This window comes from Brevundimonas sp. UBA2416 (assembly GCF_002343105.1).
Lineage (GTDB): Bacteria > Pseudomonadota > Alphaproteobacteria > Caulobacterales > Caulobacteraceae > Brevundimonas.
The window spans coordinates 93,989-147,999 of the sequence record NZ_DDRM01000019.1; the positions used below are offsets into that span (position 1 = coordinate 93,989).

Here is a 54,011-nt window from a genome sequence, read left to right on the forward strand (position 1 = left end):
CCTCCATCAGCAGGACGGCGGCGGCGGTCAGCTTGCACTCGGTGTAGCGCATGGCCGCGGCGTTATCGCCGTCGATATTGCCGAAATTGCCCTGCCCGTCGACCAGCGGATAGCGCTGCGAAAAGTCCTGCGCCAGACGCACCAGGGCGTCATAGATCGAGGCGTCGCCGTGCGGGTGGTAGCCGCCCATGACCTCGCCGACGACCTTGGCGCATTTGCGCGCCGCCGCCTGCGGGTTCAGCCGCATCTGGTGCATGGCGTACATGATCCGCCGGTGCACCGGCTTGAAGCCGTCGCGCACGTCCGGGAGGGCGCGATTGGTGATGGTCGACAGGGCGTAGGCGAGATAGCGGCGCGACAGCGCCTCGCTCATCGGCTCGTCGACGATGCGTCCGCCTTCCGGCGGCGGGGTGTGAACGGTCATGGGCCTTCGAATCGGCGAAGAGGAGGCCTGAGTCTAGACCGGACCGCGGCCGAAGTGTTGCCGCGACCTGTGGGTCGATCCGGCGTTTCGCGGGCCCGACGTCAGGGCGCCGGCGCCCGTTCCGCGCCCGGTGCAAACCGGTCGCCGTAGACGTTCCCCTCATACCAGAGCGGCGCGCGCTCCGAGTCCGCGATGGCCCGGGCGATGGCGGCATTGACGCGGGCGAACCGGGCCGCGGCGCTCCAGTTGAAGGGCGTCGACAGGTCGTCATTCGGCTTGTGATAGCCGTTGGCGAAGAACTGCCCCCAGGCGGCCTCGCCGCCGTTGGCATAGCCCGTGGCGAGCATGACCGAGGGAATTCCGGCCTGAACGAAGGAATAGTGGTCGGATCGGGTGAAGACGTTCTGCTCCGGCATCGGATCGGGTGAGAGACTCACCCCCTCCGCCCGGGCCGCGGCGGCGACCAGCGGCCCCATGGTCGAGTGTTCTGCGCCGAAGGCGACCACATCGGTGAAGTCATAGGTCAGGATCGGCATGTCCAGGTTCACATTGGCGATCGCGCCCGGGGCGACCGGATAACGCGCCAGATAGTCCGATCCGATCAGGCCCAGCTCTTCCGCGGACAGGGCCACGACGAGCACCGAGCGACGCGGCGGCGCCTGCGCCAGCATGCGGGCCGCCTCAAGCATGGAGGCGATGCCGCCGGCATTGTCGAGCGCGCCGTTGTTGATCCGGTCCGGTCCGGTTCCACTCAGGCCAAGATGGTCCAGGTGAGCGGTCATCACGACATATTCGGCCTTCAGCGCGGGATCGGAGCCCTCGATCACGCCCACGACATTGGCGGTCTGCAGGTCCTCACGCCGGGTGTGCACCTCGAACACGGCCTCTCCCGCCAGGGCGAAGCCCTCCGGTCTTCCGCCGGCCGCGGCGGCCTCACGCCGGATGTCCGCATAGGAGCGCGAGGCCCCGGCGAATAGCGCCTCTGCGGCGGCGTCACTCAGGAAGGCGGACGCCCGGATACCCGGCGCCTGGCGCCTCGGCGTGCCGTCCGGACCGACCCAGACCGTCTCGGTGCGCCCCGCGAACCGGCGCAGGAGCGTATCGGTATACCGGCCCGCGCTGGCGGCGGTGTTCACCGTGACCGTGCCGATCGCGCCACGAGCCTCAGCCGTCCGCGCCTTGGCGGCCTCAAGACGCTCGGCGACCTCCGGAGCAGTTCCGGCGGGTGCGCCGGACAGGAAGACGACGATCTTTCCGGCCACATCCAGATCCGCATAGTCGGACATACCCAGTTCCGGCGCGTCGATTCCGAAGCCGACAAACACCAGCTGGCCCGGCTGGACGAAGCGGCCCGCCTCGCGGCCGACGCCGAACAGGGCCTCCTGTCCGCTGCGCCAGACCACGGGCTCACCGCCCGCCGGAGTCCAGCTGAGGGTCGCGCCCTCGGCGGCGATGCCGAGTCGCGCCACCGTGAAGCGTTGAAGCCAATCGCCCCCGGCTGCACCCGGTCGCAATCCGATGGCCTGCATCCGGGACTGGACATAGAGGGCCGCCAGATCATAGCCGCGTTGACCGGTGCCGCGTCCCTCGAGGGCGTCGTCAGCGAGGAAGACGACGTCCGCCTCGATACGCTGCTCTGCGCCGGAATCGGTCACGGCTTGGGCCGCGACGGGCGCCGCGGACAGCAGGGCAACACTGAGCGCAAAGGCGCGGACGACGGTCATTCTCATGGCTTGGATTCCCCGATCACGGGTCGATGGCTAACATGGCGAGCGGCTCAAAGGCGACCCGCCTCGCGCAGCTTGTCGATCATCCACACCCGTGCCGGCGGAATAGGCCGGTTCTGGGGGTGGAAGACGAACTGTTCGAGGAAATGGGCGGTCAGGTCGAGGCCCGCCCCGACATCGCCGTCGCCCAGCCCGGCCTGGGCGCCCAACATGAAGGGCGGCAGTTTCAGCAGCTTGTCGGCATAGGGCGCGCCGGCCTCGGCGCCGACGGCCCGGCCTGTGCGGGGGCTGACCCAGACCAGGTCGTCCATGGTCCCGGTCACGGCGCAGCGGCTGAGATCGAGGCCGAAGCCCAGATCCTCCAGCAGACCCGCCTCGAAACGCACGAAGATGGCGGGCCAAACGTCCGGCAGGGCGAAGGCGGACATCAGCGCCTCAAAGGCCAGGAAGGCGCCCGGATGCGGCTCGCGCTCGGGCAGCGACCCCTGCGCCACGGCGGCGGCGGCGGCGAGGCCGGTCAGGGCCAGCGGATCGTCGAACAGGGCGCTGGGCCCCTCCCCCACCGGCTCCAGCCGCGCCGAGCCGAGATGGTCCGAGGTCCTCGCCTTGTACTCGGCCGTCACTCGCGCGCCGGCCTGCAGGAAGGGTTTCATCCGCCGCGACGCCCCGCCGGCGACATAGGCCGCACGCCGTCCGTGCGCCTCGGTCAGCAGTTCAACAACCACGCCGGTGTCACCATGGGCGCGGGCGGACAGGACGAAGGCGTCGTCTGTGAAATCCATCCGGCGGTGTTAGAGGACTGCGCCGGGGTTGGCCATATGTTCCGGTTTTCCGCTAGTGCGCCGCCGCCGCCCGGATCCGCGCCGTCATGTCCCGCGCCAGGGCATTGGGAATGGGGAAGGTCAGGGCATAGAGGGCGATGCGCCACTGACCGTCCTCGCCGCGCACCAGAACCCCCGTGCCCCGGCTGGTGCCGTAGGACTGGCTGTTCAGCGCCTCGTCGAACCAGACCACGCAGCGGCAATCCAGCGGCGCGAGGGTCAGGGACCGCGAGCGCGGCGTGTAGGTCCAGCCGCGACCGCGGTTGAAATAGGGCTCGGCATAGGAGCGGAACTCGGCGATCGACCAGTGCTCGGTCACGTCGGAGCCGATGTAGGTGGCGTCGGGCGTGAACAGGTCGAAATAGACCGCACCGTCCGCCTTCGACGCCGCTTCGTGCAGGGCGTCCAGCACCGCGGCGGCGGCGGCCTCCTCCGGTGTGTCGGCGGGTTCGCCCGGGGCGTCGACGATCGGCGTCGCCGCCTCATAGGCCTTGATTTCGGTCGTCATCCCGTCGGCCAGATCATTGGGGATCGGATAGCTGAGCGCATAGCGCAGCACGCGCCATTCCGCGCCGTCGCGCACCATCATCCCTTCCGCGCGGGCCGTGCCGTAGGTCTGGCTGTCCAGCACTTCGTCGAACCAGGCGACACAGGCGCAAGGATCCGGCGCCAGCGTCACATGGCGGTCGCGGCCCCCATTGCGCGCCGAATAGACCCAGCCCTCACCGCGGGCGAAAATCGGCGCGGCGAAGCCGAGGAAGGCGTCACGGTCCCAGCGCTCGGACGTCTCATTGCCGATCCAGACCATGTCCGGCGCCAGCCTGTCGGCCCAGGCGGCGGAATCGGCCCGCGCGGCGGCGGCGTGAAGGGCGTCCAGGGCGGCGGCGACCTTCTGCTCCGGCGAGGTTTGCAGGGCGACGGCGAGGGTCAGGGCGATCAGGGACATGCGCCACCCTATCCCGGCTTTTCCCGCCCCGTCACGAACGGAGTGGCGACGTCAGTCCTCGCCGCTTTCAGGAACCGGATAGGTCGAGGGCTTCAGCACACTGGCGAGCGCCAGCAGGTTGCGGGCGGCGTTGCGCCCGACGCGGTCCGAATAGGCGTGGCCCTGATCGGTCTCGACATAGTCCGGGCCGGGACCCGGGCCGAGGTGCCAGTAGGTCCAGCTCTGGCCGGGGATGGTGAAGCCCATATCGATCAGGCCCTGGCACACCGTAGCGACGATGTTGTGCGCCCCGTCCTCATTGCCCGTGACCACGACGCCGGCGACCTTGCCGAAGGCGACGGGCCGGCCCGCCTTGTCGAACTCGGCGAACAGGGCGTCCATCCGCTCCAGCGCGCGCAGGCAGACGCTCGACATCTGGCCCAGCCAGGTCGGGGTGGCGAAGACGACGATATTCGCGGCCATGATCTTCGCGTGCACCGAGGGCCAGTCGTCGCCCTTGCCCTCGTTCGTCCTGATGCCCGGCTTGAGGTTCAGATCGACCAGCCGGACCATCTCGACCGAGGCTCCGCCCTTTTCGAGTTCGGCGATGACGACCCTGGCCAGAGCCTCGGTGCTCGAGGTCTCCGGCGACGGCTTGAGGGTGCAGTTGAGGACGAGGGCTTTCATGGGCGGCTCCGATGCGCTGGACGAACCCGCCGCGTCGATCGGCCGTTCCGTTCGACCGTCCTCTTTTTTATTTAACCGAACGGTTGACAGCCCGTCCAGGTCGTTGCACTTAACCGATCAGTTACGCACGAAGTCACCGTCATGCAGACCGATCCCCTCTCCGCCAAATTCGCGGCCCTGGCCGACCCGACCCGTCGGGCCATCCTGGCGCGGCTGTGCGAGGGCGAGGCCAGCGTCAACGAACTCGCGGCGCCGTTCGACATGAGCCTGCCGGCCGTGTCGAAACATCTGAAGGTGCTGGAGAAGGCCGGACTTATCAGCCGGGGTCGCGAGGCGCAGTGGCGTCCCGCCCGGCTGGAGCCGATGGCGTTCAAGGGCATCGCCGAGTGGCTGGACCACTATCGCCGCTACTGGGACGCCAGCTTCGACCGCCTCGACGCCTACCTCAAGAAAATCCAGAAAGGGGACCCCGATGGGCCGAGAAACTGAAAGCAACCCCTGCAACACCGACGGCGTCGCGCATCAGCATGCGCTGGTCCTCCGCCGCGTCATCGACGCCAGCCCGGAGAGGATCTGGAAGGCCTGGATGACGCCGGAGCTGCTGCAACAGTGGTTCGTCCCCAAGCCCTGGTCGATCTCCGATATCCAGATCGACCCGCGGCCCGGCGGCGTATTCAACTTCGTCATGCACGGGCCGGATGGCGAGCGGATCCCGAACAGCGGCGTCTTCCTCGCGGTCGAGCCCAGCCGACGCTGGATCACGACCGACGCCTTCACGCCCGACTGGGAGCCCGCCGGTCAGCCCTTCATGGTCGCCACGGTGGAGCTGACGCCGATGGACGACGGCAAGACCGAGTATGTCGCCACGGCGCGCCACTGGAACGCCGAGACGAAGCAACAGCATGAGGCCATGGGCTTCCACGAAGGCTGGGGGACCTGCGCCGACCAGCTGGCCGAACTTCTGAAAACCCACTGACCCTCCCCGGCCGCGACCGGACCCGCTGAAGAGGCCGCCCGATGACCTTCGTCGACAGCATCGCCGCCCGTCCGACCCTGCGGATGCAGCGTCATTTCGATGCGCCGCGACCGCTAGTCTGGCGGGCGTGGACCAGTCCCGAAATCCGGGTGCTGTGGATGGGTCCGGTCGAATGGCCGATGGTCTCCGGCGCCGGCGACTTCCGCGTCGGCGGCGAATGGCGGGCCTGCCTTCGCTCGCCCGACACCGGCGAGAACCTGTGGCAGGGCGGCGTCTATCGCGAGATCGTGCCGGAGGAGCGGTTGGTCTTCACCTTCAAATGGGATGAGTCCCACGAAGACGGACCGCCGGTCGACACCCTTGTCACGGTCCAGCTCAGCGACGCGCCTGACGGCGGCACCCTGATGGATTTCACCCACGAGGGGCTGAAGTCGGAACAGAGCCTGACCGGACACAAACACGGCTGGACCAGCACCTTCGAGCGTCTGGAGGCCTTCCTTCAGGATCAAGCCACAGGAGACTGACCGATGAAGATCGTCACCAGCCTGAGCTTCCGCGGCCAGTGCCGCGAGGCCTTCGGGTTCTACGCTGAGGTGCTCGGCGGCAGGGTCACCGCTGCCCTGCCCTACGCCGACGGCCCCCCGGACATGCCGGTCGGTCCGCAGTACCGCGACTGGCTGATGCACTGCTGGCTGGAGGTCGGCGACCAGGCCATTATGGGCGCCGACATGGACGTCGACTGGGCCCCGGGGATCGACAAGCCGAAGAACGGCTTCGACGTCACCGTGCACACTGACGACCTGGCCGAGGCGCGCCGCTGGTATGACGCCCTGGTCGAGGGCGGCCGGCCCACCATGCCGTTCGGCGAGACCTTCTGGTCGCCGGGCTACGGCGGGCTGATCGACAGGTTCGGCGTGCCCTGGATGGTCAACACCATTCCGTCGGCTGACTGGAAGCCGGCGTCGTGAAGGCCTCTCGTCCGTCTGGACGGGCCGGGTGCTGAGCGGGCTGTTCGTCCTGTTCATGCTCGGCGCCTCCATCGCCACCAGTCTGCGGGTCGAGAACCCGTTGTTCAGCCACACCCTGTTTGGCGCTGGCTCGGCCTGTTCATGTAGGGCGGACTGTGGCTGCGCGACGCCTCGTTGCGGGCGGTCTTCCCGGCCCGGGAAACCGAGATGCCCGCGAAGGCTGACGCGACGATCTACGCACTCTAACGGGGTGGCCGCATCAGGCCCGGGGGCGTAGGCCACCCCATGGCTTCTTCCCGCATCCGTTCGACCGCCCTTCAAACGAGAATCATGAGCGCCGAGGCGGCGGCGGCGCTGATCCCGCCCAACAGCACGGTGGGCATGAGCGGCTTCACCGGTTCGGGCTATCCGAAGGTGATAGCCCCGGCGCTGGCCGCGCGCATCGAGGCCGAGCATGCGAAGGGCAATCCATTCCGCCTGAAGGTCTGGACCGGCGCGTCCACCGGACCCGAGCTGGACGGGGCCCTGGCCCGGGCCGACGGGATCGAGTTCCGCCTGCCCTACAACTCCGACCCCATTGCCCGGGAGAAGATCAACAGGGGCGAGATGGAATATCTCGACATGCACCTCAGCCAGGTCGCGCCGATGGCCTGGCAGGGCTTCCTCGGGCCGCTGGAGACGGCGGTGATCGAGGTGTCGGGCATCCTCGAAGACGGGTCGCTGATCCCCTCGTCATCCGTCGGCAACAACAAGACCTGGCTGGACCGGGCCGGGCAGGTGATCCTGGAGGTCAATTCCTGGCAGAATCCGGCGCTGGAGGGGATGCACGACATCTACTACGGCACCGCCCTGCCGCCGAACCGAGTGCCGATCCCGCTGCTGCGCGCCGACGACCGGATCGGCCAACCCACCTTCCGCTGTGACCCGGCCAAGGTCGTCGCCGTGGTCGAGACCCATGCGCCGGACCGCAACGCCCCGTTCGCTCCGCCGGACGGGGCCGCCATGGCCATCGCGGGCCACCTGCTGGAGTTCCTATCGCATGAGGTGAAGATGGGCCGCCTGCCTGCCTCGCTGCTGCCGCTGCAGTCGGGGGTCGGCAATATCGCCAATGCCGTCCTGACCGGGCTGATCGACGCGCCGTTCGAGAACATGACCGCCTATACCGAGGTCATCCAGGACGGGATGCTGGACCTTCTCGACAGCGGAAAGCTGCGCGTCGCCTCGGCCACCGCCTTCTCGCTGAGCCCCGACGCGGCGGCGGACCTCAACGCCCGCATGACGGAGTTCCGCGGCCGGATCATCCTGCGCCCCCAGGAGATTTCCAACCATCCCGAGCTGATCCGGCGGATGGGCTGCATCGCCATGAACGGCCTGATCGAGGCCGACATCTACGGCAACGTCAACTCGACCCATGTGATGGGGTCACGCATCCAGAACGGCATCGGCGGCTCAGGGGACTTCGCCCGCAATGCCTTCATCTCGGTTTTCATGACCCCCTCGACGGCCAAGGGCGGCAAGATTTCGGCCATTGTGCCGCACGCCAGCCATGTCGATCACATCACCCAGGACGTGCAGGTGCTGGTCACCGAACAGGGCCTTGCCGACCTGCGCGGTCTGTCGCCGAAACAGCGGGCGGGTCTGATCATCCCCAACTGCGCCCATCCCGACTATCGGGATCAGCTGCAGGACTACTACGACCGGGCGCTCAGGGGCTCGTACGGCCTGCAGTCACCGACGCTGCTGAACGAAGCCCTGTCGTGGCACCAGCGGTTCGTCGAGACCGGCACCATGCGGGTCTGACCCGCTAGCGGGCCATCGCTGTAGGGAACGGCCGCCCCAACGCCTCGGCCATGCCCTGCTGGGACAGCAGGAAGACCGCATCACGCTGGTGGAAATTGTTCGACAGCACGATCACCGTGACGTCCCCGTCCGGCTGCCAGGTCATCAGATTGCGGAACCCCGACCAGCTGCCGGTGTGGAAGATCTGGCGATCCTGGAACGCCGGCGAAACGCGCTGGCCGATGCTGTTGTTGAACACACCGAAGCCCCAACCGCGACGCGGTCGACCCCGTTCGTCCGGGGTGTCCGCTGGCGCGTGATCGGCGATCATCATCGCATAACTGCGCGGGCTCAACAGATGGCCGCCATGCAGGGCGCGTTGCCAGACCAGCAGATCGTCCAGGGTCGAGTACATGGCCCCGGCCCCGACGATGATGCTGACATTGGCGTTCGGCTGTTCGGCCAGACCGCCGACCAGGTTGGCGTAGCCCATGATCACGTCCGACGCGCCGTCGTCATAACCGGTGTCCGCCATGCCGAGCGGATCAAAAAAGGCGGTGCGCAAATAGGGGTGCAGGGGCCGTCCGCTGGCCTTTTCGACCACGGCGCCCAGCAGATTGTAGGCGGCGTTGTTGTAGCGAACCTTCGTTCCCGGTGAGAACTGAAGGCCATACTGTATCGATTCTGCAGTCAATTCTTCCATTGTCGCCGGCGTCACGCGGCGAATGCCCCAGGCCGGTCGCGCCATCAGGTCGGGAATGCCGGAACTGTGGCTGAGCAGGTGATGCAGGCGGATCGGCGCCCACGCGGGCGGACAGGGCTCGATCCATTTGCAAACCGGATCATCGGTCGACAGCACGCCCTCGTCCTGCAGCCTCAGGATGGCGGCGGCGGTGAACTGTTTACTGACCGAGGCCAGGCGGAATCGGGAATTCAGCGCCAGCGGCGTTCCGAGGCTCCGGTTGGCGAACCCGTGAACCTGCCGGAACAGCACCTCGTCGCCCCGCGCGACCAGTACGCCGCCGGTGAACTGGCCCGAACCGCCCCAGCGGCCCAGCTGTTCCGCAAGTTGCGGCAGTGACTCGACCACGACGACGGGCGGGCGGGGCGGCAAGGGCTCAGGCGCCGGCGCTGTCGGCGCGGGCCGGACCGTCGTCCAGATGATAAGCCCGACGAACAGAACGACCAGCAGGGCGATGACGGCCATCGCCAACCGGGGATGGCCCCCGGATTTTCTGGGAACGTGGAACAAGGGTCTAGACGTCGAAATCCAGCCCGAACTGGGCGTAGAGCGCGCGGCTGTCCTGCCATTTCGGGTCGACCTTGACCGTGATGAACAGGTGGACGGGCCGGTCCAGCAGTTCGGTCAGTTCCTCGCGCGACTTCTGGCCGATCCATTTAAGGGTCTGGCCGCCCTTGCCCAGCACGATGGGCCGCTGGCTCTCGCGTTCGACATAGATGATCTGCTCGATCCGCGCCGAGCCGTCGGCCTTGTCCTCGAATGCCGTGGTCTCCACCGCCGCCGAATAGGGAAGTTCCTCGTGGACCCGCAGATAGACCTTCTCGCGCGTGATCTCGGCGGCCAGGACGCGCATCGGCACGTCGGCGGACTGGTCCTCGGGATAGAGCCAGTGCCCGGCGGGCATGGACCGGGCCAGCCGCTGCTTCAGGTCGTCGACGCCGTCGCCGCTGAGTGCGGAGATCATATAGACCTCGGAATAGACGCCGGTTTCGAACAGGGCGTGCGACAGGGCCAGCAGGGTGTCGCGGCGCATGCCGTCGATCTTGTTCAGGGCCAGGATGACCTTGGTGTCGCTGGCCTTCAGGTTGGCGATGATGGTCTCGGTGTCCTCGGCCGAGCGCCGGTCGGCAGCCTGGCCTTCCTTGCCTTCGGACGCGATGTGGGAGGCGGCGTCGATCAGGTGGACGACCACATCGGCGTCCGAGGCCCCGCCCCAGGCCGAGGCGACCATGGCCCGGTCCAGACGGCGGCGCGGGGTGAAGATGCCGGGGGTGTCGACCAGCACGATCTGGGCATTCCCCTCGATGGCGATGCCACGCACGGGGAAGCGCGTGGTCTGGACCTTCTGGGTGACGATCGAGACCTTGGTTCCGGTCAGCCGGTTGACCAGCGTCGACTTGCCCGCATTGGGCGCGCCGATGATGGCGGCGAAGCCGGCCCGCTGGTTTTCTGTATCGGTCAAATCACGCCTTCACGCTGCAGCAGGCCGATCGCGGCCGCCTTCTCCGCGTCCTGACGCGAACGCCCTTGCGCGGTCAAGGGCGGATATCCGGCAACGCTGGCTTCAACGGTGAAAGTCGGGGCGTGATCGGAACCCTTCCGTTCCACGATCCGGTAGGCCGGCAGGGGCTTTCCGAGCCCCAGCGCCCACTCCTGCAGGGCCGATTTCGGATTGGTCAGGGATTTTTGCGGCGGGGCGGACAGCTCGTCTTTCCATGCCTGGTCAAACACCGTCCGCACCGCGTCGAAGCCGCCGTCCAGCCAGACCGCGGCCAGCAGGGCTTCCATGGCGTCGCCCAGCACGCCCTCGCGACGCCGCCCGCCCTGTTTGGTTTCGCCGGGCGACAGCCGCATGGCGTCGCCGACCCCGAGGGCCTCGGCCACGCGGGCGCAGGCGGCCTTGTCGACGAGCGCGTGCAGGCGCGAGGACATGTCGCCCTCGTCGGCGCCCGGGAAGTCGCGCACCAGCCGGTCCGCGACCAGCAGCCCCAGAACCCGGTCGCCCAGGAACTCCAGCCGCTGGTTGTCGGCGAACGGCCGACCGCGTGCGTCGCGCTCGGCCCCCTCCCCCACGCTGGCGTGGGTCAGCGCCAGATCCAGCAGCGCCGGATCCCGGAAGTCGTGGCCGAGGCGGCGCCGCAGAGCCTGCACTGCCTCGGCGCGTCTGTCAGTCATCAGTCGAGAACGGTGAAGAACCGGCTCGGTTGGATCTTCGTGAACCAGCTGATCGGGTTCCACAGCGAGGCGCCGGGCTTCCACGAGAACAGGATGATCTCGGCCTTGCCGATCAGGTTCTCGGCCGGGACATAGCCCACGCCGGTGTACTCGTCGTAACGGCTGTCCTGCGAGTTGTCGCGGTTGTCGCCGATCATGAAATAGTGGCCGGCGGGAACCTCGAACACCGGGGTGTTGTCCGAAATATTGCCGGGGCCCCAGTCCTGGATGTTGATCTCGCGGCCTTCCGGCAGGGTCTCGCGCAGCTGGATGGTCAGCTGGGTCCCGTACAGGTTCTGGACGTCCTGACGGCTCATCTCGACGTCGCGGACCGCCGTGCCGTTGATGAACAGCACATTGTCGATCATCTGGATGCGGTCGCCGGGCAGGCCGATCAGGCGCTTGATGTAGTCCGTCTCGTTGTCGCGCGGCAGCTTGAACACCACGATGTCGCCGCGGCGGGGTTCATTGCTGACGCCCGGCAACATGATGCGGCCGCTGAAGATCGGCGGGCTGAACGGGATCGAGTGCTTCGAGTAGCCGTAGCTCCACTTCGAGACGACGATGTAGTCGCCCTCGTACAGGTTGGGCTCCATCGAGGCCGAGGGAATGGTGAAGGGCTGGAACAGCACCACGCGCAGCACCAGGGCGATCAACAGGGCGAAGAAGATCGTCTTGAAGATCTCCATGCCCTCGCTGCTCGAGCCGCCCTTCGACTTGCGCTTCTTGCCGGAACCCCGGGCATAGACCGGGGTCGCATCGACGTCCTCGAAGGGCGCGTCGCCGGAGTCGCTCCAGACCGGCGGCTTCGCCGCGGCGGCAGCGGCAGCGCCGGCGACGGCGGCCGCCGCGACCGGGGCGGCGTGACCGTGGTCGTCATGGCCGTGCGCGGCGGGCGCGGCGTGATCGTCGTGGCCGTGGCCCGCATCGTGGCCATGATCATCGTGACCGTGGGCGGCCGGCGTGGCGTGCCCATGGTCGTCATGCCCGTGACCGGCATCGTGGCCATGATCATCGTGGCCGTGAGCAGCCGGGGCGTCGTGGCCGTGATCATCGTGGCCGTGAGCAGCCGGGGCGGCGTGTCCGTGATCGTCCTGACCATGGGCAGCGGTCGCGTCGTGGCCGTGGTCGTCGTGACCATGGGCGGCGGGCGCAGCGTGACCGTGGTCGTCATGACCATGGGCGGCGTCATGGCTGTGGTCGTCATGGCCGTGCGCGGCAGGCGCAGCGTGACCATGGTCGTCATGACCCCCTGCGGCAGGCGCAGCATGCCCGTGGTCGTCGTGACCGTGGCCGTGATCGTCGTGCGGCTTGTGCTCGTCGCTCATAGTGACTCTGTCCCCCAGCCGCTGTCCGCGGTCTTTGCGGCGAAATCGGTATAACGTGATTAAGCCATCGGCAAGGCTTCGATCACCACGAAGGCGAGTGCGTAAGGGTGCTCGTCACTGAGCGTCAGGTGTATCCGGGCTTCGTGACCGGCTGGTGTCAGTCTGGCCAGGTGGTCGGCCGCGTGACCGGTCAGGGCAAGGGTCGGCTGGCCCGAGCGCATGTTCACCACCCCCATGTCGCGCCAGTACACGTCTCTCCGCATGCCCGTGCCCAGCGCCTTGGCGCAGGCCTCCTTGGCCGCGAACCGTTTGGCGTAGCTCCAGGCCGCGTCGGGCTTGCGGTCCGACCGGGCGCGTTCGATGTCGGTGAAACAGCGCTGTTTGAACCGGTCTCCAAACCGGTCCAGCGAGGTCTGGATCCGGCGAATGTCGCACAGGTCCGCGCCGACCCCGATGATCACGCGGCGGCCTCCATGGCGGCGCGCATGCGGTGGATGGCGGTGGGCAGGCCGACAAAAACGGCCTCGCCGATCAGGAAGTGGCCGATGTTCAGCTCCCGGACCTCGGCAATCGCCATCATGTGGGCCGCTGTGACGTAATCCAGGCCGTGTCCGGCATGGACTTCCAGCCCGAGATCGAAGGCGCGGGTCGCCGCCGCCTGCAGCCGTTCAAACTCGACGGCGCGGTCGTCGCCGGAAAGATGGCAGTAGCGGCCGGTGTGAAATTCAACGACCTGTGCCCCCACCGCATGCGCAGCATCGACCTGTTCGGAGGTCGGCTCGATGAACAGGGACACCCGTATGCCGGCGTCAGAAAGCGCCTTCGCCACCGGCGCGATCCGCGCTTCATGGCCTGCTACCGCCAGCCCGCCCTCGGTCGTCACCTCCTCGCGCCGCTCCGGCACCAGACAGGCGGCGTGCGGCCGGTGCCTCAAGGCGATGGCCAGCATCTCGTCGGTCACGGCCATCTCGAGGTTCAGCGGCCGCCCGGCCTCAGCGCACAGGAGGCTCAGGGCCTCAATGTCCCGGTCGGTGATATGGCGCCGGTCCTCGCGCAGGTGGGCTGTGATGCCGTCCGCCCCCGCCGCCAGCGCCTCGCGCGCCGCACGCACAGGATCGGGATGCACGCCGCCGCGGGCGTTCCGCACCGTGGCCACGTGATCGATATTGACGCCGAGGCGTACGGGAGACGTCATCACTCAGGCCTTGCTCGCCAGCCGGCGGCTGCCGGGATCCTCGACCGGGAGGGCCGCCAGTTCGGGCGGCAGGGCGTCGGCTGGATAGGCCGGGACGTCCAGCGTCGCCAGCGCCACCAGCGGCACCCCCACATCGGCCCGTCCGCCCGAGCGGTCAACGATACAGGCTGCTGCCACGACCGTCCCGCCCGCGGCCTCGATGGCCGCGATGCACTCGCGCGAGCTCAGCCCCGTGGTGACGATGTCCTCGACCATGACGACCTTCTGCCCCGGCTCGACATGGAAGCCCCGCCGCAGTTTGAACGTCCCGCCCTCGCGCTCGACATACATCGACGGCACGCCCAGCCAGCGGGCGGTTTCATAGCCGGGGATGATGCCGCCGACGGCCGGCGAGATCGCGACATCGACCGGACCGACCGCCGCGGTGATCTTCTCCGCCAGCGCCTTGCACAGCCGCGCGCACCGCGCCGTGTCCATGAACACGAGGTTCTTCTGCAGGAAGACGGGGCTGTGCAGGCCCGAGGACAGCACGAAATGGCCTTCACGAAGGGCGCCGGCGCCGCGGAATTCGTCGAGTACGTCGTCTGAGGTCATGGCGGCTGTCATAACGAGCGCCACCATTGCCGCAAGGCCCTACCCCCGCGCCCTTTCGACCGTATCCACCGATGGATTGGTCCGCAGCGCCGCCATGATGGCCGTGGCGTGCTTGGCGTCCTCGACCTCCATGTCGATGTCGACATCGAAGAAGTCCTGCTGCCGGTGGCTCATGACCAGATTCAGGATGTTGCCGCCGGCCTCGCCGATGATGGTGGCGACCTGCCCCAGCACGCCCGGCGCGTTCTTGATGGTGGCGCGGATGCGCGCAGACGCCACAGCCCCCTGCTCCGCCTGCGGAGTCCACTGCAGGTCCTGCCAGACCGAGTCGTCGTCGGCGAAGTCCGCCAGCTGCTGGCAGTCGATGGTGTGGACCGTCAGCCCGGCCTCGGGCTCGAGAATGCCCACGATGCGGTCGCCGGGCACCGGCGAGCAGCAGTGGCCGAAATGGACGCTGATCCCCGGCGTCAGTCCGCCGCCGCGTACGAACAACCGCGCCTGTTCGTCGCCGATCCGCTTGCGGTCCGGCCCGGCCTTCAGCCGTCCCTTCAGTGCGGGGAACAGGGTCTCGCCGACCTTGGCCGCCGACACCCGGCCGCGGCCGATGGCCTCGTACAGGTCCTCCTCCGCGGCGAAGGCGAAGGTCTCCAGCATGGCCTTCAGCGACACCTCGGCCAGGGTCTTGCCGGCGCGCGACAGGGTCTGTTCCAGCGTCGCACGGCCCAGTTTCTGGAACTCGCCGCGCTCCGACGTGCGGATGTGCCGCCGGATCGCCGACCGCGCCCGGCCGGTGATGGTCAGGGACCGCCAGTCGACCGGAATTTCGCGCTTGGCGCCACGCACGATCTCGACCACGTCGCCGTTCTGCAGCTGGGTCCGCATCGGCTTCAGCTCGCCGTTGATCTTGACCCCCACCGCCGTGTCCCCGACCTCGGTGTGAACGGCATAGGCGAAGTCCAGCGGCATGCCGCCGCGCGGCAGGGTGATCAGCGACCCCTTGGGCGTGAAGACGAAGACTTGCTCGAGATACATCTCCAGCTTGGCGTGTTCGACCCAGTCCTCGCCGCCCTCGCCGTGCTCGATGACCTGCACCAGATGCCGCAGGTTCTGCAGCGGGTCGCGCCCGCCGTCCTGCTCCATGGCCTCCTTGTCGAAGCCATAGGATTTGTTCTTGTAGGCCCAGTGCGCCGCCACCCCGTCCTCGGCGACCCGGTCCATCGGCTCGGTCCGGATCTGCATCTCGATGCGCAGGCCCGACGGCCCGACGACAGTCGTATGCAGTGAGCGGTAGTTGTTCGACTTGGGCGTCGAGATGAAGTCCTTGAACCGCTCGGGCACCATCGGCCAGGCGCGGTGGATCACGCCGAGCGCGCGGTAGCAGTCGTCCTCGGCCTCGACGATCACCCGGAAGCCGTAGATGTCGGACAGGGAGGAGAAGCCGACCGACTTGCGCTGCAGCTTGCGCCAGATCGAATAGGGAGTCTTCTGCCGGCCGAACACCTGGGCATGGACCCCCGCCTCCTCGAGCACCCGCTCGACCTCGCGCGATACGCCGTCGATGGCGCGGCCATGCTCCAGCTTCAGCGCCTCCAGCCGTCGTTCGATGGCGGTGCGGGCGGTCGGGTTCAGATGTTCGAACGCCAGTTCTTCCAGCTCGGAGGCGATGGAGTGAATGCCGATCGACCGGCCCAGCGGCGCATAGACCTCCAGCGTCTCGCGGCTGATCCGCTCGCGCTTCTCGGGCTTCACATGCTTCAGCGTCCGCATGTTGTGCAGGCGGTCGGCCAGCTTCACCAGCAGGACGCGGACGTCCTTCGAAATGGCGAGGATGAATTTGCGCAGGTTCTCGGCCTGACGCGTGTGCTCGGCCTGGAGTTCCAGCCGCGACAGCTTGGTCACCCCCTCGACCAGCGAGGCCACCTCTTCGCCGAAGCGTTCGGCGATGTCGTCCCGCGTCGCCGAGGTGTCCTCGACCACATCGTGTAGCAGGGCGGTCACGATGGTGGCGGTGTCGAGCCGGTAGTCGGTCAGAATGCCCGCGACCTGGATCGGATGGGCGAAATAGGGGTCGCCCGAGGCCCGCAGCTGCGAGCCGTGCATCTTCATCGCATAGACATAGGCGCGGTTCAGAAGCGCCTCGTCCGCGGTGGGATCATAGGCGCGCACGGCCTCGACCAGTTCGAACTGGCGCAGCACCCTCGAGCGGGGATGGGGTTCCGGGTCGACGTGGGGACGCGGACCGCCGGGGTCGTTCAGATTGGCGGGTGCGGGCGTGGGCGCGGGCTGCCGCGCCGGCAGGATGGTGATACCGTTGGCGGGGTCCGCCGTCAGTAGCGTTCCTCCTGGCCGCCGTCGCGGTCGCTTTGCAGCGCGCGGATCAGCTCGGCCTCGGCCATGTTCATGTGCTGGGGTTCAGCCAGCAGGCCGACGATTTCGGCCTCGTCCTCGGCTTCGGTGCGCTCGTCGACGCGTTGCAGCGCAACGATGACCGTCTCGCGCAGATCTTCCGGCACGACGGTCGCGTCGGCCAGTTCGCGCAGGGCCACGACAGGGTTCTTGTCGTTGTCCCGATCGAGAGTCAGCGGCGCGCCGTTGGCGATGGCACGGGCGCGGTTGCCCGCCAGCAGAACCAGGCCGAACCGGTTCGGCACCTTCTCGATGCAGTCTTCGACAGTGACGCGAGCCATGAATATCCTCGGGCGCGGGGGGAGAACCGCACAAAATAGAGTGTTGAGCTGAATTGTGCAACGCCGCATGGGCGGGAATGAGGCGTTAGCGCCGGATCCATGCCCGGTTGAGGATGAGTTCGGTCGTAATGGTGTCGCCGGCGCGAGGCCCTGCAGGATTGCTCAGGTCCAGGCGAGCGTTGCGGAAGGCCCTTATGGCCGTCCGGGCGTTGATCTGACGAGGCGGCGTCTCCCCGATCACCCGGCAGGCGTCATACTGCCCGGTTTCCATGATCATGCACCTGACCGTCATGGACGCTCGACCGGTCCATGAGCCTATGGGAACCGGCGTCTCCATCCGGCTGTCAGGCATGAAGCTGACCAGCGCGTCGGTATCACGCCAGTCGCGTGACGGGATGTCAGCATCTTGCGCCACGAGGGACAGGGCGGCGGCCAGCACAGTAAACATTCAGGTCGTTCCCGTCGTTGGCCGGGCGTCGCGTCCAACCTCGGCCTGGTCTGCGGCCTGCGCCGCCGTTTGCTTCGTAAGCGGATGCACCCAGCCAGGCGCGATCTCCGCCAGGGGCCCCATCACGAACTTGCGCACGGCCGCACGGGGGTGCGGCAGGATCAGGCCGTCGAGGTCTCCGGCCGTCCGGCCGTAGGCGATCAGGTCCAGGTCCAGAGTCCGCGGCGCATTGGCCGCCGCGCGCTGGCGCCCGAACGCTTCCTCGATCCGGCCCAGCGCCGCCATCAACTCATGCGGACCATGCTCGGTGCGAACGATCACCACACCGTTCAGGAACGGCGGATCCGTCGGATCGGGCCAGGCCGCCGAACGCCACCAGGACGACCGCGCCACCACATCGATCCCCTCGGCCCGGAACCGCGCCAGCGCCGCCTCCAGCGCCTCGCGACAGTCGCGCCAGACCCCGCAGTCATTGCAGCCCAGCGCCACCACAATGGCGTCGTCCAGCCCGGCCGCGCCGTCGAACGGAACGGGCGGCGGCGCTTTCTGCTGCGAGCCGGGCTTCTCCATCCCGGTGTATTACACCAATGAAGGCGTCAGCGCCCGCCCGCCGCCGAAGGATTCGCCCGCCTTGCCGACTCACCCGCCCGAACCGCCCCGCGACTGCCCTCTCTGCCCGCGGCTCGTCGAATACCGCCGCGAGAACCAGCGCCAGAACCCCGACTGGTTCAACGGCCCCGCCCCCTCCTTCGGCGACCCGGACGCCCGGTTGCTGGTCGCCGGCCTCGCCCCCGGCCGCACCGGAGCCAACCGCACCGGCCGGCCCTTCACCGGCGACGGGGCCGGCGTCATCCTCTACGAGACCCTGCTGAAGACCGGCTTCGCCACCGGCCGCTATGAGGCCCGGCCCGACGACAGCCTGCAACTGGTCGACTGCATGATCACCAACGCCGTCCGCTGCGCCCCGCCCGGCAACAAGCCCCTACCGGTCGAGGAGGCGACCTGCCGCCCCTTCCTGACCGCCCGCCTCGCCGCCCTGCCCCGGCTCAAGGTCATCGTCACCCTGGGCGACGTCTCGCGCCGCAATGTGCTGAAAGCCATGGGCCTGTCCGGCTCCGCCGCGCCCCCCGGCCACGGCGTCGAGGCGGCGCTCGGCGGCTATGTGATCCTGAACAGCTATCACTGCTCCCGGCTCAACACGAACACCGGCCGACTGACCCCCGCCATGTTCGAGGCCATCTTCCGGCGCGCCCGGGAAATCATCGAATCCTGACCGAACACCGCTCTCCAAATTGGCGAGTGTGGCTCTCCTGCCACGCGAATCAGCGGGCGCCGGGTGTATCGTCGCCTGCCAGGAACAGCAGTGCGTAGCTTGCGTTGATCGATCAGCTTTTGGAGGCTGGTATGCGTAAGTCGAACGGGGTCTTCTCACCTCAGGAACGCAAGACGGCGCTTTGGGCGTTGCTTATGGCGGGCCTGATCGCCGCCATGGGCATGGTGATCCAGCAATGGAGCCAGCCGTCGGTCGGTCCTGGTGGGGCGGATGCCTATATGACGGTGTCGGTTCCGGGCGTTCTGGACGCCCAGCCGATCAGCTGAGCCGGGCCGGGGCTCAGCCCCGATCCTTCATCAGCCGGGCCTTGTCGCGCTGCCAGTCGCGCTGGGCCGTGGCCTCGCGCTTGTCGTGCAGCTTCTTGCCCTTGGCCAGGGCGATTTCGATCTTCGCCTTGCCCGCTTCGTTCAGGTAGAGCTTGACCGGGATGATGGTCTGGCCATCGCGCTGGACGGCCCCGATCAGCTTGTCGATCTGCTTGCGGTGCAGCAGAAGCTTCCTGTGCCGGCGCGGCTCGTGGTTGAAGCGGTTGGCCTGTTTGTAGGGCGGGATGTCGGCGTTCACGAGCACGATCTCGCGCCCCTCCACCGCCGCATAGCTCTCGGCGATATTGGCCCGGCCGTCGCGCAGGGCCTTGATCTCGGTGCCGAGCAGCATGATGCCGGCCTCGATGTAATCCTCGAGGAAATAGTCGAATTTCGCCCGCCGGTTCTCGGCGATGATCTTCATCTTGGGGGCTGTGGACGCCATCAGCCCAGTCCCGCATCCGCCATGGCGCGGTCGATGGCCGGCTTCACCGCATCGGACGTCAGGGACAGGGGCAGCCGCATCTCCTCGGTGCAGAAACCGAGGCGCGACAGGGCGTATTTCGTCGGCGCCGGCGAATTGTCGAGGAACAGCGCCTTGTGCAGGCCGATCAGCCGGTCCTGCCAGTCACGCGCCGTGGCGTAGTCGCCAGCCGACGCGGCCTCATGCAGGGCCACCATGGCCTCCGGCGCGACATTGGACGACACCGAGATCACGCCCACCCCGCCCTGGGCGTGGTAGCCGAGGTAGCTGGGGTCATCGCCCGAAATCAGGTCGAACTGCCCGCCGATGTTGGCCCGCATCCAGCTGACCCGGCCCAGGTCGCCGGTCGCATCCTTGATGCCGACGATGTTCGGATGGGCCGCCAGCCGGGCGACGGTTTCATTGGCCATGTCCACGCCCGTTCGGCCCGGTACGTTGTACAGAAGCACCGGCAACTGGACCGCCTCGGCGATGGCCTCGAAATGCAGCGCCAGCCCCGCCTGCGAAGGCCGGTTGTAGTAGGGGGTGACGATCAGGGCGCCGTCGGCGCCGACGGTCTTGGCGAACCGGGCCAGCTCGATCGACTTGTCCGTCGCTGACGACCCTGCCCCGGCGATGACCCGCGTCCGCCCGGCCGCGACCTGAACGCACAGCTCCACCACCCGCTTGTGCTCGTCGAGCGACAGCGAGGCGCTCTCGCCCGTCGTGCCCATCGGGACGACGCCGTGGATTCCGGCCGCTATCTGGCGTTCCAGAAGTTGCGTGAAGGCGGCTTCGTCCACCTTTCCGTCACGAAGTGGTGTGATCAGGGCGGTGATCACGCCCTTGAACAAGGGAGCGGTCATTGAGACAGATGGTCCTGCGTGGAAAATCGGGGCGACAGTCGCCGGATATTAAGCGTTGGAGGGTAGGTTGCCGGTCGCCCGACCGCAACCGCGACGCATGGAGATCGGACAGGCAATGATCGCTACCAGCCTTGCGGCCGTCCTGGCCCTGCTCGCCCCCGCGCCTGAAAGCCTGCTTCCGCAGGAAGTCCCCTACAGCGCCCTGGCCTCCGGGCCGGTCAGCAACCAGCCGCGCCTGCTGAACGATCAGGACACCGCCCTCTTCCGTCAGGGTCTGGCCGCCGCCCGGTCACGGGACATCTCCGGCGCCCGCAATACCGCCGCGCAGATCGGCGACCCGGTCGCCCGCAAACTGGTCGAATGGGCCCTGCTCGACACCTCGGCCGACCAGATGCCGCTCAGCGACCTCGCCGTCGCCCGCACCAACTTCGCCGGCTGGCCGCGCGCGGAAGGCCGCAACGCCGCCGCCGAACGGGCGCTGGACCGCGGCTACGCTGGCCCCGACGCGGCCATCAACCTGTTCGCCCGCAGCGGGCCGACGACCGTTCAGGGCGCGATCGCCCTGGCCGATGCGCTCGAGCAGCGCGGCCGCTCCGATGAAGCCCGCCGTCTCATCACTGACTGGTGGCGCACGCGCTCGTTCGACGACGCGACCCAGACCCGCATCCTGACCCGCTGGGGCTCCAGCCTGACCCAGGCCGATCACACGGCGCGGCTCAACATGTTGCTGCTCGGCCCGCACGGCCCGGCCACCCGCGCCATGATTCAACTGGTCCCGTCCGACCGGCAGGCCGTCGCCAACGCCGTCATGGCCTTGCGCACTGCCTATAGCCCGGACGCCATCGTCGCCAATCTCAGCCCCACCCAGGCGCTGGACCCGGCCGTGGCGCTGGAACGCGTCCGCATCCTGCGCTCGCAGAACCGTCAGTCCGAGGGCTTCGCCCTGCTGGCCGCCCTGCCCGCCGCGCCGTCGCACACCGAGGGCCAGAACACCCTGTGGAGCGAGCGCCGCAACTATTTCCTCGACGCGCTCGAGCGCCGCAACGGCCAGGCGGCCTATGACGCCATGGCCGGCCACGGCTTCCCGTCGGGAGAGCGCAAGGTCGATGCGGAATTCTTCGCCGGTTGGGCCGCGCTGGTGAAACTGAACGATCCCGCCCGCGCCGCCCGGCATTTCGAGACCCTGCGCCAGGCGTCCTCGACCCCGATCACCCAGGGTCGCGCCCTCTACTGGCTGGGCCGCACCGCTGAAGCCCAGGGGAACACCCCGGCCGCCGTCCAGTATTATCGGGACGGCGCCCGTCACATCCAGACCTTCTACGGCCAGCTGGCGGCCGAGAAGGCAGGGATCACCACGATCAACCTGCCCGCCGACCCGGTTCCGACCGGTTCCGACATCGCCGCGTTCGAGGCCAATGAAGTGGTCCGCGCCCTGCGCATCCTCGGCGAGACCGGCGAGATGAGCCTGTTCCGCGTCTTCGCCTATCAGCTGGACGACGACCTGCCCGGACCGACCGGCCTGGCCCTGCTGATGGACCTGTCGCGCAACTACAACGAAGGCTTCACCGCCATGATGGTGGGCCGCGCCGCCAGCCAGCGCGGGTTCCTGATGCCCGAGCGACAGTATCCGATCCGGATCCCGCCCTCTGTCCCCGGCGCTGCGCCGCTTGAGTTCACCCAGGCCATCACCCGGCAGGAATCCAGCTTCGATCCCCGCGCCCGGTCGCACGCCAATGCCCGGGGCATGATGCAATTCCTGCCCGCCACCGGCCGCAGCGTCGCCCGCCAACTGGGCATGCCCTATTCGGATGAACGGCTGTATGACGCCGACTACAATATGACCCTGGGCAGCTTCCATCTCGGCGACCTGACCAATCGCTTCGGCGGCTCGATGCTGCTGACGACCATCGGCTACAACGCCGGCCCCGCCCGGCCTCCGCAATGGATCGCCCGCTGCGGCGACCCCCGCGGCGGCGCCGTCGACCCGGTCGACTTCATTGAGTGCGCACCCTTCACAGAGACCCGCAACTATATGATGCGAGTCATGGAAAACATGCAGATTTATCGGGCTCGCCTGAACGGAGGCTCGGCCCCGCTGACCCTGTCCTCCGACTTGCGGCGTGGCGCTCCGGCGGGGCCGAGTCCCTACACCTATGCCGGCGAGGACGAAGTCCGCACGCCCGAGGGCGAACCGTCGGAATAGCGGCCGCTCGACAGCAAGGGCCCGTCCGGCCCCTCAACCCAGCGCGCTGACAGGCCGAACACCCGCGCCATGACCTCCGGCGTCAGCGCATCCGTCGGCGCGCCGTCGGCCGCCACCTGACCCCTGTACAGCACGACCACGCGGTCCGCGAACCGCGCCGCCAGCGCCAGATCATGCAGGCTGACAAGCACAGCCTGCCCCGCCGCCGCCCGCGCCTTCAGCCGCTCCAGCACCATCAGCTGCGCCTCCGGATCCAGCCCGGCCGTCGGCTCATCGGCCAGCATGGCCTGGGCCCCGGTCGCCAGCGCCCGCGCCAGCAACACCCTCGCCCGTTCGCCACCCGACATCTCGGCCACGCCGCGATCCGCCAGATGCCCGGCCTCGACCTCGTCAAGCGCGGCGCGACCTGCCGCAAGTGCATCAGCGCCCGAGAGGAAGGGCGCGCCGAGGGCGGCGACTTCGATCGCAGGCAAATTCCAGGCGATCCGACCTTCCTGTGGCAGGTAGGCGACGCGAGCCGCGCGGGCCGATGGCGACAGCGTCGCTACGTCGTCCCCCTGCAGACGAACGACTCCGCGGGTGAGAGGCAGCAGCCCGGCGAAAGCCCGGATCAGGCTCGACTTGCCGGCGCCGTTGGGGCCGACAACGACCACCAACTTGCCGGTCTCCACCAGCAGGTCTGCGCCATCCAGAACGGTGCGCCCGCCGATTTCGGCGTCCGCGTCCCACATCGTCAGGAACGGAGTCAAAGCCGCCACTCCCGCGCGGCCCGCCAGGCGATGAGGGCGAACAGGGGCGCGCCGACCAGGGCCGTGAACACCCCCAGCTTCAGTTCCTGATCCGTCGGGGTCATCCGCGCCAGCAGGTCCGCGACCACCAGCATCAGACCGCCGGCAAGCGCCGCGGGCAGCAACAGACGGCCGGGATCGCCCCGCACCGCGCTACGCACCAGATGCGGCGCCGCCAGGCCGACGAAGCCGATCACGCCGGCCACCGCGACCGCCGCCCCGGTCGCCAAGGCCGTCGCCAGCAGGGCCAGCAGCCTCAGCCGCGCCATCGGCAGGCCCGATGTCCGGGCCGTCTCCTCGCCGAGACTCAGCATGCGCAGGCCCGGCGCCGCCAGGGCCGCCAAGGCCCCGGCGACAAGCACCGCCGGCGTCACCCAGGCCACATCGATCCAGCTGCGGTTCTGCACCGAGCCGAGCAGCCAGCTCATCACCTCGGCCGTGGCGATCGGCGACGGCGACAGGTTGAAGATCAGGGCCGTGGCCGCCCCCGCGAAACTGGACACCGCCACGCCGAACAGGATCAGGGCTTCCGGCGACCGAACCCGGGCGGAAAACAGGATCAGCAGCCCGCCCGCCAGTCCGGCTCCCAGCAGCGCCGACACCTCGACCGCACCCGGAACCGCCGCCGCGCCCAGCACGATCGCTCCCGCCGCCGCCAGCGCCGCCGAGGCCGAAACCCCCAGCACGCCCGGATCAGCCAGCGGGTTGCGCAGCAGACCCTGCATCACCGCGCCCGACAGCCCCAGCGCCGCCCCGACCATCAGGGCCGTCGCCACGCGCGGCGCCCGCACCTGCCACAGCACCTCCGCCGGTCCCGAGACGGGGTCGGCAAAGGCCTGGCGCATCTGCGCCATGTCGAAAACGGTCTCGCCCAGCAGGATTCCCATGACGGACGCCGCCGCGATCAGCACCGACAGCGCCAAGGTCAGACGTGAAGGCCGCGTCATGCCCCGGCCTTCAGCATGGCCGCCGCATCGGCCGCGAACCAGGCCGGACAGGTCAGGGCCGCCGCCGGCAACTGTGCCGCCACACGGCCTTTCGCCGCCCGCTGCACGACCGGATGCCGCCCCGCCCCGCGCCAGTCGCCGCGGACCTGGTCGAAGAAGCCCAGCACGAACCGCGCCGGCGGATACAGGGCGATCCGCTCCACGCTGACCGGGGCGAAGAAGGGTCCGGGCGCCGCATTGGTGAAGCCCGCCGCGGCCAGAATGGCGTCCATCAGCGTGCCCTTGCCCGCCGTGAAGCCACCCGCCGTCAGATACAGGGCGGACCGTATGGGCGCGGCGGGATCAGGGGCGGCGGTACGCAGCCTCGTATCCATCCGCGCCACCAGCGCTTCGCCGTGTTCAGACGCCTCGATGCCCTGCGCGACCGCACGAATATTCACCCGTATCCCGTTGAAATCTGTTGCATCGTCTATGGTGACGATCCGCACGCCGGTGGCTTCCAGCCGGGCGAGCAGTCTTGCATCCCCGCCCCAGTAGCGCACCACCACGTCAGGCCGGAAGGCAATGGCCGCCTCCAGGGTGGGCCGTACCCGTCGCCGACCCACCGCCGCTTCCCGCATCCAGGCGTCCGGATCATCGGCCCGAGGCGACAGCGCCAGCTCGGCGTCGGGCCTCAACGCCAGAACATACTGGTCAGCGCACTGGTCCAGCGCCATGACCCGCAAAGGCCGGGCCTCGGCGACTCCCGCGCCCAGCACCACCAGCCCGGCCAGCGCCCCCGCCGGCCATCTCACGATTTCAGCAGGCCCGCGAACAACCCCTCCAGCAGGGTGGTCACCAGGGCCTCCCGTTCGACCCAGTCGAAATACGGTTTGGTGATCATCAACGACACCACGCCATGAGCCCCCGCCCACAGGGCCTGGGCCGTCGTCCGGGCGTCGCCGCGCAGCAATCCGGCCGCCCCGGCGTCTTCCACAACGACCTCAAAGGACCGGTACAAACTGAACCCCAGTTCCTGCGCCGCCGACTGGGCCCCGTGCTGAAGCTCGACCGGCCGGGTCATATGGATCAGCCGATAGGCGTTCGGATTGGCGAAGCCGAAGTCGATATAGGCGCGCAGCATGCGTCGCAGGCGCACCTCCGGCCCGCCGGGCTCGGCGATGATCGCCTGGTTCATTTCCAGCAGGGCCGCGAAGGCCTGCCGACAGATCTCCTGCAGGATTTCGCCCTTCTCTGCGAAATGCATGTAGAGCGCCGTGGAGGACAGGCCGACCTCGTCGGCGATCTTGCGGATCGTCGCCCCCTCGTAGCCATGCTCGACGAAGATGCGTTCGGCGGCGGCGAGGATTTCCGCGCGACGGGCATGGCCCTCGCCCTTGGGCTTGCGCTGTGAACGCAGATTGAGCGGGGGTGCGGCAACGGTCACGCGGAGGCTCCGGACGTTGGAACCCTGAATAGCGGCATTCCCTGCCCCGCGCCAACCGCTTGCAGCGCGCGAATCACCAAGGTAACCCTTGGTAGTGGATGGGGTTGAGGTCAGCGCTTTGGACGATCGCCGGCGGGAAGCCGCGCGATACGGACCGCCGCTCGGACAGAGCGCGGCGATGCGCGGCCTCGCGCCCTTCCAGGCCTTGCTGCTGGCCGCGGTCACGGGCGCGGCAGCCCTCGCGCTATGGTTCTGGCCCGAGCGGGTGGCGGACTGGCTCGTCGCCGTGGCGGCCTTTGCCTTCCTGGCCGTAGCGCTCTGGCGGGTGCTGTTGATCCTGGTCAGCGCAGCGCCGCCGCCGGAATCGCCGTCGCCGCCGGTCTGGCCGCGCTACACCATCCTGGCGGCGCTGTATGATGAGGCTGAGATCGTCGGCCAGCTGATCGAACGCCTCTCGCGGATCGACTATCCCTCCGATCGTCTTCAGGGCCTGCTCGTGCTGGAGGCCCACGACCATGAGACCATCGCCGCCGCCCTCGCCGCGCCGCGACCGGACTGGCTGGACATATTGGTGACCCCGCCGGGGAAGCCACAGACCAAGCCCCGCGCCCTCAACTTCGCCCTGACCCAGGCCACAGGCGAGCTGCTGACCGTCTATGATGCCGAGGACGCGCCCGATTCCCAACAGCTTCGCGAGGCCGCCGCCCGGTTCGCCGCCGACCAGGGCGGTCGTCTGGCCTGCCTCCAGGCCCCACTTCGCGTCCGTCCCCCGGCGAAAGACGCCTCCCGCTTCATGGGCCGACAGTTCGCCGCCGAATACGCCAGCCTTTTCGAGACCACGCTTCCCGGCATGGCGCGCCTTGGTCTGCCCTTTCCCCTCGGTGGAACCAGCAATCATTTCCGGGTCGAGGTCCTTCGCGCCGTCGGCGGCTGGGATGCCTGGAATGTCACCGAGGATGCCGATCTCGGATTCAGGCTCTGGAGCGGCGGTTGGACCCTGGGTGTACTGGCCCGCCCGACATGGGAGATGCCGCCGGAGGGATTGCCGCACTGGCTGCCGCAGAGGACGCGCTGGCTCAAGGGCTATCTCCAGACCTGGGGCGTGCATACGCGCCGGCCCTGGCCGCTGGGCTGGCGCGGAGGCCTCGCCCTTGTGATGACGGTGGGCGCCGGCCTCGTCTCGGCGGCGATCCATGGCCTGACCCTGGCCTGGGTGGCGGCGGCGGTGCTGGTTTCGGCCATGGCCGGCCTGCCGCCTGAAACGCCGGTTCTGGCGCTCTGTGTTCTGGTGCTTGGCGCGGCCTCGGCCTGGCTGTCCTGCGCCATCGGGGCGAGACGCGCCGGGGCTCCCTATGGCGCGGCCGACATGATCCAGGCGCCCGCCTACTGGGCCCTGCTTTCCCTCGCCTTCGTTCATGCCGCCTGGCGGCTGGTCCTCGAACCGTTCGCCTGGGACAAGACCCCCCATCGGCGCGATGCACCGTCTGACACGGAATCCCCCGTCGCGTCGTCAGCCGAAGCGAACGACGTGCTGGACGCGACCGCGCCTCTCCGCCTATCAGCGGGTCATGCCGCCGCGCCTCAACCCGTCGCCTGAGACCCTCGTCACCCGCGCCTGGGCGGACTACGCCCTGTTGGACAGCGGCGGCGGGCGCAAGCTCGAGCGCTACGGACGCCACACCGTGGTCCGGCCCGAGCCGCAATGCTTCTGGTCGCCGCGCGACCCGGCCGCCTTCGACGCTGCCGACGCGGTCTTCGATCCGACGGACGAGGATGAGACCGGCCGCTGGCGGTTCGCGGGAAACCCGATCGACAGCTTCCCACTCGCCTGGCGCGACGTGCGCTTCACCAGCCGGTTCACGCCGTTCCGCCACCTCGCCTTCTTCCCCGAACAGGCCGCCAACTGGGAATGGCTCGACGGCCGGATCCGGAGTCTGAAGCAGCCGAAGGTCCTCAACCTGTTCGGTTATACCGGCGTGGCCAGCCTCGCCTGTGCGGCGGCCGGCGCCGAGGTTACCCATGTCGACGCGTCAAAGAAGTCCGTCGCCTGGGCCCGCGAGAACGCCGAACTGTCCGGCATGGCCGACAAGCCCATCCGCTGGATCGTCGAGGACGCCCGCAAATACGTGGCCCGCGAGGTCCGGCGCGGATCGAAATACGACGGGATCATCCTCGACCCGCCGAAATACGGCCGAGGCCCGACCGGCGAGGTCTGGCGGTTGTTCGAGGACATGCCGGCCCTGCTCACGGACTGCGCCGCCCTGCTGTCCGACGACGCCTCCTTCCTGCTGCTCAACGCCTATGCCGCGCGCGTCTCTGGCCTGTCGCTGGCCCATCTGATGGCCGAAGCCACCGCGGACCGCGGCGGGGTCATCGACTGGGGCGAACTGGCCCTGGCCGAGGACGGCCCGGACGGCCGCGCCATCGGCCTCAGCTTTTTTGCGCGCTGGTCGGCATGACCGACCGCCTCATCACCTCCCTGACCAATGACACGGTCAAGAACGTTCGCGCCCTGCACATGCGCAAGGAGCGCGAGGCGACGGGCCAGTTCCTCGCCGAGGGCCTGAAGTTCATCGGTGAAGCCCTTGATCAACAACGCGCCCCACGCCTGCTCATGGTCGGTGAGGACGCCCGGCCCCATCCCATCCTGGAGCGCGCCCGCGAGTCGACCCGCGCCGCCGGCGGCGAAGTCGTGGTCGTCACCCACGCCATCCTCGAGAAGATCAGCCGCCGCGACAATCCGCAGACGGTGCTGGGCGTGTTCGACCAGGTCTACACCCCCCTGTCGGCCATCGAACCGGCCACGGCCCCGGCCTGGGTAGCGCTGGAGCAGGTCCGCGACCCCGGCAATCTGGGCACCATCATCCGCACCGCCGACGCGGCCGGTTGCGGCGGCGTCATTCTGATCGGCGACTGCGTCGATCCGTTCTCGGTCGAGGCCGTGCGCGCCACCATGGGCTCGGTCTTCGCGGTCGCCATCGCCCGCGCCACGCCGGCCGAGTTCATCGCCTGGCGCCAGATGTGGCCCGGCAGCGTCATCGGCACCCGGCTGGACGCCACGATCGGCCACCATGATGCCGCCATCGCATACCCGGCCCTGATCCTGATGGGCAACGAACAGGCCGGCCTGACCGACGCCCTGGCCGAGGCCTGCGACGTCAATGTCAAAATTCCCATGCGCGGCCGGGCTGACAGTCTGAACCTGGCCGTCGCCACAGGCATCATGGTCTATGCGGTGACCGACAAGGCCTGAGCCCTGCCATAGATGACGGCGGATTCACTTGCCGCCCTCCGGCGAAGCGGCCAGCCTCGCGCCTTCTGCTCCGGGGCCTTCTCGCATGCGCGCCTTGCTCACCCTGCTCGTCGTCCTGACCTGCGCCGCCCTGCCCGCCCGCGCCCAACAGGCTGAGCCGACGCCCGAGGCTTTCCGCGCCGACGCCCTGTCGATCGAAGGCCTGATCAACAGCCAGTACGCCTATCTCGACCGGTTCCCGGGCGGCGCCATGCCGATCAGCCCCGTCCTGCGCGCCGAGGCCGAGGCGGTGAGCGATCGTCGCTCCCTGCTGCGCTATGCCGAACGCGCCGTCGCCGCCCTGGCCGACCACCACGCCATCACCGGCGGCTCGTTCAATGACAGCTGGGGCCTGGTCCCAAGCTATTCCGACCTCTGGATCGAGCCCGAAGGCGACCTCTGGCGGATCACCGCCGTCCGCCAGGGCTCGCCAGCCGAGGTCGCCGGCGTGCGTCCCGGCGACACCCTCGTCGCTGTCGGTGACACATCCACGGCAGAGGCCGTCGCCGCCTTCTGGACCGAACTGGGCCTCGAGCCGACCGGAGATCGCGCCGGCTACGCCGCCCGTGTCCTCGCGGCCGGCCGCCGCGACCGGCCGCGCGACCTTACCATCCGCGACGCCGCCGGCGCCGAACGCCGGCTGACCTTCCCGAATCTCTATGAAGCCGGTCCGGGGGAACGGCCTCCGATCTCGACCCTTCCGTCCGGCGAGGCCCTGATCATCCGCTTCAATGACTCGCTGGGCGACAGCGACACGGTCGCCGCCTTCGACGCCATCATGACGGCCGCGCAACCCGACCAGACGGTCGTGCTCGATCTCCGCGACACCGCCTCCGGCGGGAATACGGTCGTTGCGCGCGGCATCATGGGCTGGTTCGTGGACGAGGCCCGGCCCTATCAGATCCACCGGCTGCCGGCCGAGGAACGGGAAACGGGCGTTCCGCGCCAATGGGTTGAACAGGTCCTGCCACGGCCCGGGAAACGTCACCACGGGCCGGTAGTTGTCCGGGTCGGTCGCTGGACCGGCAGTATGGGCGAGGGCCTGGCCATTGGTCTGGATTCTCTCGACGCCCTGGTCGTCGGCGAGCCGATGGCCGGCCTGCTGGGCGCCATCCATGATCACCGGCTCTCGAACTCCGGACTGGTGATCAAACTGCCGACCGAACGCCTCTACGCCGTCGACGGAACGCCGCGCGAAGCCTTTGTTCCCGCCCGCTAGAAACTCCGCCCGTCCACCCGCTGCGCCGTCCAGCTGAATGGCTCGATATCGGTCAGGGTACGGATGTTGACCGCGACCATGGGGACGCCGCCGGGGCCTTCGCCGCGGGCGAAGGTCTGGACGCCGCAGGTCTCGCAGAACCGGTGTCCGATCTTGTGGCTGTTGAACCGGTATTCGGTCTGGGGCCCCGTCTTCGTCTCGCGGAAGGCGTCCGGCGTGACGAAGGCGAGGACGAAGCCCTTGCGGTGACAGTGGGAGCAGTTGCACTCGATCAGGCCTTCGAGGTCGGTGTCCACCTCATAGGCCACGGCCCCGCAATGGCAGGAGCCTTCATGGGTTTTGACGTCAGCCATTACGCATCCTCCAGCAGCACCACCCCCGGCGCCGACTTCAGCGCCCCGCGCAGGGCGCCGTCCAGCCGGTAGCGGCCCGGCAGTTTGAGCTCGACCTCCCGCCGGCCGTCCAGCGAGGCGATCAATGAGACCTCCCCGCCCTTGCCCTGCGCCCGCGCCCGTTCCAGCCGCGACCTGAGCGCCTCAGGATCGACTCCCCTGGCCGAAACGTGGATACGCAGTCCCATGGCGCCGTCGTCGATCAGGGTGTCCAGCCGGGACGCGTCGTCGCCGAAGAACCGCACCTCGCCGTCGGCCGACTTGGCGCGGACCTTGACCATGATCGAGGCCCCCACCTCCAGCACTTCGCGGCATTTGCGCAGCTGTTCGGGCGGGAACAGACATTCGAACTCACCGGTCGGATCCGAGAAGGTGACGAAGGCGAATTTCTCACCCGACTTGGCGCTGGCCCGCTCCTGGCGGCGGCGGACGACGCCGGCCATCAGGAAGGCCTCATGGCCGCTCTCGGCCAGGGCCGTGGCCTCGGCGACAAAGGTGACGCGCTTGCGCTTCAGCGCCGGCGCCATGTCCTCCAGCGGGTGGCCGGACAGGTAGAAGCCGACGGCGGCCAGCTCCTGATCCAGCTTCTCGGGCCCGACCCAGGGTTCGACCGGCTTCAGCCGCGGCCGCGCGGCGCCGGCCTGGTCGCCGCCGAACAGCGACACCTGCGACGAAGCCCGCTCCGCCGCCACGCTCTGGCAATAGGCCATCAGGGTGTCGGCCTGTTCGACCAGCTGGCGGCGGTTGGAGTGGAAACTGTCGAAGGCCCCGGCCCGGGCCAGGTTCTCCAGCGCCCGCTTGTTGACGCTGCGCGGATCGACCCGTTCGAGGAAGTCGAAGATGTCGGTGAACCGCCCGCCGGTCTCGCGCACCTCGACCAGATGCTTCATGGCCTCCAGTCCGACGTTACGGATGGCGCCCAGGGCGTAGAGGACCGCCCCGACGCCGTCATCCCAGGCCACGTCGAAATCGGCCGAGGACCGGTTCACGTCAGGCGCCTTGACCGGCACCTCGAACCGGCGACAATCCTGATAGAAGACAGCCAGTTTGTCGGTATTACTGAGATCGAGTGACATGGACGCGGCCATGAATTCGACAGGGTGATTGGCCTTCAGCCAGCCGGTCTGGAAACTGATCAGCGCATAGGCGGCGGCGTGCGACTTGTTGAAGCCATAGCCGGCGAATTTGGCCACCAGATCGAAGATGAAGCCGGACTGCTCCCCGGAAACGCCCTTCCCTGACGCGCCCTCGACGAAGCGCGCCCGCTGGAAGTCCATTTCCTCCTTCTTCTTCTTGCCCATCGCCCGGCGCAGCAGGTCGGCCTCGCCCAGCGAATAGCCGGCCAGGACCTGGGCGATCTTCATCACCTGCTCCTGGTAGATGATGACGCCGTAGGTCTCGGTCAGGACATCGACCAGCGACGGGTGCAGGCAGTCGACTTCCTGCCGTCCGAATTTCCGGTCGATATAGGTGTCGATCATCTCCATCGGCCCGGGCCGGTAGAGGGAGATCAGGGCCGTGATCTCCTCAATCGAGCCGCACCGCATCTTGCGCAGGGTGTCGCGCATGCCCTGGGATTCCAGCTGGAACACCCCGACGGTCTGGCCGGATGCCATCAGCTCGTAGGTTTTCGGGTCGTCCAGCGGCAGGCTGTTCCAGTCGACCGCCGCCCCGCGCCGTTCCAGATAGATCCGGGCGCGGTCCAGCACCGTCAGCGTCTTGAGACCGAGGAAGTCGAACTTCACCAGACCGGCGGCCTCGACCCATTTCATGTTGAACTGGCTGGCCGGGATGGTCGACCGCGGGTCCTGATACAGGGGCACCAGTTCGGTCAGCGGCCGGTCGCCGATGACGATGCCGGCGGCGTGGGTCGAGGCGTTGCGGTACAGCCCCTCCAGCTCCAGCGCCGTGTCCAGCAGGGTCCGCACCGACGCCTCGGAATCGCGGGCCTCGCGCAGGCGCGGCTCGATCTCGATGGCCTGGGCCAGGGTGACGGGGTTGGCGGGGTTGGCCGGCACCATCTTGGCCAGCCGGTCCACCTGGCCCAGCGGCATCTGCAGCACCCGGCCGACGTCGCGCAGCACGGCCCGCGCCTGCAGGGTGCCGAAGGTGATGATCTGGGCGACCCGGTCCTTGCCGTAGCGCTCCTGGACATAGTCGATCACCTCTTCCCGCCGCTCCTGGCAGAAGTCGATGTCGAAGTCGGGCATGGAGACCCGTTCGGGATTCAGGAACCGCTCGAACAGGAGGCCGAACCGAAGAGGGTCCAGATCGGTGATGGTCAGGGCCCAGGCGACCAGCGAGCCGGCGCCCGAACCCCGCCCCGGTCCCACGGGAATCCCGTGGTTCTTGGCCCATTTGATGAAGTCCGACACGATCAGGAAATAGCCGGGGAAGCCCATCTGCTGGATAATCCCGACCTCCCATTCGAGGCGGGCCCAGTAGTCGGCCTCGGGCGCGACAGGAGTCACGGCCTGCAGCCGCGCCTTCAGCCCCTCGCGGGCCTGATGCATCAGCTCCTCGGGCTCGGTCCGCCCGGCTCCCGCCTCGAAGCGCGGCAGGATGGGGGCGCGGGTGGGGACGAGGAAGGCGCAGCGGCGGGCGATCTCCACCGTCGTGTCGCAGGCCTCAGGCAGGTCCGCGAACAGCTCCCGCATCGCCGCGGCGGGCTTGAACCAGTGCTCGCCAGTGACGCGGCGACGGTCTTCCTGCCCCGTGAAGGCCCCGTCGGCGATACACATCAGGGCGTCGTGCGACTTCGCCTGCGCGGCCTTGGCGTAGTGGATGTCGTTGGTGGCCACCAGCGGCGTGTCGTGAGCATAGGCCCACTCCACCAGCCCCCGTTCCGCCTGCCGCTCGCTGGCGAGGCCGTGGCGTTGCAGCTCGACATACAGCCGATCACCGAACACCCGCGCCATCTCATCAAGGGCGGCATTGGCCTCGGCCGGCTTGCCCTGCACGAACAGCGGATCGACCGGCCCGTCCGGCCCGCCGGACAGCAGGATCAGTCCCTCGGACCGCTCCGCCACCATGGACCATGGCACGCCCGGCTCATCCATCGATCCGGCGTCGAGATAGGCCGAGGACGACAGGGCGCACAGGTTCAGCCACCCCGCCTCGTTCTGGACCAGAAGCACCATCGTCGGGACCCGGGCCCAGCGTTCGTTGATCTTGCCGCCGATCCCGGTCACCGGCAGGGCGCAGGCCACGATCGGCTGGACGCCAGATCCCTTCGCCGCTTCGGAAAACTCCAGCGCCCCGAACAGATTGGCCCGGTCCGCCACGCCCACCGCCGGCATGCCCGCATCCGCCGCGAGGGTCGCGACCTTCCCCGCCTTGATCGCGCCTTCCAGCAGCGAATAGGCCGAGCGGACCCTCAGATGGATGAATTGCGCGGCTGTAGCGGCGGTTGAGATGGCCAGACCCTCTTTGAGCTGGCCCATTCCCGACTCACGAAATCAGAAACGCCGCCTGCCACGCCATCCAAACGAAGCCGCCGCATGACGCAAGCGACAGCATATCTCTCGTCCAACGCGCCATGACCTTGTCCCCAGATTGCGTGTTCTGTCTATGTTCTATGTTGCGGGTTTGTTCTCGTCAAGGGGGTGCCCGCAGTGGTGGACTGGCGCTGCCGAAACGCCCTTGCCTGCCCTCTGCCCGCATGGCTTCGTGCCGCCATGACCCAAGAAGCCGCTCCGGCGCAATTCATCCTTCGGGGCAACGCCGCCGGTGGGATCCTGGCGACCGACGAGCCACTGAGCTTCTGGGGCGGTGTGGATCCTGCCACAGGGCGGATCATCGATGTCCATCACCCGCTCCACGGCCAGTGCCTGACGGGCAAGGTCCTGGTCATGCCGTCCAGCCGCGGATCCTGCACCGGAAGCGGGGTGCTGGTTGACCTGGTGCTGAGCGGCCGCGGGCCCGCGGCCCTGGTCTTCCGCGAGGCCGAGGATGTGCTGACCCTCGGGGCCCTTGTCGCTGAAGGGATGTTCGGCGTTGCATTGCCCGTGCTGAGGCTCGCGCCCGGGCCGTTCGGCATGCTGTCGCTCGAGACCGAGGCGCGCATCGGGGACGACCGGCTCGAGGCGGGCGGACTGCGGCTGGCGATCTCCCCGCCGCTGACGACCGCGCTGGCGCTCTCGGAGACCGATCGGGCGATGCTGGCCGGCGAAGCAGGCGAAGCCGTGGGCCAGGCCATGCGCATCCTCTGCGCGATGGCGGCCAATCAGGGGGCGGCGCGTCTGGTCGACGTCTCGCAGGGCCATATCGACGGCTGCATCTACGCCAGTCCCGCCAATCTGGTCTTTGCCGAAGCGATGGCCGATCTGGGAGGAACGGTCCGTATACCCACGACGATGAACGCGATTTCGGTCGACCGGCAGAACTGGCGGGCCCAGGGCGTTTCGCCCGACTTCGGTCTGCCGGCACAGCGGTTGGCGGATGCCTATGTCCGGATGGGCTGCCGCCCCAGTTTTACCTGCGCACCCTATCTGCTGGACACGGCGCCGGAGGCCGATGAGGTGATCGCCTGGTCGGAATCCAATGCGGTGATCTATGCCAACACCGTGCTGGGCGCGAGGACGGCGAAACACCCTGACTTCCTCGACCTGTGCATCGCCCTGACCGGGCGGGCGCCGCTTGCGGGGGTCTATCTGGATGCGGCTCGCAAGGCGCGACGGATCATTGATGTCGATCTGCCCGAGGGTATCGACGATGGCTTCTGGCCCCTGCTCGGCTATCTGGCGGGCCAGCGGGCTCCCGACCGGATTCCGCTGCTGCGCGGACTGTCCTCCGGGCGGCCCTCACGCGATGATCTGAAGGCTCTTTGCGCGGCCTTCGGCACCACCTCGGCCTCGCCGATGCTGCATATCGAGGGGGTGACGCCCGAGGCAGACGGTGCGGCGGCGGCGGATGCGGACCACGCCGCCATCACCCGGGGCGATCTGCGCGCCGCCTGGGCCCAGCTGAACGGCGGACCGGCCGCTGTCGAACTGGTGGCGATCGGCAGCCCGCATGCTTCCCTCCGGGAGTGCCGGGATCTGGCGGAAGGACTGGCGGGTCGATCCCGTCATCCCCTGACCCATGTGATCGTCACGGCTGGACGGGACGTGATCGGCCAGGCCGCGGCCGAAGGCCTTCTGGCGCGCCTTCGCGCCTGCGGCGTGCAGGTCGTTCCTGACATCTGCTGGTGTTCGATTTCGGAGCCTGTCTTTCCGCCCGTGACCCGGACCGTGATGACCAATTCCGGGAAATACGCCCACTATGGCCCCGGGCTCAGCGGCCGGGCGGTGCGCCTGGGCAGTCTGTCGGACTGTATCACCGCGGCGCTGACCGGATGCGCTGCTCCGCGACAGCCGGCCTGGCTGGCCTGAGTCCGCAAAGCCGACGCCGGCGCCCTGCGATGCGTTCCTCCCGTCCGGCCGGGCGTGTATGGTGCCGATTGTGCTTCGGACGGCCGCCTTCCTGGCGGCAGACGGCGCAGGAGTTCCGGTGATGGCCAAGGGTCAAGTCAAGAGCAACAAGGAAGTCCGCAAGCCCAAGGCCGAGAAGCCCAAGCCGTCCGTGTCGGTCGGCAGCAGTTCGCCCTTCACCACGCCTCCCGGCAAGAAATAGGGTTCAGGACCCTTCCCCCACCGGGGAAGGGGTCAGCCTCCAGCGTCAGCGGCCAGCCGGGTATCGCATTCCGCCACGCCGGCCTCGACGTCCGCACCGGCATAGAGTTCACGCGCCGTCCTCCAGACGGCCTGAGCCGGTTCCGCACGCCGCAGGCCGTCGAGCGCCAGCGCCTTGAGCCGCAATGCATTCGCCATGTCGACCGACGCACCCTGCCCGTGGGCGGAATAGAGCGCCGCCGCCTGCTCGGCGTGAGCCAGCGCCTGTTCGAGATGATCGGCCTCACGATCCAGATCGGACAGGTGCCGCAATGCATGGGCCTGAAGCAGGGGAGCCCCGCTCTCACGGCTCAGGGCCGCAGCACGGGCCCAGGAGTTGCGGGCGTCCCCTGCCCTGCCTTGGGCGGCAGCCTCACGCGCCAGCATCAGATGGGCCTCGATCGCTTCGGTCATGTCCGGACCGTAGCACGCTGCGTCAGTAGGCGTGGCTCTCCGCCGGCCGTTCTTCCAGATGGCCGTCCTTCAGGGCGAAGACGCGGTCCATATGGCCGGCCAGCTCCATGTTGTGGGTGGCGATCAGGGCGGCGACGCCGGTGTCCTTGACCAGTCTGTGCAGGGCCTCGAACACGGTCTGGCTGGTGGCGGGATCGAGGTTGCCGGTCGGCTCGTCGGCCAGCAGCAGGCGCGGCCGGTTGGCCAGGGCGCGGGCCACGGCGACCCGCTGCTGCTCCCCGCCGGACATCTGCGCCGGCTGGTGGGTCAGCCGCTCGCCGAGACCGAGGGCGGTCAGGACCTCACTGGCCCGCTCACGGGCCTGCACCTGACCGACGCCCGCGATACGCAGCGGCAGGGCGACGTTGTCGCGGGCGTCGAACTCGGCCAGCAGATGGTGGAACTGGTAGACGAAGCCGATGCTGGCAAGGCGGATATGGGTCCGCGCCCGCTCATCGAGCCCGCCGACGTCTGCGCCATCGATCCGGATCTCGCCCGAGGTCGGCCGTTCCAGCAGGCCGGCGGCGTGCAGCAGGCTGGACTTGCCCGAGCCCGAGGGCCCGATCAGACCCACGACCTCGCCCGGCATGACATCCAGATCGACGCCCTTCAGCACGGTCAGGCCGCCCGAGGCGGTCTCATAGGTGCGGGTCACCCCGCGGACGGAAAGGACGGGCCTACTCATACCGAAGCGCCTCAACCGGATCCATTTTCGCGGCTCGCCACGACGGCAGCAGCGAAGCCACGCACGACATGAAGACCGACCACAGGGTCACCCAGATCACGTCCATGGCGTCGACCTCGGCCGGGATGGAGTCGAGCATATAGACGTCGGCGTTGAACAGCTGGACGCCCAGCAGCCATTCGAGGAAATGCTGGATCGCCCCGATGTTGAGGCAGAAGACCAGCCCCAGCACCAGACCGGTGATCGTGCCCGCCACGCCGATGGCCGCGCCGGAGATGAAGAAGATGCGCAGCATCGCCATCTGGCTGGCCCCGACGGTCCTCAGGATGGCGATGTCACGGGTCTTGTTCTTCACCAGCATGACGATGCCGGAGATGATGTTCAGGGCGGCGATGGCCACGACAAGGCCGAGGATGATGCTCATGGCCACCCGCTCGACCTTCAGCGCGCCCCAGAAGGCGGCGAGGCGGTCCCGCCAGTCACTGACGATGGCGCTGTCGCCCGAGGCCGCGCGCACAGCCTGGGTCAGCTCGCCGACGCGGTCGGGCTCCGCGACCTTGAGCTCGATGACATCCCAGACGCCCTCCTTGCCGAAGAACAGCTGGGCCTGCTCCAGCGGCATGAACAGGAAGGCGCGATCGAAGTCCGCTGTGCCCGAGGTGAACACCCCGCCGATGCGATAGGTTTTCTCCAGTCCGCCCAGATTGCCGAAGGCGCTGTCAGCGCCCGTTGGCGAGTACAGGGTGATCGGATCGCCGACACGCAGCCCCATGCTTTCCGCCAGCGCCTTGCCGATCAGGATGTTGTCGCCGCCCCAGGCGCCCTGTCCAAAGGCGCGCCGCGCCTCGGGCGTCAGGCTGTCGAAGACATAGGACATGGAGTCCAGGTCCTGCGGACGGATGCCGCGCACGACCGCGCCGGTCGTCTGGCCCGCCGCGCGCACCAGCGCCTGGTTCTCGGTCAGGGGCGAAACGCTGACCACGCCGGGCACCGCGGCGATGCGCGCCACGGCGGCCTCGCGGTCCGGATCTACCAACACCTGTCCCTGCACATACATATGGCCGTTGAAGGACAGCATCCGGTCCAGCAGCTCGTTCCTGAACCCGGCCATGATGCTCATGACGATGATCAGGGCCATGACCGCCAGGGCGATGGCGACATAGGAGATGATGGCGATCAGGGCGATGCCGCCTTCCCTCCGCCGGGCGCGCAGATATCGCAGCGCCAGTTCGAACTCCCAGGCCGAGAACGGACCGGCGGGTTTGGTCGGCTTCAGGGCCGCCGGGACATCCGTCATCCGCGCACCTTCGCCAGCGCCTCGTCCAGCGGGATCGAGACCTTCTCACCGGTCGCCCGGCGCTTCAGCTCGACCAGGCCCTCGGCCACGCCCTTGGGACCGATGGTCAGCTGCCAGGGAATGCCGATCAGGTCGGCGGTGGCGAATTTCCCGCCCGGCCGCTCGTCAGTATCGTCATAGAGGACGTCCTTGCCGAGCGCCTCCAGCCTGGCCACGGCCTCTTCGCAAGCGGCGCAGACCGCTTCGTCATTGACGCGCAGATTGATCACCACGACGTCAAACGGCGCCACGGAGTCGGGCCAGATGATGCCGCCCTCATCGTGGCTGGCCTCGATGATGGCGCCCAGCAGGCGCGACACGCCCACGCCGTAGCTGCCCATGTGGACATCCGTGTCCCTGCCGTCCGGCCCGGCGACGCGGGCCTTCATCGGCGCGGAGTATTTGGTACCGAAGTAGAAGATGTGCCCGACCTCGATGCCGCGCGCGGTCAGGCGGTCGGCCTCGACCGTCTGGCTTTCGAACTGGCCGGCGTCGTGCATTTCCTCGGTGGCGGCGTACAGGCCGGTCCTCTCGTCGACAATCCCCTGCAGATCGTCCCAGTCCACGCCCGCTCCGGGAGCCGGCATCTCGACCAGCTTGCGGTCGCAGAAGACCTGGCTTTCGCCCGTATCGGCCAGGACGATGAACTCGTGGCTCAGGTCGCCGCCGATCGGTCCGGTGTCGGCGCGCATCGGCACGGCCTTCAGCCCCATCCGGGCGAAGGTGTTCAGATAGGCCACGAACATACGGTTGTAGGCCTTGCGCGCCGAGGCCTCGTCGATGTCGAACGAATAGGCGTCCTTCATCAGGAATTCGCGCCCGCGCATGACGCCGAACCGCGGCCGGCGCTCGTCACGGAATTTCCACTGGATATGAAACAGGTTCAGCGGCAACGCCTTGTAGCTCTTCACGAAGCCACGGAAGATGTCGGTGATCATCTCCTCATTGGTGGGCCCGTACAGCAGCTCGCGTTCGTGCCGGTCGGTGATGCGCAGCATCTCGGGGCCATAGGCGTCGTAGCGCCCGCTCTCCCGCCACAGGTCCGCCAGTTGCAGGGTCGGCATCAGCAGCTCGACGGCCCCGGCCCGCTCCTGCTCCTCGCGCACGATCTGCTCGATCCTGTTGAGCACCCGCAGGCCCAGCGGCAGCCAGGCATAGATGCCCGCAGCCTCCTGTTTGATAAGGCCGGCCCGCAGCATCAGCTGGTGCGAAACGATCTGGGCGTCCGAGGGCGCCTCTTTGAGCGTGGGCAGGAAATAGCGCGACAGGCGCATGGGCAGAATCTCGGCAAGCAAAGCGGGAGCAAAGCTTTAGCCGGGTGACCGGGGCGAAAGCTAGGCCGGGCTTGCAATCACCGCCCGACGTCGCACGTCGTCAACCGTCGAGAGGCGTGGGCCCGGAACACGGTGACATCGGATCGCTGGCCCAGTCGTCGGTGCTGTCGGGCCAGACCGATCTGACCAGGTCGAGCTTTCCGTCAGCGAGCTTCCAGGTCTCGGTCACAACGGCGTTCTCGACGTCGTCAAGATAGGTGAGGATCAGCCGGCCGTCGGGGAACGCTTCCGCCGACGTCAGAGGTATGGCGCGCTCGGAGCCCATGTTCCGGATCTCCGAAACGCCGATCCGCACGAAGGGACGCGCGCAGTTCGAGCTGCTCCATACGCCAATATAGGCTTCGGGAACGGCGACAGTTGCCGGTTCCGGTGCAGCGGGCGCCTCTGTGCCGGGACTGCAGGCATACAGTCCGAGCGAAGCCGCGGCGGTGATCATCAGCGGTTTGAGTTTCATGTTGGTCCTCCCGGTCGGAAGACTAGGCGCGTGTTAATGCCTGTTGCAAACCGCTGGTATCCGACAGGCGCAACGGCGCCTTCCGATCGTCACGGATGTGGTCGCGCAATCCCGTATCGGGCGGCCACATAGGGAATGATGGCCTCGTCCTGCAGGAAGCGGCGACCGGTCGCCCCGGACGTCGCGGCTTCGGGCCAGTCAAACGTCTCGTCCAGCACCAGGATCGGGCAACTCTGGTGGTCCTCGCCGACCAGTTCGATCACCGGCGGGCGCGGGCGCGGGTGATCGAGATAGACGATTTCCAGCTGTTGACGCAGCTTGGGATGAAACGCCAGCACACCCTCGACGACGGCGCCGGCCGGGCAGTACCAGGGTCCGCCCTCGTCGTCGGTCCAGCCGGGGTTGAGCAGGAACAGGCGGTCGGTCATCCGGCCCTCAGGGAACAGGCGGCGCGAGGTCAGGCAACGGCATCCAGCCGATGTAGACCAGCACCATCACAAAGAGCCAAAGCACCGCCGAGACCCAGGTCGTGGTGATGAATTTGCGCTTGAGGTCCGGCTTCTCGGGCGCGCCCCACTGCGCCCCGTCGGTCGGCGGCTCGTGCCGCTCCTGCGAGGTCCCAAGCGGCAGGACCGCGAACAGCACCGTCCACCAGCAGATGATGTAGACGCCCAACATGGTGACGATACCGATCGGCATCAGTGCGCTCCGTCCTTCGGGGTTTCCATCAGTTCGACCAGCACTCCGCCCATGTCTTTCGGATGGACGAAGATGATCGGTGTGCCGTGCGCGCCGATGCGCGGCTCGCCCGTGCCGAGGATGGTCGCCCCCTTCGCCCTCAGGGCGTCGCGCGCGGCGAGAATATCCTCGACCTCGAAACAGACGTGATGCTGCCCGCCCTTCGGGTTCCTGGCGAGGAAGCCGTGGATCGGGCTGCCGTCGCCGAGTGGCTCGATCAGTTCGATCTGGCTGTTGGGCAGGTCGACAAAACAGACTCGCACCCCCTGCGCCGGCAGGTCGAACGGCGCATGCGCCTTCGTGGCGCCGAGCAGGTCGCGATACATCGCGACGCTGGCCTCAATGGAGGGCGTGGCGACGCCGACGTGGTTCAGTCTTCCGATCATGCCGCAGCCTTAGCGCCTGTTTGGTCATGCGAGAAGGCGGGCTGTTCGTCGCGGGCGGACAGGTCGCCGCACAACGGCAACCTCGATGTCCGCGACGGGTTGCTCTTGAGCGACAACCAAAGGAGACGACCATGACAGACAAGGACGCCACAGACGCGGGCGCCGCCCAGGAGGCGCAGGCCGCCAAGGCGATGGCGCTCAAACAGTCGGCCCCCGAGGCTCGCCATCCCGCGGCCGGACAGACCGCCGACGAAGGCATGAAGGCAACGCCCAACGAAGGGATCGCCCCGTCCGGCGCCTTCGACGCCGAAGGCCAGAGGCCGGTTCTCGAGCGCTCGCGCAAGGCGCGCTGAACTGCCCCCATCGAACCCTGTCAGGAGAGAATTTTGGACATCCAGATCAACACCGCCAACAACATCGCCGGCCGCGAGGCCCTGACCCGGCAACTTGAGGAAACGGTCCGGAGCCGGCTGTCGCGCTTCAGCGAGCGGCTGACGCGCGTCGAGGTCCACGTCGGGGACGAGAACGGCGATCGCAACGCCGGGGACGACAAGCGGTGTGTGATCGAGGTCCGGCCGGCCGGACGCGCGCCGATCACCGTCACCGAACAGGCCGGGTCGATCGACCAGGCCGCCGCCGGCGCGCTGAGCAAGGTGACCACGGCGCTGGAGCGCGACTTCGGCAAGATCACCAGCCGCAAGGGCCACTGACGGAACGGGTCCGGGGCGGCGGTCCGCCGCCCCGGACCGAAGGCCTATTGCAGCGGGAACGGGTTCGTCGGCGTGGGTCGGGTCGGGGTCGGCATACGCGGCAGGGGTTCGTCGCTGTTGGCGGCGTTCAGCAGGAAGCTGGCCAGGATGATCGCGGCCTGACGCAGGTCCTCTGCGCGCAGGTGGTCATAGCTGTCGATCGAGGTGTGGTGCAGTCGCGCGCTGTAATCGAGCGGATCCTGGATGAACTGGAAACCCGGGACGCCCACGGTCTGCATATAGACGTGATCGGTCCCGCCTGCTGTCCGCATCGACACGGTCGTTGCCCCCATCGCGTTGAAGGGTTCAAGCCAGTCCTGGAAGATCGGTGCGGCGGCGACATTGCCCTCGGCGTTGATGCCGCGGATCTTGCCCGAGCCGTTGTCGAGATTGAAATAGGCGACCAGATCGCCGTAGCCCTCGCGCGGCTGGATCGGCCAGCGCTGACGCCAGGTGCGGCCGTTCGGCAGGGCGTCCAGCTCAGGGTCGCCCAGCGGCGCGCGGGTCGCCAGATAGCGGTCGACATAGGCCAGCGAGCCCCACAGGCCCTGTTCCTCGCCGTTCCACAGGGCGAAGCGGATGGTGCGCTTGGGACGCACGCCGAGGGACTTCAGAATGCGGGCGGCCTCCATGACCACGGCCGTGCCGGCGGCGTTGTCGACCGCGCCATCCGAGGCGACCCAACTGTCGAAATGCGCCCCGGCCATCACATATTCGCCCGAACGATCCGTGCCCGGAATGTCGGCCAGGACGTTGTAGGCGTTGAGGTCCTCCTCATGGAACCGGACCTCGCTCATCAGCTCGAGGGTGGGCCGGGCGTCCTCGGTCAGGGCGAGCCGGGCCAGACGGCGATAGTCCTCGGCCGCCAGCTCCATGCCGGGGGTCAGCCGCTGGTCGTCCATGCGGTAGCCGGAGCCAGTGCCGTGCAGCAGGCCGCCGTCGCGCTGGGACATGCGGACCCAGGCCAGGGCCCCCTCCTCCTGCAGGAAGGCGTCCAGCTGGCGGGCGAAGTCCGGCCCACGCAGGCCGCCGGTCGAGGGCTCGGCATGGTTGGGCATGTTGTAGGTGTTGGCGTTGCGCAGGTCCTCGTCAGTCAGGCGGCGGAAGGCCGGCTGCGTCGGGTCAGTGACGGCGGTCGGACGCGAGACCAGCACGATCTTGCCCGCCAGTTGCCCGCGCCATTTCGCGAAATCGCCCGCGGTCGCCATCGGGGCGACGATCACCTCGCCGCTGATCACGCCCGGCGTGGACGGGGTCCAGGCGATCGGGATGGCGCGCAGGTCGAGCGGGCGCGGCGCCGTCATGCGCGCGCTGGACCGGACGATCGACCAGCCCCGGCCGAAGTCGAAGGGATCGGCCCGGACGTTGGACAGGCCCCAGTCGCGGAACCGCTGGGCCGTCCATTGCTCGGCCTGACGCATCTGCGGCGAGTTGGTCATTCGCCCGCCGATCCGGTCGGTCAGCCAGGCGGCCGTTTGCATGACCTCGCTATGGTTCAGCCCCTGATCGATGATGCCGTTGATCGCGACCCGGTCCACCTCCTGGGCGGCGGCCGGGACGGAGGCGAGGATGGCGATGGCGGAAACCGCGGCGAGCAGGCGCTTCATGAACAGACCCCTTGAATCAATCGAGGCGCATTTGGCCCGAGACACCCGCCAGCGCAAACGCCGAAACGAAAAGGGGCCGGCGATCCCTCGCCGGCCCCTGTCTTCGATCGCTGAAAGTCGAGCCTACTGGCCGGCCGTCATGGCGGCGACTTCGCTGGCGAAGTCCGGGCCTTCGACCTTCTCGACGCCCTCGCCGAGCGCGAGGCGGACGAAGCCGGCCAGGTGCAGACCGGGGTGGCCCAGCTCCTTGCCCGCGTCGGCGACCAGCTGTTCGATGGTCACGTCGGGGTTCATGACGAAGGGCTGTTTGATCAGCACGACGTCCTTCTGGAACTTGTTGATCTGGCCTTCCACGATCTTGGCGATCATGGCGTCCGGCTTGCCTTCTTCCCTGGCCTTTTCGGTGAGGACCTGACGTTCCTTCTCGATGGCGGCGGGGTCCAGATCGTCCGTGTTCAGCGACAGCGGAGCCGTGGCCGCCACGTGCATGGCGATCTTGCGGCCCAGTTCGCGCAGGGCGGTCTTGTCACCGCCGCCGTGCAGGGCGACCAGCACGCCGATGCGGCCGAGGCCCGGCGACACCGCGTTGTGGACGTAGGACGCGACCACGCCCTCGTCGACCGACAGGCGGGCGGCGCGGCGCAGCTGCATGTTCTCGCCGACCGTGGCGATCAGGTTGGTGACCTCGTCCTGGACTGTCTTGCCGGCTTCCAGTTCGGCGCCGTGCAGACCTTCGACCGTGGCGTGCTCCAGGCCCAGCTGGGCGAAGGCCTTGGCGGCGTTCTGGAACAGGTCGTTGCGGGCGACGAAGTCAGTCTCGGCGTTGAACTCGATGGCGGCGCCGACTTCACCGGCTCCGACTTCCTTCGAGGCCACGGCGACCAGACCTTCGGCGGCGACGCGGTCGGCCTTCTTGGCGGCCTTGGACAGGCCCTTGGCGCGCAGCCAGTCGATCGCGGCGTTGATGTCGCCGTCGGTTTCCTGGAGCGCCTTCTTGCAGTCCATCATGCCGACGCCGGACTTGGCGCGCAGTTCCATCACGAGGGCGGCTGTGATCTCGGCCATGGGATATCTCCTTGGTATGCGTATGCGGGAACGGCCGGACCCGTTTTCAGGTCCGGCCGCATATCTGGTTCACCGTCGGTGGAAGGCGGGTGGTTAGACCGCGGCCTTCTCGGTTTCGACGGCGTCGTTGGCTTCCGAGGTCGCGGCCTGGGCGGCTTCGTCGGCCACGGCCGGCTCGGCAGCCGGTTCGGCGGCGGCGATCATTTCCTCGGCGACGGCTTCAGCCTCGGCCGGAGCAACCTCGGCCTCAACAGCCTTGGCGGCCTTCGGAGCCTTGGCTTCACGCAGCATCGGCTCGTCCGGGTTCACCGCAGCGCCGAGATCGACGCCTTGCGACGCCTGGCCGGCAGCCAGACCGTCGAGGACGGCGTCGGCGATCAGGTCGCAGTAGGTCTGGATGGCGCGGGCGGCGTCATCGTTGCCCGGGATCGGATAGGTGATGCCGTCCGGATCCGAATTGGTGTCGAGGATGGCGATGATCGGAATGTTCAGCTTGCGGGCTTCGAGGATCGCGATCGCTTCCTTGTTGGTGTCGATCACGAAAATGATGTCCGGGATCGAACCCATGTCCTTGATGCCGCCCAGCGACAGCTCGAGCTTGTCCTTCTCGCGCTGCAGGTTCAGCAGCTCCTTCTTGACCCGGCCGTCGCCGCCCGACTCCAGCAGGCCTTCCAGCTCGCGCAGGCGGGCGATCGAGCCCGACACGGTGCGCCAGTTGGTCAGGGTGCCGCCGAGCCAGCGGTTGTTCATATAGTACTGGGCGCAACGCTTGGCGGCTTCAGCCACCGGATCCGAGGCCTGACGCTTGGTGCCGACGAACAGCACGCGACCGCCCTTGGCGGCGACGTCGCGCACGGCGACCAGCGCCTGGTGCAGCAGCGGGATCGACTGCGACAGGTCGATGATGTGGATGTTCGAGCGCGAGCCGAAGATGTAGCGCTCCATCTTCGGGTTCCACCGGTGCGTCTGGTGGCCGAAGTGCGCGCCGGCTTCGAGCAGCGAACGCATGGAGAATTCTGGCAGAGCCATGGTTTAGTCCTTTATCCGATTGATCCGCCGCAGACGGGTAAAGGCCGGTTGGCCCTCGGAACGGAGCAAACGGGATTTCTCCCCGTCAGCGCCACGCCTGCGTGTGAAGTGGGCGGGCATGTAGGCGGGTTGGGGACAAAAGGCAAGCGGCGACGCCGGCTTCAACCGGGATGGGGCTCCAGGCGGATGTCCCGCACCGCAGTCAGAACGCCATCACTACCGTTGCCGAGACGAACAATTCCGCTGCCGCCTCTCAATTCCTGGGCGGCTCGATAGGCGGCATCCACCTTGAACTCGCCGTCAAAGACGACGTCGTCGACATAATAGGCTCTGCGTCCCGGCTCCTTCACATACAGATGGACATGAGCCGGCATGGTCATGTCCGGGTAGGGCGCCGGCTTGATGGTGTCGAAGGCATAGCGTCCCTCGGCATCGGTCCTGACCCAGCCCCGTAGTCGGCCGTTGCGACGGCTCCATTCAGAGTCGAGCGTGCCGTTCGCATAAAGCCCCTCCACATTCGTGTGGTGGGCATAGATGACGACGCCCTCCACGGGGGTGACGCCATCGACAGCAAGAACCCGCCCGGACAAACGCATCCGCTGACCCGGTTCATCCGGACCCGCGAGGGTCGCCAGGGAGGACAGTTCGAGGGGGTTCTGCTCCTCGGTCGCCTCGCAGCCATCGCAGGCGTAGAGATCGCTCCTGGGCCGCTGCGCGGATTGGGCTTGTTCGGCGCGTGAGCAGCCGGTCCCAAGGCCGCTTGCCGTCAGAACCGTCAGCCCCAACAGCGTCGATCGTCTATTCACACTGGTCATAAACGCCCCCTGGGTCGGGCAATCAGTAGACCCGTCGCTCCATTCCGGCAAAGCGGACCCCCCCGGTTTTGATGTACCGGTGCACCGTCCCGGGCACCGTGCGAGTTCCAACGGGAGGGTTTCAAGCTAGGCTTGGTCCTGGCCAGGGGGGTGCTCCTGGTCCTCGCCAAGGGAGTGCTCATGCGCCTGCGCAATTCCAGCCGGTCCTGGGGCCTCGTCGCGCGGGCGCTGCACTGGATCATCGCGGTCATGATTGTCGGCCTGTTCGCAACGGGTTGGCTGGCCGAGAATGAGAGCAACCGCGACGCCAGCCTGATCCTGCTCCGCAACCATTTTCAGTTCGGCGTCATTCTGACGGGCCTCATCGTCATGCGAGTGCTGTGGCGCCTTTCGGATCGGTCGCCGGAGCCGCTGCCCGGCGAACCGCCCTGGCGGGAGCGGATGGCGCAGTCAGTCCACGGCCTGATCTATGTCTTGCTGATCATCCTGCCGGTGGCGGGCTATATCGTGCTGGTTCACAAGAAGGTCGACATGACCGTCTTCGGCCTGTTCACCGTTCCGACGCTGTTCACGCCGTCGGTCGAGGACCAGGGCCTCTGGGCTGGCGCCTGGTATGTCCACTATTTCGCCGGCTGGATCCTTCTCGGGCTGCTCGGCCTGCATATCGGCGCCGCCCTCTTCCACCAGTTCGTGCTGCGTGACGGCCTGATCCGCCGCATGACCGGCTAGTCCAGTCGCCGGTCACGTCCCGCGCGGCTTGGCCCGGCTGGTCGCCTCGGCCTGCGTCGGATCCTCCGGCCAGGGATGGCGCGGGTAGCGGCCACGCATCTCGCTGCGCACCGCGGCCCAGCTGCCGGCCCAGAAGCCGGGCAGGTCCTTGGTCACCTGCACCGGTCGCCGCGCCGGAGACAGCAGGGCCAGGGTCAGCGGCACCCGTCCCCCGCCGACCGATGGATGGGTCGTCGTCCCGAACAACTCCTGGACCCGGATGTCCACCCGCGGCCCGCCCTCCGCTGCATAGTCTATGGCCGCCGATCCCAGAGAAGTCGCCAGCCGCGCCGGCGCGAGTTCTTCGAGCGCCCGCTGCCGGTCCCAGGGGATCAGGGTCCGCAGCCCCGCCTCCAGCGCGCCGTCATCGATCTTGTCGAGCGCCTGCACCGTCTCGAGCAACGGCCATAGCCAGATCTCGCGCGTCGCCGCCAGCCCCGCGTCCGACACATCCGGCCATCCCGCTTCCAGTTCGGCGACGAACGCCAGCCGGGCCCGCAGGCCCGAGGCCCGCTCGCCCCAGCGCAGGCCTGTCAGCCCATCCCGCTCCACCTCGGCCCGCAGAGCCGCCGTGATCGCGCTCCGGTCCGGCGCACCGACGATCTTCTCATCGACCACGATCGCGCCGATGCGGCGGAACCGGCGCAGAGTCATCCGGCCCGACGGCTCGCGCGCCAGCCGGTCCTCGACCTCGATGCGGTGATCCAGCGCCGCCGGATCGACCGGGACCGCCAGCCGGATCCGGTCGCGCGCATCCCCGCCGCCCAGTTCCGCCACCGCCAGCCACGGCTCTCGCGCCAGGGCGTCGGTCGGATCAAGGAAGGCGCCCCGCCCCGACGCCAGCAGCATCTCGCCAGGCTTGCCTCGCGCCCTGGCCACGCGTTCAGGAAAGGCCTCCGCCAGCAGCGCGCCGACATCGGCCTCGCCCCCCTGGCCGCCTCCCGCCGCCCGCGCCCATCGCTCGGCGAGTTTGACTGCATCGCGAGCCCTCGGCGACCGGTCGCGGTCGAGGCCGCGCAGCCGGTCTCGCAGGTCGACATCGCTCCCGCCCAGCCCCGGCTCGCTCAGCACGGCCGCGATCCGCGCGCCCAGCGCCGCGTTCCCGGCGTCGCTGGCGACGGCGACCATATGCGCCAGTCTTGGCGACAACGGAATCCGCGTCATCCGTCGCCCATGCCCCGTCAGCGCGCCCGCCTCGTCCAGCGCACCGAGCTGCGTCAGCACCTTGCGCGCCTCGGCGAAAGCGCCCGCCGGCGGCTGGTCCAGCAGGGCCAGCGCCTCCGTCGACCGCGCGCCCCATCGCGCCAGATCGAGCGCGAAGCCGGTCAGGTCGGCCTCCAGAATTTCCGGCCGCTGGTGCGGAACCAGACCCCGCGTCGCCACCTCGTCCCACAGCCGGTAGCAGACCCCCGGTTCGGTGCGCCCTGCCCGCCCGCGCCTCTGTTCCGCCGAGGACCGGCTGACCTTCACCGTCGCCAGCCGCGTCAGGCCGCTGGACGGCTCGAACCGCGGCACGCGCGACAGGCCGCCGTCTATCACCACCCGCACCCCCTCGATCGTCAGGCTGGTCTCGGCCACCGAGGTCGCCAGCACCACCTTGCGCCGCCCGGCGGTCGAAGGCTGGATCGCGCGGTCCTGTGTCTCCCGGTCCAGCGCGCCGTACAGGGGAACCACATCCACCGTGGGATCGCGCAGCCGTTCGGCCAACCGCTGGGCCGTGCGGTGGATCTCCCCCTGCCCCGGCAGGAAGACCAGCACCGATCCGCCCTCCTCGCCCAGCGCCTGCATGACCGCCCGCGCCACTGCGTCCTCGACCCGCTCGACAGGATTGCGGTCCAGATAGCGTGTCTCGACCGGGAACATCCGCCCCTCGGCCTCGATCACGGGCGCCCAGTCCCCCGATCCCTTGGCCAGCAACCGCGAAACGCCGCTGATATCCAGCGTCGCCGACATCACCAGCAGCCGCAGGTCCTCGCGCAGCAAACCCTGCGTCTCCCGCGCCAGGGCCAGCCCGAGGTCGGCGTCCAGGGATCGCTCATGGAATTCGTCGAACAGCACCGCCCCGACGTCTTCCAGTCCCGGATCGTCGAGAATCATCCGCGTAAAGACGCCTTCTGTGATCACCTCGATCCGCGTCTTCGGCCCGATCCGGCTCTGCAGCCGGGTGCGATAGCCGACCGTATCGCCGGTCTGTTCGCCCAGGGTCGCCGCCATCCGCTCGGCCGCGGCCCGCGCCGCGAGCCGGCGGGGCTCAAGCACCAGCAGTTTCCTGCCCCCCAGCCAGGCCGCGTCGAGCAGCGCCAGCGGGACCACGGTCGTCTTGCCGGCCCCCGGCGGGGCCGCGAGCACGGCGACGTTGCCGGCCGCGAGGGCGGCCTTCAACGGCTCGAGAACGGCATGGATCGGCAACATCGCCTGCGGTCTAGCGGCAACGCCCCCCTTCACGAAAGCATCGTCCGTGCTTCACCATTCGGAAACCGCGTTGCCAGCGGCCCCCTCCGCCGCTAGCGTCCGCGCCATTGAAGGCTCCCCGGGGAGGGTTAGCCGTGTATCAAGGGGCGAGACTCGATGTCCGCAGAAGGCCTTAGGCCCAAGGGGAACCGCCTGTTCCTCAAGAAATCCGTAGCCCAGATCCAGAAGGAAGCCGCCAAGAGCGAGCTGAAGCGGTCTCTGGGTCCCATCAACCTGATGAGCCTCGGCATCGGAGCCATCATCGGCGCCGGCATCTTCGTGCTGACCGGACAGGTCGCCGCCGCCCATGCGGGCCCGGCCATCATGCTGTCGTTCGTGGTCGCAGGCATCGCCTGCGGTCTCGCCGGCCTCTGCTACGCCGAGCTGGCCTCGACCATGCCGGTGTCCGGCTCGGCCTATACCTACGCCTACGGCACCCTGGGCGAAGTCTTCGCCTGGATCATGGGTTGGCTCCTTGTGCTGGAATACGGCGTCGCGGCCTCGACGGTCGCCGTCGGCTGGTCCGGCTATGTGGTCTCCATCCTCAATGACTTCGGCCTCGCCGACGGTCTCTTCCCGACGATCCAGTATGCGGGCGGAGAAGGTCCCTCCTGGGCGACGCCGCTGATCCAGGCCGTCACGACAGACGGCGTCAGCAGCTTCCCGATGACCGGGACACTGAACCTCGTCGCCGCCATTGGTATCGCCGCGGTCTGCAGCCTGCTGGTCCTCGGCGTCAGCGAGTCGGCGTCGATCAACAACATCATCGTGATCATCAAGATCGTTGTGCTGCTGACCTTCATCGCGGTCGGGATTCAGTACATCAACCCCGACAACTGGGTGCCCTTCATCCCCGAGAACACCACGGGCAAGTTCGGCGAATACGGCACCAGCGGCATCCTGCGCGGGGCGGCGATCATCTTCTTCGCCTATGTCGGTTTCGAAGCCGTCTCGACCGCGGCGGCCGAAGCCAAAAACCCGTCCAAGGATGTTCCGGTCGGCATCCTCGGCGCGCTGATCGTCTGCACACTGATCTACATGGCCGTCGCCGCCGTCATGACCGGCGTCGTTCCCTACCTCGAGCTGGCCAGCCCGGCGCCTGTGGCCGTCGCCATCGACCGCATGGGTCTAGAATGGGCCAACATCTCCGTGGCTTCGGCTGCGGGCGGTCAACTGAACCTGATCAGCTTCCTGATCAAGATCGGCGCCATCACCGGCCTGTCCTCGGTCATGCTGGTGCTTTGCTACGGCCAGACGCGGATCTTCTACACCATGGCGCGTGACGGTCTTCTGCCGAAGGCCTTCGCCGTGATCCATCCGAAGTTCCGTACCCCCTGGATCGGCACCATCCTGCTCGGGATCCTCATCGCCGTCGCGGCTTCCTTCCTGCCGATCTCGATCCTCGGCGACCTCGTGTCCCTGGGCACGGCCGTGGCCTTCTCGATCGTGTGCCTGAGCGTGATTTTCCTGCGCATCAGGCACCCGGAGATGGAGCGTCCCTTCAAGGTTCCGGGCGGCGTCTGGACCGCAGGCGCCGGGATCGTGGCCTGTCTTTCGCTGGCCGGCTTCAACTTCTGGCCGATGATCCAGCACGCCATGGACGGCAATACGCTGCCCCTGACCATCCTGGCCGCCTATGCCGCGGTCGGAGCCGTGATCTACATCATCTACGGCTTCTGGCACTCCAAGCTCGCCAAGGGCATCGACATCACGGAAGAGACCACGATGTCGTCCCCGGCCGAGGCCATGGGCTCGGGCGTGGATAACCAGAAGGACTGATTTCCGGATCAGTTCGGCAAGAACGAAGGCCCGGGAGCAATCCCGGGCCTTTTTCGTTGCCGCCCGCGCCGGGCTCGCCTAGAGGCTGCATCGAACCTGGCGGATGTGGCGGAACTGGTAGACGCACCAGATTTAGGTTCTGGCGCCGCGAGGCGTGGAGGTTCGAGTCCTCTCATCCGCACCATCCTGCTTCGACCCTGCGGCGCTTCGCAGGACTTGCCCTGCGGGGCGTCACGGCGCGGAGCAGGATGCCCTGCGAAGCCTTGGCGAAACAGGGCTGCCCGGCATGACTGACTATCGTCGCTGCGTTCTTTGGTTGCCCAAACAGTTCTTGCTTTGTTCTCGTTTCTCGCTACGGTGAAACCATGGCGGAAACAGCGAAGGGACGGGGTGCACGGTCGAATGCGACCGGGCGGTTCGAACCGGAAACCGTGGAAGCCTTCGATGACGGCTGGACCGGCGACGATGTCGAGGCCGCGCCCCTGCGCACCACCCTGACGCCCGAGCACGCCCGGACCATCATCGCGAGGAACACCAGTCCGGACATCGGTTTCGACCGGTCCATCAACCCCTACAAGGGCTGCGAACATGGCTGTATCTACTGCTACGCCCGTCCGTCCCATGCCTTCATGGGCCTATCCCCGGGCCTGGATTTCGAGAGCCGCCTCTTCTTCAAGCCCGAGGCCGCGCGTCTGCTGGAGCAGGAACTCTCAAAGCCCCGTTACGTCTGCAAACGCATCCACATAGGCGGCAACACCGATCCCTATCAGCCGGTCGAGCGCGAGCTCAACTCGACGCGCTCGATCCTGGAAGTGATGCAGCGGTTCCAACACCCGTTCAGCATAATCACCAAGTCGGTCCTGATCGCCCGCGACGCCGACATACTCGGTCCGATGGGCCGGGCGGGCCTCGCTTCGGCCTGTGTCTCCATCACCACCCTCGACAGGGGCCTGGCCCGTGCCATGGAACCGCGCGCCTCGACGCCGGCGAAGCGGCTGGAGGCCATTTCGCGACTGGCCGAGGCGGGCTGTCCCGTCACCGTCGGTTTCGCCCCCGTCATACCTGGCCTCAACGATCACGAACTCGAATCGGTGCTGGAGGCCGCGTCGAAGGCCGGCGCGACCTCGGCCATGTACGTCACCCTGCGCCTCCCGCTCGAGATCAAGGATCTGTTCCGCGAATGGCTGGCTGACGCCCGCCCGGACCGCGCCGCCCGCGTCATGTCCCTGATCCGCCAGACCCGCGGCGGCAAGGACTACGACGCCGACTGGTCGCAACGCATGAAAGGCACCGGTCCGGTCGCCGAACTGATCGCCGCCCGCTTCAAGGCCGCGGTGAAACGCTACGGCCTCGACACGCCGCTAAAGCCGGTGGACGAGACACAGTTCCGCGTGCCGGCGGACATGAAGAAGCAGATGGATCTCTTTGACCTCCCTTCCCCCATTTCGTGGGAAGGTGGCTCGCGAAGCGAGACGGATGGGGGCCGGCCGGATGCAGCCTGAACGTACGATCAAGAGGGCTCGCCGTTTGCGCAAGACACCGACCCGCGCGGAGGGTTTCTTCTGGTCATTGGTCCGTGACAGAGGTCTGGAAGGTCTTCGCTTCCGACAACAGGTCCCGATTGGGCAGTATGTCGTCGACTTCGCCTGCCTGTCCGCCCGTCTGATCGTTGAAGCCGATGGCGGCGTGCATGCGCTGAGGACGTTCGACGACGCCAAACGGGACGCCTGGCTGACCTCGCAGGGCTTTCGGGTTCTGCGCTTTTCCAACGGCGACATCCTTGCCCGGCCAAATCACGTGCTGGCAGAGATCCGTGAAATCGTTGGCAAGCCCCCATCCGTCAGGCTTCGCCTGACACCTTCCCCCGAGATGGGGGAAGGAAGACGGGTTTAGTCCTCTTCCGCCGCCGACGGGTCGATCGCATTCGTCACCAGTTCCCGCCAGGTCGGGTCGGTGGCATCG

58 protein-coding genes, 1 tRNA gene and 1 pseudogene (1 of these 60 cut by a window edge) are annotated in these 54,011 nt (G+C 68.1%); 22 read left to right on the forward strand and 38 right to left on the reverse strand.

Annotation, left to right across the window (positions count from 1 at the left end; translation table 11 throughout):
- From B3E43_RS06815 to B3E43_RS06835, 5 genes and pseudogenes are all read right to left on the reverse strand, one after another.
- A pseudogene (locus tag B3E43_RS06815) lies at positions 1 to 424 on the reverse strand (DNA gyrase subunit A); the annotation flags it as partial.
- 101 nt (positions 425 to 525) lie between these two features.
- Positions 526 to 2,154: a M28 family peptidase gene (locus tag B3E43_RS06820; RefSeq protein ID WP_292027844.1), complete on the reverse strand. Its 1,629-nt coding sequence runs from the start codon at positions 2,152 to 2,154 to the stop codon at positions 526 to 528.
- A 47-nt stretch (positions 2,155 to 2,201) separates the two neighbouring features.
- Positions 2,202 to 2,933: a DNA repair protein RecO gene (gene recO, locus B3E43_RS06825; protein ID WP_292027846.1), complete on the reverse strand. Its 732-nt coding sequence runs from the start codon at positions 2,931 to 2,933 to the stop codon at positions 2,202 to 2,204.
- A 52-nt stretch (positions 2,934 to 2,985) separates the two neighbouring features.
- Positions 2,986 to 3,918: a nuclear transport factor 2 family protein gene (locus B3E43_RS06830; RefSeq protein ID WP_292027847.1), complete on the reverse strand. Its 933-nt coding sequence runs from the start codon at positions 3,916 to 3,918 to the stop codon at positions 2,986 to 2,988.
- A 51-nt stretch (positions 3,919 to 3,969) separates the two neighbouring features.
- A complete protein-coding gene (locus B3E43_RS06835) occupies positions 3,970 to 4,584 on the reverse strand; it encodes a flavodoxin family protein (protein ID WP_292027848.1) in 615 nt (204 codons plus the stop codon).
- A gap of 141 nt (positions 4,585 to 4,725) precedes the next feature.
- Here B3E43_RS06835 and B3E43_RS06840 point away from each other — a divergent pair, with 141 nt between their 5' ends.
- From B3E43_RS06840 to B3E43_RS06860, 5 genes are all read left to right on the forward strand, one after another.
- Positions 4,726 to 5,073 carry an ArsR/SmtB family transcription factor gene (locus B3E43_RS06840; RefSeq protein ID WP_292027849.1) on the forward strand — a complete coding sequence of 116 codons (348 nt, stop codon included), beginning with the start codon at positions 4,726 to 4,728 and terminating at the stop codon, positions 5,071 to 5,073.
- The gene (locus tag B3E43_RS06845) at positions 5,057 to 5,560 is read left to right on the forward strand and encodes an SRPBCC family protein (protein ID WP_292027850.1); all 504 of its coding nucleotides are present in this window, start codon (positions 5,057 to 5,059) and stop codon (positions 5,558 to 5,560) included. Before B3E43_RS06840 ends, B3E43_RS06845 begins: the two co-directional genes overlap by 17 nt.
- A gap of 41 nt (positions 5,561 to 5,601) precedes the next feature.
- On the forward strand, positions 5,602 to 6,084 hold the full coding sequence (locus tag B3E43_RS06850) for an SRPBCC family protein (protein ID WP_292027851.1): 483 nt from the start codon (positions 5,602 to 5,604) through the stop codon (positions 6,082 to 6,084).
- Positions 6,085 to 6,087: 3 nt separating this feature from the next.
- Positions 6,088 to 6,528 (forward strand): VOC family protein, encoded by a 441-nt coding sequence (locus B3E43_RS06855; protein WP_292027852.1) that lies wholly within the window; start codon positions 6,088 to 6,090, stop codon positions 6,526 to 6,528.
- A gap of 285 nt (positions 6,529 to 6,813) precedes the next feature.
- On the forward strand, positions 6,814 to 8,328 hold the full coding sequence (locus tag B3E43_RS06860; RefSeq protein WP_292027855.1) for an acetyl-CoA hydrolase/transferase family protein: 1,515 nt from the start codon (positions 6,814 to 6,816) through the stop codon (positions 8,326 to 8,328).
- Between the two features lie 4 nt (positions 8,329 to 8,332).
- On the opposite strand, the gene B3E43_RS06865 is transcribed toward B3E43_RS06860, so the two are convergent.
- The 4 genes from B3E43_RS06865 to lepB are packed head-to-tail and all read right to left on the reverse strand — an operon-like array spanning position 8,333 to position 11,952.
- On the reverse strand, positions 8,333 to 9,514 hold the full coding sequence (locus tag B3E43_RS06865; RefSeq protein ID WP_292028134.1) for a serine hydrolase domain-containing protein: 1,182 nt from the start codon (positions 9,512 to 9,514) through the stop codon (positions 8,333 to 8,335).
- A gap of 49 nt (positions 9,515 to 9,563) precedes the next feature.
- Complete coding sequence (gene era, locus B3E43_RS06870) at positions 9,564 to 10,511, reverse strand: GTPase Era (protein WP_292027856.1); 948 nt, start codon at positions 10,509 to 10,511, stop codon at positions 9,564 to 9,566.
- Positions 10,508 to 11,224: a ribonuclease III gene (rnc, locus tag B3E43_RS06875; protein WP_292027858.1), complete on the reverse strand. Its 717-nt coding sequence runs from the start codon at positions 11,222 to 11,224 to the stop codon at positions 10,508 to 10,510. The genes era and rnc overlap by 4 nt, the downstream gene beginning before the upstream one ends.
- Positions 11,224 to 11,952 carry a signal peptidase I gene (lepB, locus tag B3E43_RS06880; RefSeq protein WP_292027860.1) on the reverse strand — a complete coding sequence of 243 codons (729 nt, stop codon included), beginning with the start codon at positions 11,950 to 11,952 and terminating at the stop codon, positions 11,224 to 11,226. Before lepB ends, rnc begins: the two co-directional genes overlap by 1 nt.
- Positions 11,953 to 12,126: 174 nt before the next feature.
- Here lepB and B3E43_RS06885 point away from each other — a divergent pair, with 174 nt between their 5' ends.
- The gene (locus B3E43_RS06885) at positions 12,127 to 12,645 is read left to right on the forward strand and encodes a hypothetical protein (protein ID WP_292027863.1); all 519 of its coding nucleotides are present in this window, start codon (positions 12,127 to 12,129) and stop codon (positions 12,643 to 12,645) included.
- A 5-nt stretch (positions 12,646 to 12,650) separates the two neighbouring features.
- On the opposite strand, the gene acpS is transcribed toward B3E43_RS06885, so the two are convergent.
- The 7 genes from acpS to folK form a co-directional block, all read right to left on the reverse strand.
- Positions 12,651 to 13,052 (reverse strand): holo-ACP synthase, encoded by a 402-nt coding sequence (gene acpS, locus B3E43_RS06890; protein WP_292027865.1) that lies wholly within the window; start codon positions 13,050 to 13,052, stop codon positions 12,651 to 12,653.
- Positions 13,049 to 13,786, reverse strand: a complete 738-nt coding sequence (locus B3E43_RS06895) for a pyridoxine 5'-phosphate synthase (protein WP_292027867.1) — start codon at positions 13,784 to 13,786, stop codon at positions 13,049 to 13,051. The genes acpS and B3E43_RS06895 overlap by 4 nt, the downstream gene beginning before the upstream one ends.
- Positions 13,787 to 13,789: 3 nt before the next feature.
- Complete coding sequence (gene pyrE / locus B3E43_RS06900; RefSeq protein WP_292027868.1) at positions 13,790 to 14,380, reverse strand: orotate phosphoribosyltransferase; 591 nt, start codon at positions 14,378 to 14,380, stop codon at positions 13,790 to 13,792.
- 39 nt (positions 14,381 to 14,419) lie between these two features.
- Positions 14,420 to 16,576 (reverse strand): RelA/SpoT family protein, encoded by a 2,157-nt coding sequence (locus B3E43_RS06905; RefSeq protein ID WP_292027869.1) that lies wholly within the window; start codon positions 16,574 to 16,576, stop codon positions 14,420 to 14,422.
- 131 nt (positions 16,577 to 16,707) lie between these two features.
- A complete protein-coding gene (gene rpoZ / locus B3E43_RS06910; protein WP_292027871.1) occupies positions 16,708 to 17,067 on the reverse strand; it encodes a DNA-directed RNA polymerase subunit omega in 360 nt (119 codons plus the stop codon).
- A gap of 85 nt (positions 17,068 to 17,152) precedes the next feature.
- Positions 17,153 to 17,515: a hypothetical protein gene (locus B3E43_RS06915; protein ID WP_292027872.1), complete on the reverse strand. Its 363-nt coding sequence runs from the start codon at positions 17,513 to 17,515 to the stop codon at positions 17,153 to 17,155.
- Positions 17,516 to 18,085 carry a 2-amino-4-hydroxy-6-hydroxymethyldihydropteridine diphosphokinase gene (gene folK / locus B3E43_RS06920; RefSeq protein ID WP_292027873.1) on the reverse strand — a complete coding sequence of 190 codons (570 nt, stop codon included), beginning with the start codon at positions 18,083 to 18,085 and terminating at the stop codon, positions 17,516 to 17,518.
- Positions 18,086 to 18,146: 61 nt separating this feature from the next.
- On the opposite strand from folK, the gene B3E43_RS06925 reads away from it, so the two are divergent.
- Both B3E43_RS06925 and B3E43_RS06930 read left to right on the forward strand, forming a co-directional pair.
- On the forward strand, positions 18,147 to 18,788 hold the full coding sequence (locus B3E43_RS06925; RefSeq protein WP_292027875.1) for a uracil-DNA glycosylase: 642 nt from the start codon (positions 18,147 to 18,149) through the stop codon (positions 18,786 to 18,788).
- A 131-nt stretch (positions 18,789 to 18,919) separates the two neighbouring features.
- A complete protein-coding gene (locus B3E43_RS06930) occupies positions 18,920 to 19,114 on the forward strand; it encodes a hypothetical protein (RefSeq protein WP_292027877.1) in 195 nt (64 codons plus the stop codon).
- Positions 19,115 to 19,127: 13 nt separating this feature from the next.
- On the opposite strand, the gene smpB is transcribed toward B3E43_RS06930, so the two are convergent.
- Together smpB and dapA are read right to left on the reverse strand one after the other, a co-directional pair.
- Complete coding sequence (gene smpB / locus B3E43_RS06935) at positions 19,128 to 19,577, reverse strand: SsrA-binding protein SmpB (RefSeq protein WP_292028137.1); 450 nt, start codon at positions 19,575 to 19,577, stop codon at positions 19,128 to 19,130.
- A 20-nt stretch (positions 19,578 to 19,597) separates the two neighbouring features.
- Entirely contained in the window at positions 19,598 to 20,482 is an 885-nt protein-coding gene (dapA, locus tag B3E43_RS06940) for a 4-hydroxy-tetrahydrodipicolinate synthase (RefSeq protein WP_292027878.1), read from the reverse strand.
- 115 nt (positions 20,483 to 20,597) lie between these two features.
- On the opposite strand from dapA, the gene B3E43_RS06945 reads away from it, so the two are divergent.
- Positions 20,598 to 22,685 (forward strand): transglycosylase SLT domain-containing protein, encoded by a 2,088-nt coding sequence (locus tag B3E43_RS06945; RefSeq protein ID WP_292027879.1) that lies wholly within the window; start codon positions 20,598 to 20,600, stop codon positions 22,683 to 22,685.
- Here B3E43_RS06945 and B3E43_RS06950 read toward each other — a convergent pair.
- From B3E43_RS06950 to B3E43_RS06965, 4 genes are read right to left on the reverse strand one after another with little or no spacing between them, the layout of a single operon-like run.
- Positions 22,634 to 23,443 (reverse strand): ABC transporter ATP-binding protein, encoded by an 810-nt coding sequence (locus tag B3E43_RS06950; protein ID WP_349677565.1) that lies wholly within the window; start codon positions 23,441 to 23,443, stop codon positions 22,634 to 22,636. The two genes, B3E43_RS06945 and B3E43_RS06950, sit on opposite strands and share 52 nt — an antisense overlap.
- A complete protein-coding gene (locus B3E43_RS06955; protein WP_292027880.1) occupies positions 23,431 to 24,420 on the reverse strand; it encodes a FecCD family ABC transporter permease in 990 nt (329 codons plus the stop codon). The genes B3E43_RS06950 and B3E43_RS06955 overlap by 13 nt, the downstream gene beginning before the upstream one ends.
- Positions 24,417 to 25,214 (reverse strand): ABC transporter substrate-binding protein, encoded by a 798-nt coding sequence (locus B3E43_RS06960; protein ID WP_292027881.1) that lies wholly within the window; start codon positions 25,212 to 25,214, stop codon positions 24,417 to 24,419. Before B3E43_RS06960 ends, B3E43_RS06955 begins: the two co-directional genes overlap by 4 nt.
- A complete protein-coding gene (locus tag B3E43_RS06965; RefSeq protein ID WP_292027882.1) occupies positions 25,211 to 25,846 on the reverse strand; it encodes a TetR/AcrR family transcriptional regulator in 636 nt (211 codons plus the stop codon). Before B3E43_RS06965 ends, B3E43_RS06960 begins: the two co-directional genes overlap by 4 nt.
- A 178-nt stretch (positions 25,847 to 26,024) precedes the next feature.
- Between B3E43_RS06965 and B3E43_RS06970 the strand changes: the two genes are divergently transcribed.
- The 4 genes from B3E43_RS06970 (at position 26,025) to B3E43_RS06985 (ending at position 30,357) form a co-directional block, all read left to right on the forward strand.
- Positions 26,025 to 27,443, forward strand: coding sequence for a glycosyltransferase family 2 protein (locus B3E43_RS06970; RefSeq protein ID WP_292027883.1), 1,419 nt, complete (start codon positions 26,025 to 26,027; stop codon positions 27,441 to 27,443).
- Positions 27,415 to 28,305, forward strand: coding sequence for a class I SAM-dependent methyltransferase (locus tag B3E43_RS06975; RefSeq protein WP_292027884.1), 891 nt, complete (start codon positions 27,415 to 27,417; stop codon positions 28,303 to 28,305). Before B3E43_RS06970 ends, B3E43_RS06975 begins: the two co-directional genes overlap by 29 nt.
- Complete coding sequence (locus tag B3E43_RS06980) at positions 28,302 to 29,099, forward strand: TrmH family RNA methyltransferase (protein ID WP_292027885.1); 798 nt, start codon at positions 28,302 to 28,304, stop codon at positions 29,097 to 29,099. Before B3E43_RS06975 ends, B3E43_RS06980 begins: the two co-directional genes overlap by 4 nt.
- Positions 29,100 to 29,184: 85 nt before the next feature.
- Entirely contained in the window at positions 29,185 to 30,357 is a 1,173-nt protein-coding gene (locus B3E43_RS06985; RefSeq protein WP_292027886.1) for a S41 family peptidase, read from the forward strand.
- On the opposite strand, the gene B3E43_RS06990 is transcribed toward B3E43_RS06985, so the two are convergent.
- Together B3E43_RS06990 and dnaE are read right to left on the reverse strand one after the other, a co-directional pair.
- Entirely contained in the window at positions 30,354 to 30,710 is a 357-nt protein-coding gene (locus tag B3E43_RS06990) for a GFA family protein (protein ID WP_292027887.1), read from the reverse strand. The genes B3E43_RS06985 and B3E43_RS06990 overlap by 4 nt on opposite strands.
- A complete protein-coding gene (dnaE, locus tag B3E43_RS06995) occupies positions 30,710 to 34,192 on the reverse strand; it encodes a DNA polymerase III subunit alpha (RefSeq protein WP_292027888.1) in 3,483 nt (1,160 codons plus the stop codon). Before dnaE ends, B3E43_RS06990 begins: the two co-directional genes overlap by 1 nt.
- Positions 34,193 to 34,426: 234 nt before the next feature.
- On the opposite strand from dnaE, the gene B3E43_RS07000 reads away from it, so the two are divergent.
- Positions 34,427 to 36,121, forward strand: a complete 1,695-nt coding sequence (locus tag B3E43_RS07000) for an aconitase family protein (RefSeq protein WP_292027889.1) — start codon at positions 34,427 to 34,429, stop codon at positions 36,119 to 36,121.
- A gap of 121 nt (positions 36,122 to 36,242) precedes the next feature.
- Positions 36,243 to 36,362: a hypothetical protein gene (locus tag B3E43_RS07005; RefSeq protein WP_292027890.1), complete on the forward strand. Its 120-nt coding sequence runs from the start codon at positions 36,243 to 36,245 to the stop codon at positions 36,360 to 36,362.
- A gap of 32 nt (positions 36,363 to 36,394) precedes the next feature.
- Here the strand turns inward: B3E43_RS07005 and B3E43_RS07010 are convergent, their stop codons facing one another.
- From B3E43_RS07010 to mce, 8 genes are all read right to left on the reverse strand, one after another.
- Positions 36,395 to 36,814, reverse strand: coding sequence for a hypothetical protein (locus B3E43_RS07010; RefSeq protein WP_292027891.1), 420 nt, complete (start codon positions 36,812 to 36,814; stop codon positions 36,395 to 36,397).
- A gap of 22 nt (positions 36,815 to 36,836) precedes the next feature.
- Complete coding sequence (locus B3E43_RS07015; protein ID WP_292027892.1) at positions 36,837 to 37,538, reverse strand: ABC transporter ATP-binding protein; 702 nt, start codon at positions 37,536 to 37,538, stop codon at positions 36,837 to 36,839.
- Positions 37,531 to 38,835 carry a lipoprotein-releasing ABC transporter permease subunit gene (locus B3E43_RS07020; protein ID WP_292027893.1) on the reverse strand — a complete coding sequence of 435 codons (1,305 nt, stop codon included), beginning with the start codon at positions 38,833 to 38,835 and terminating at the stop codon, positions 37,531 to 37,533. The genes B3E43_RS07015 and B3E43_RS07020 overlap by 8 nt, the downstream gene beginning before the upstream one ends.
- Positions 38,832 to 40,148 carry a proline--tRNA ligase gene (gene proS, locus B3E43_RS07025; RefSeq protein ID WP_292027894.1) on the reverse strand — a complete coding sequence of 439 codons (1,317 nt, stop codon included), beginning with the start codon at positions 40,146 to 40,148 and terminating at the stop codon, positions 38,832 to 38,834. The genes B3E43_RS07020 and proS overlap by 4 nt, the downstream gene beginning before the upstream one ends.
- Positions 40,149 to 40,248: 100 nt before the next feature.
- Positions 40,249 to 40,644 carry a hypothetical protein gene (locus tag B3E43_RS07030; protein ID WP_292027895.1) on the reverse strand — a complete coding sequence of 132 codons (396 nt, stop codon included), beginning with the start codon at positions 40,642 to 40,644 and terminating at the stop codon, positions 40,249 to 40,251.
- A 107-nt stretch (positions 40,645 to 40,751) separates the two neighbouring features.
- Complete coding sequence (locus B3E43_RS07035) at positions 40,752 to 41,090, reverse strand: DUF3088 family protein (RefSeq protein ID WP_292027896.1); 339 nt, start codon at positions 41,088 to 41,090, stop codon at positions 40,752 to 40,754.
- 7 nt (positions 41,091 to 41,097) lie between these two features.
- Positions 41,098 to 41,361, reverse strand: coding sequence for a DUF1467 family protein (locus B3E43_RS07040; protein ID WP_292027897.1), 264 nt, complete (start codon positions 41,359 to 41,361; stop codon positions 41,098 to 41,100).
- A complete protein-coding gene (gene mce / locus B3E43_RS07045) occupies positions 41,361 to 41,786 on the reverse strand; it encodes a methylmalonyl-CoA epimerase (protein WP_292027899.1) in 426 nt (141 codons plus the stop codon). Before mce ends, B3E43_RS07040 begins: the two co-directional genes overlap by 1 nt.
- A gap of 131 nt (positions 41,787 to 41,917) precedes the next feature.
- Between mce and B3E43_RS07050 the strand changes: the two genes are divergently transcribed.
- Together B3E43_RS07050 and B3E43_RS07055 are read left to right on the forward strand one after the other, a co-directional pair.
- Positions 41,918 to 42,139 (forward strand): hypothetical protein, encoded by a 222-nt coding sequence (locus tag B3E43_RS07050; protein ID WP_292027901.1) that lies wholly within the window; start codon positions 41,918 to 41,920, stop codon positions 42,137 to 42,139.
- A 33-nt stretch (positions 42,140 to 42,172) separates the two neighbouring features.
- The gene (locus B3E43_RS07055) at positions 42,173 to 42,496 is read left to right on the forward strand and encodes an HPF/RaiA family ribosome-associated protein (protein WP_292027904.1); all 324 of its coding nucleotides are present in this window, start codon (positions 42,173 to 42,175) and stop codon (positions 42,494 to 42,496) included.
- Positions 42,497 to 42,540: 44 nt separating this feature from the next.
- On the opposite strand, the gene B3E43_RS07060 is transcribed toward B3E43_RS07055, so the two are convergent.
- From B3E43_RS07060 to B3E43_RS07075, 4 genes are all read right to left on the reverse strand, one after another.
- Positions 42,541 to 44,142 carry a M20/M25/M40 family metallo-hydrolase gene (locus B3E43_RS07060; RefSeq protein ID WP_292027905.1) on the reverse strand — a complete coding sequence of 534 codons (1,602 nt, stop codon included), beginning with the start codon at positions 44,140 to 44,142 and terminating at the stop codon, positions 42,541 to 42,543.
- A gap of 123 nt (positions 44,143 to 44,265) precedes the next feature.
- Positions 44,266 to 45,207, reverse strand: a complete 942-nt coding sequence (tsf, locus tag B3E43_RS07065; protein WP_292027907.1) for a translation elongation factor Ts — start codon at positions 45,205 to 45,207, stop codon at positions 44,266 to 44,268.
- A 93-nt stretch (positions 45,208 to 45,300) separates the two neighbouring features.
- Positions 45,301 to 46,236, reverse strand: a complete 936-nt coding sequence (gene rpsB / locus B3E43_RS07070) for a 30S ribosomal protein S2 (protein WP_292027909.1) — start codon at positions 46,234 to 46,236, stop codon at positions 45,301 to 45,303.
- Positions 46,237 to 46,397: 161 nt separating this feature from the next.
- Complete coding sequence (locus B3E43_RS07075) at positions 46,398 to 47,051, reverse strand: hypothetical protein (RefSeq protein ID WP_292027911.1); 654 nt, start codon at positions 47,049 to 47,051, stop codon at positions 46,398 to 46,400.
- 180 nt (positions 47,052 to 47,231) lie between these two features.
- Between B3E43_RS07075 and B3E43_RS07080 the strand changes: the two genes are divergently transcribed.
- Complete coding sequence (locus B3E43_RS07080; RefSeq protein ID WP_292027913.1) at positions 47,232 to 47,780, forward strand: cytochrome b; 549 nt, start codon at positions 47,232 to 47,234, stop codon at positions 47,778 to 47,780.
- A gap of 12 nt (positions 47,781 to 47,792) precedes the next feature.
- Here the strand turns inward: B3E43_RS07080 and hrpB are convergent, their stop codons facing one another.
- Complete coding sequence (gene hrpB, locus B3E43_RS07085) at positions 47,793 to 50,231, reverse strand: ATP-dependent helicase HrpB (protein ID WP_292027916.1); 2,439 nt, start codon at positions 50,229 to 50,231, stop codon at positions 47,793 to 47,795.
- Positions 50,232 to 50,387: 156 nt separating this feature from the next.
- On the opposite strand from hrpB, the gene B3E43_RS07090 reads away from it, so the two are divergent.
- The 4 genes from B3E43_RS07090 (at position 50,388) to B3E43_RS07105 (ending at position 53,942) form a co-directional block, all read left to right on the forward strand.
- Positions 50,388 to 52,049, forward strand: a complete 1,662-nt coding sequence (locus tag B3E43_RS07090) for an amino acid permease (protein ID WP_292027918.1) — start codon at positions 50,388 to 50,390, stop codon at positions 52,047 to 52,049.
- 99 nt (positions 52,050 to 52,148) lie between these two features.
- Positions 52,149 to 52,233: transfer RNA gene (locus tag B3E43_RS07095), tRNA-Leu, on the forward strand.
- 181 nt (positions 52,234 to 52,414) lie between these two features.
- Complete coding sequence (locus B3E43_RS07100; RefSeq protein ID WP_292027921.1) at positions 52,415 to 53,551, forward strand: PA0069 family radical SAM protein; 1,137 nt, start codon at positions 52,415 to 52,417, stop codon at positions 53,549 to 53,551.
- The gene (locus B3E43_RS07105; protein WP_292027922.1) at positions 53,541 to 53,942 is read left to right on the forward strand and encodes an endonuclease domain-containing protein; all 402 of its coding nucleotides are present in this window, start codon (positions 53,541 to 53,543) and stop codon (positions 53,940 to 53,942) included. Before B3E43_RS07100 ends, B3E43_RS07105 begins: the two co-directional genes overlap by 11 nt.
- Here the strand turns inward: B3E43_RS07105 and B3E43_RS07110 are convergent.
- Positions 53,939 to 54,011: the 3' portion of a hypothetical protein gene (locus B3E43_RS07110; RefSeq protein ID WP_292027924.1), read on the reverse strand. The gene runs 329 nt beyond the window's last position; the window shows 73 of its 402 coding nt (coding positions 330-402); its start codon lies off the right edge, out of view; the stop codon is at positions 53,939 to 53,941. The genes B3E43_RS07105 and B3E43_RS07110 overlap by 4 nt on opposite strands.

What these genes read in the sequence shown, in the direction of transcription:
- B3E43_RS06820 (WP_292027844.1), bottom strand. Translation starts at nt 2,154, where the DNA reads ATGAGAATGACCGTCGTCCGCGCCTTTGCGCTCAGTGTTGCCCTGCTG.
- B3E43_RS07015 (WP_292027892.1), bottom strand. Translation starts at nt 37,538, where the DNA reads ATGAGTAGGCCCGTCCTTTCCGTCCGCGGGGTGACCCGCACCTATGAG.
- B3E43_RS06865 (WP_292028134.1), bottom strand. Translation starts at nt 9,514, where the DNA reads ATGGCCGTCATCGCCCTGCTGGTCGTTCTGTTCGTCGGGCTTATCATC.
- B3E43_RS06845 (WP_292027850.1), top strand. Translation starts at nt 5,057, where the DNA reads ATGGGCCGAGAAACTGAAAGCAACCCCTGCAACACCGACGGCGTCGCG.
- pyrE (WP_292027868.1), bottom strand. Translation starts at nt 14,380, where the DNA reads ATGACCTCAGACGACGTACTCGACGAATTCCGCGGCGCCGGCGCCCTT.
- B3E43_RS06895 (WP_292027867.1), bottom strand. Translation starts at nt 13,786, where the DNA reads ATGACGTCTCCCGTACGCCTCGGCGTCAATATCGATCACGTGGCCACG.
- folK (WP_292027873.1), bottom strand. Translation starts at nt 18,085, where the DNA reads ATGGAGAAGCCCGGCTCGCAGCAGAAAGCGCCGCCGCCCGTTCCGTTC.
- hrpB (WP_292027916.1), bottom strand. Translation starts at nt 50,231, where the DNA reads ATGTTGCCGATCCATGCCGTTCTCGAGCCGTTGAAGGCCGCCCTCGCG.
- B3E43_RS06955 (WP_292027880.1), bottom strand. Translation starts at nt 24,420, where the DNA reads ATGACGCGGCCTTCACGTCTGACCTTGGCGCTGTCGGTGCTGATCGCG.
- mce (WP_292027899.1), bottom strand. Translation starts at nt 41,786, where the DNA reads ATGATCGGAAGACTGAACCACGTCGGCGTCGCCACGCCCTCCATTGAG.
- B3E43_RS06915 (WP_292027872.1), bottom strand. Translation starts at nt 17,515, where the DNA reads ATGTTTACTGTGCTGGCCGCCGCCCTGTCCCTCGTGGCGCAAGATGCT.
- smpB (WP_292028137.1), bottom strand. Translation starts at nt 19,577, where the DNA reads ATGAAGATCATCGCCGAGAACCGGCGGGCGAAATTCGACTATTTCCTC.
- B3E43_RS07105 (WP_292027922.1), top strand. Translation starts at nt 53,541, where the DNA reads ATGCAGCCTGAACGTACGATCAAGAGGGCTCGCCGTTTGCGCAAGACA.
- B3E43_RS07010 (WP_292027891.1), bottom strand. Translation starts at nt 36,814, where the DNA reads ATGACCGAAGCGATCGAGGCCCATCTGATGCTGGCGCGTGAGGCTGCC.
- B3E43_RS06850 (WP_292027851.1), top strand. Translation starts at nt 5,602, where the DNA reads ATGACCTTCGTCGACAGCATCGCCGCCCGTCCGACCCTGCGGATGCAG.
- B3E43_RS06830 (WP_292027847.1), bottom strand. Translation starts at nt 3,918, where the DNA reads ATGTCCCTGATCGCCCTGACCCTCGCCGTCGCCCTGCAAACCTCGCCG.
- B3E43_RS06855 (WP_292027852.1), top strand. Translation starts at nt 6,088, where the DNA reads ATGAAGATCGTCACCAGCCTGAGCTTCCGCGGCCAGTGCCGCGAGGCC.
- rpsB (WP_292027909.1), bottom strand. Translation starts at nt 46,236, where the DNA reads ATGGCTCTGCCAGAATTCTCCATGCGTTCGCTGCTCGAAGCCGGCGCG.
- B3E43_RS07035 (WP_292027896.1), bottom strand. Translation starts at nt 41,090, where the DNA reads ATGACCGACCGCCTGTTCCTGCTCAACCCCGGCTGGACCGACGACGAG.
- B3E43_RS06840 (WP_292027849.1), top strand. Translation starts at nt 4,726, where the DNA reads ATGCAGACCGATCCCCTCTCCGCCAAATTCGCGGCCCTGGCCGACCCG.
- B3E43_RS07075 (WP_292027911.1), bottom strand. Translation starts at nt 47,051, where the DNA reads ATGACCAGTGTGAATAGACGATCGACGCTGTTGGGGCTGACGGTTCTG.
- B3E43_RS07020 (WP_292027893.1), bottom strand. Translation starts at nt 38,835, where the DNA reads ATGACGGATGTCCCGGCGGCCCTGAAGCCGACCAAACCCGCCGGTCCG.
- B3E43_RS07080 (WP_292027913.1), top strand. Translation starts at nt 47,232, where the DNA reads ATGCGCCTGCGCAATTCCAGCCGGTCCTGGGGCCTCGTCGCGCGGGCG.
- B3E43_RS07000 (WP_292027889.1), top strand. Translation starts at nt 34,427, where the DNA reads ATGACCCAAGAAGCCGCTCCGGCGCAATTCATCCTTCGGGGCAACGCC.
- B3E43_RS06970 (WP_292027883.1), top strand. Translation starts at nt 26,025, where the DNA reads ATGCGCGGCCTCGCGCCCTTCCAGGCCTTGCTGCTGGCCGCGGTCACG.
- B3E43_RS07100 (WP_292027921.1), top strand. Translation starts at nt 52,415, where the DNA reads ATGGCGGAAACAGCGAAGGGACGGGGTGCACGGTCGAATGCGACCGGG.
- rpoZ (WP_292027871.1), bottom strand. Translation starts at nt 17,067, where the DNA reads ATGGCTCGCGTCACTGTCGAAGACTGCATCGAGAAGGTGCCGAACCGG.
- B3E43_RS06990 (WP_292027887.1), bottom strand. Translation starts at nt 30,710, where the DNA reads ATGGCTGACGTCAAAACCCATGAAGGCTCCTGCCATTGCGGGGCCGTG.
- B3E43_RS06985 (WP_292027886.1), top strand. Translation starts at nt 29,185, where the DNA reads ATGCGCGCCTTGCTCACCCTGCTCGTCGTCCTGACCTGCGCCGCCCTG.
- tsf (WP_292027907.1), bottom strand. Translation starts at nt 45,207, where the DNA reads ATGGCCGAGATCACAGCCGCCCTCGTGATGGAACTGCGCGCCAAGTCC.
- dnaE (WP_292027888.1), bottom strand. Translation starts at nt 34,192, where the DNA reads ATGGGCCAGCTCAAAGAGGGTCTGGCCATCTCAACCGCCGCTACAGCC.
- B3E43_RS07060 (WP_292027905.1), bottom strand. Translation starts at nt 44,142, where the DNA reads ATGAAGCGCCTGCTCGCCGCGGTTTCCGCCATCGCCATCCTCGCCTCC.
- B3E43_RS07050 (WP_292027901.1), top strand. Translation starts at nt 41,918, where the DNA reads ATGACAGACAAGGACGCCACAGACGCGGGCGCCGCCCAGGAGGCGCAG.
- B3E43_RS07005 (WP_292027890.1), top strand. Translation starts at nt 36,243, where the DNA reads ATGGCCAAGGGTCAAGTCAAGAGCAACAAGGAAGTCCGCAAGCCCAAG.
- B3E43_RS06980 (WP_292027885.1), top strand. Translation starts at nt 28,302, where the DNA reads ATGACCGACCGCCTCATCACCTCCCTGACCAATGACACGGTCAAGAAC.
- B3E43_RS06860 (WP_292027855.1), top strand. Translation starts at nt 6,814, where the DNA reads ATGGCTTCTTCCCGCATCCGTTCGACCGCCCTTCAAACGAGAATCATG.
- B3E43_RS07040 (WP_292027897.1), bottom strand. Translation starts at nt 41,361, where the DNA reads ATGCCGATCGGTATCGTCACCATGTTGGGCGTCTACATCATCTGCTGG.
- B3E43_RS06835 (WP_292027848.1), bottom strand. Translation starts at nt 4,584, where the DNA reads ATGAAAGCCCTCGTCCTCAACTGCACCCTCAAGCCGTCGCCGGAGACC.
- dapA (WP_292027878.1), bottom strand. Translation starts at nt 20,482, where the DNA reads ATGACCGCTCCCTTGTTCAAGGGCGTGATCACCGCCCTGATCACACCA.
- B3E43_RS06945 (WP_292027879.1), top strand. Translation starts at nt 20,598, where the DNA reads ATGATCGCTACCAGCCTTGCGGCCGTCCTGGCCCTGCTCGCCCCCGCG.
- proS (WP_292027894.1), bottom strand. Translation starts at nt 40,148, where the DNA reads ATGCGCCTGTCGCGCTATTTCCTGCCCACGCTCAAAGAGGCGCCCTCG.
- B3E43_RS07030 (WP_292027895.1), bottom strand. Translation starts at nt 40,644, where the DNA reads ATGATCACCGCCGCGGCTTCGCTCGGACTGTATGCCTGCAGTCCCGGC.
- B3E43_RS06930 (WP_292027877.1), top strand. Translation starts at nt 18,920, where the DNA reads ATGCGTAAGTCGAACGGGGTCTTCTCACCTCAGGAACGCAAGACGGCG.
- B3E43_RS07090 (WP_292027918.1), top strand. Translation starts at nt 50,388, where the DNA reads ATGTCCGCAGAAGGCCTTAGGCCCAAGGGGAACCGCCTGTTCCTCAAG.
- recO (WP_292027846.1), bottom strand. Translation starts at nt 2,933, where the DNA reads ATGGATTTCACAGACGACGCCTTCGTCCTGTCCGCCCGCGCCCATGGT.
- B3E43_RS06975 (WP_292027884.1), top strand. Translation starts at nt 27,415, where the DNA reads ATGCCGCCGCGCCTCAACCCGTCGCCTGAGACCCTCGTCACCCGCGCC.
- rnc (WP_292027858.1), bottom strand. Translation starts at nt 11,224, where the DNA reads ATGACTGACAGACGCGCCGAGGCAGTGCAGGCTCTGCGGCGCCGCCTC.
- lepB (WP_292027860.1), bottom strand. Translation starts at nt 11,952, where the DNA reads ATGGAGATCTTCAAGACGATCTTCTTCGCCCTGTTGATCGCCCTGGTG.